Genomic DNA, 42,680 nt, shown 5'->3' on the forward strand with positions numbered 1-42,680 from the left:
ATTCTGAAAAACAGACATTAAAAAGGGTCAGGAAGGTTATCGTTCGGGCAACCCAGGGATACAAAGCCGACCTTGGGGTTAGCTTTTGCGAGGGGGGTGGACATGCCTAACCTCGGTATTGAATGACGCGCCCACCGTGAAGGGCCGAGCCGCAGACGGGCGCTTGGTGCGCCTCTGATCAATTAGTGCGCAAATCAAGCGACGGGCAACGCAGTTGACCCGCTTTATGCAGGGAAATGCGACGAGTGCTGCGCTATGCTTCGCGCCGTTGCGCATGGGTAAAGCCCTTGGGTCAATAAAACGTCTGTTACGAGAAGTAAAACAGCGCATGCTAGGGTTAGCTTAGGCGCGTTGTTTATAAAAGACCTCAGGTCAAAGGGCAGGAGTGGTTGATGGGTCAGGCAAATAGTCAGGCAGCAGGTGCCGAGCATTCCAACGCAAAGCCGATAGGCATGCTGGTGGCGGCGGTCGGGGTGGTTTACGGCGATATCGGTACCAGCCCGCTCTATACCCTTAAAGAGGTGTTTACTGGCGGTTATGGGGTCCCGGTCAATCATGATGGGGTTTTTGGCATTCTGGCGCTGATTTTCTGGTCGCTGGTCTGGGTCGTTTCGATCAAGTACGTGCTGTTTATCCTGCGCGCAGACAACCAGGGCGAGGGCGGCATCATGGCCCTGACGGCGCTCGCGCGGCGGGCGGCCTCACCGTATCCGAAGCTACGCGCGGTGCTGGTGATTCTCGGCCTGATCGGTGCGGCGCTGTTCTATGGCGACAGCATGATCACCCCGGCAATCTCGGTATTGTCGGCCGTCGAGGGCCTGGAACTGGCGTTTGATGGCCTTGAACGTTGGGTGGTGCCGCTGTCGCTGGTGGTGCTGGTGGGACTGTTCCTGATCCAGAAACACGGCACTGACCGTATCGGCAAGCTGTTCGGTCCGGTGATGGTGGTGTGGTTCCTGGTGCTCGCCGGGCTTGGTATTCATGGCATCGCGCAACATCCGGAAGTGCTCAGCGCACTGAACCCGGTGTGGGGCGTGCGTTTCTTTACGGCGCACCCAGGCATGGGCGTGGCAATTCTGGGCGCTGTGGTACTGGCGTTGACCGGTGCCGAAGCGCTGTACGCCGACATGGGCCACTTCGGCCGCAAGCCCATCGCCCGCGCCTGGTTCGCCCTGGTGCTGCCGGCGCTGGTGCTCAACTACTTCGGCCAGGGCGCGCTGTTGCTCGAAAACCCTGACGCCGCGCGCAACCCGTTCTACCTGCTGGCGCCGAGTTGGGCGTTGATTCCGTTGGTGGTGTTGTCGACGTTGGCCACGGTGATTGCGTCCCAGGCGGTGATTTCCGGCGCGTTCTCCCTGACCCGCCAGGCGATCCAGCTCGGTTACATCCCGCGCATGCATATCCAGCACACCTCCAGCGCCGAGCAGGGCCAGATCTACATCGGTGCGGTGAACTGGTCGCTGATGGTCGGTGTGATCCTGCTGGTGCTGGGGTTCGAGTCGTCGAATGCCTTGGCTTCCGCCTACGGTGTGGCGGTGACGGGTACCATGCTGATCACCAGTATCCTGGTGTCGGCCGTGATGCTGCTGCTGTGGAAATGGCCACCGGTGCTGGCGATTCCGGTGCTGATCGGCTTCCTGTTGGTGGACGGCCTGTTCTTTGCCGCCAACGTGCCGAAGATCGTGCAGGGCGGTGCGTTCCCAGTGCTGGCGGGGATCGTGTTGTTTATCCTGATGACCACCTGGAAGCGCGGCAAGGAACTGCTGATGGACCGCCTCGACGAGGGTGGGCTGCCGTTGCCGATTTTTATCAGCAGTATCCGCGTGCAGCCGCCTCATCGTGTGCAGGGCACGGCGGTGTTCCTCACTGCGCGGCCCGACGCTGTACCCCACGCGCTGTTGCACAACCTGCTGCATAACCAGGTGTTGCATGAGCAGGTGGTGATGCTGACGGTGGTCTATGAAGATATTCCGCGTGTCCCTGCCGCACGACGCTTCGAAGTGGAAGCCTTCGGCGAAGGTTTCTTCCGGGTGATCCTGCACTTCGGGTTTATCGATGAGCCCGACGTCCCCGAAGCACTGAAGCTGTGCCATCTGGACGACCTGGATTTCAGCCCGATGCGTACCACCTATTTCCTTAGCCGTGAAACGGTGATTGCCGCGCGTATCAGGGGCATGGCCCGTTGGCGTGAAAGCTTGTTTGCCTTCATGTTGAAGAACGCCAACGGCAACCTGCGCTTCTTCAAGCTCCCGGTAAACCGGGTGATCGAACTGGGCACCCAGGTCGAAATGTAAACGGCTGAACCACGGGAGCCGGCAACCGGCTCCCGCTTTCCTTCTGAACCCTGTGCAATCCACCGTTGTCGACTAGGCTCTAAGCACTGTTTGAATAGTGCCCACAGAGCCCAGAAGAGGTGCGCCATGAGTCAGCTGCTCGAACCCTACACCCTCCGTCAATTGACCCTGCTTAATCGCATTGCCGTCTCGCCGATGTGCCAGTACTCATCCGACGATGGCCTGGCCAATGACTGGCACTTGGTGCACCTTGGCAGCCGTGCTGTTGGTGGCGCCGGGCTGATTTTCACCGAAGCCACCGCCGTGACTGCCGACGGCCGCATCACCGCCCAGGACCTGGGCCTGTGGAGCGACGCGCAAATCGAACCGTTACAGCGCATTACCCGGTTTATTGCCGCCCAGGGCGCAGTGGCGGGTATTCAGCTCGCGCATGCCGGGCGCAAGGCCAGCACCCATCGGCCATGGCTCGGCAAGCACGGCAGCGTCAAGCCGGAAGACGGTGGCTGGGTGCCGGTGGGGCCATCGCCGATTGCATTTGATCCGAACCACACGCAGCCCAAGCAACTGGATGAAGGGCAGATCCAACAAGTGATTGCCGACTTTGTCGCCGCCGCCAGACGTGCATTGACCGCCGGTTTCGAAGTGGTAGAAATCCATGCCGCTCACGGTTACCTGCTGCATCAATTCCTCTCGCCCATCAGTAATCAGCGCCAGGACCACTACGGTGGCTCCTTTGAAAACCGTATTCGTCTGGTGCTCGAGGTGACCAAGGCCGTGCGCGAAACCTGGCCCCAGGAGCTGCCACTGTTTGTGCGGGTGTCGGCCACCGATTGGGTGGAAGACGGCTGGAACCCCGATGAAACCGTGGAACTGGCGCGTCGTTTGAAGGATTTGGGGGTTGACCTGATCGACGTGTCCTCCGGTGGCACCGCCGCCAATGCCGAGATTCCCACAGGCCCTGGGTACCAGACACGCTTCGCGGAGCGTGTGCGCAAGGAGTCGGGTATCGCCACCGGCACGGTTGGCATGATTACCGAGCCCGCCCAGGCCGAACACATCCTGCGTACCTGCCAGGCCGACATTATCTTCCTGGCCCGTGAACTGCTGCGCGACCCTTATTGGCCGCTGCATGCCGACGACGACCTGGGCGGGCGCAAGGCGATCTGGCCGGCGCAGTACCAGCGAGCAACGCACCGGGATCAGCCGATTCATGAGTCAGATCTCAGGGATTGATCCTTCGCCAGTGCCACATAAACCCACCCTGACCCGGTGGGTTTTTTCTTGCTCGCGGTTTACACAAGTCTGATCCTTGGTCGTCCGAAATCAGGAGACCCTCTATGCGGCAGTTGAAGTGCCTCCCTGTCAGTCACGCCGCCCGTGGTGTGGGCTTGGGCAATCGGTTGTTCGCCCTGGCGTGTGAGCATGGCCGGCAAGTGGGGGCGGACGCGTTGTATATCTCGGCGACGGAGTCGCGCAACGCCGTGGATTTTTACTTACGCCACGGTTGCCGATTACTGCAGCCACCTCATCCCGAGCTGTATGCACAGGAGCCTCATGACATTCACCTGTATCGACCACTGCGTGAGCCATTGCCGTAGGGCTTTGTTACCGGTGCGTTTTTTTAAGTTAATACTCTAAAAAAATCCCACGTGTGCCGAGATACTTTCTACGCTTAGGGTAGACCCGATTTCTGGCCCACGGAATCAGGCTGTTGGCCCACGGAGGCGTTGCGCTTCACGGGTGTTTGGAGATGGGCACCAGGAGTATTTGACTGATATCAGGAGTAACCGTCCATGGCCAAATCCTATGGCGTAGCGGGTGCGGTGGTGTCTTTTCTGAGCCGCCGGTTGTCGTTGCGGGATCGAAGGTTGAGTTCAGATGAGGTGGAGCTGCTGGTGCAATACCGGGCCTTGACCGAGAGCGATCAGATGGCAATGCGCTATCTGATCGGCGCGATGAAGACGGTGTCGCGGTTCTAAGCTGCTAGCCAGGCGCAAGCATTCCCACGCATGCGTGGGAACGCGGCTCGTCAGGTGTACTTACGCTGCTCGGGCGCAGGCGGGAAGTACTGATATAGCCAGGTTTCACTCAAGGTGCGGTCTTGGGTGCGGATAAACAGGCGCAGTTCCACCGGCTCTACGCTGTCGCTGGTCGGGTACCAGTCGAACAGAATGCGATAGCCCTTGATGTTGTCGAGCACCAGCACGCTGAAGTCTTTCACCTCACCATGGGAGCAGGTCACCACCGGCTCAATGCCCGTGCCCTGTGGTAGCCGATCCAGGCCACCGCCTTTGAAATCGACGGCAAAACGCCGTGCCCACACGGTTGGGTAATGCTCGCCGGGTGCCCAACCTTCGGTGAACCCGCCCATGCCTGAACGGGTCGCGTCCACCTGCGCCAACGGCGTGCTCACCGGTGGCAGCGCGCTCCAGTACAGCTTGTAGCCGTAGTTGAGCGAGTCGCCGGCAGCGACGGGTTTTTTCGGGGTCCAGAAGGCCACGATATTGTCCAACGTCTCGCCGGTGGTAGGGATTTCAAGCAGGTCGATCGAGCCTTCGCCCCACGCGGTGGTGGGCTCTACCCATAGGCTTGGGCGTTTGCTGTACCAGTCGACGGTGTCCTGGTAGTTGGCGAACTCATGGTCGGTCTGCACCAGGCCGAAGCCTTTCGGGTCGGTGTCGGCGAATGCGTTGAATTGCAGTTTGGCCGGATTGTTCAGCGGGCGGCAGATCCACTCGCCGTTGCCACGCCACATCGCCAGGCGGTCCGAGTCGTGGATTTGCGGGTGGATGGTGTCGCACATGCGGCGCTCAACGGTACCGCAGCTGAACATACTGGTCATCGGGGCGATGCCCAGCTGTTCGATGGCGGTGCGCGCATTGATATGGGCGTCGATAGCCATCACCACCTGGTTGGCCTGGCAGTCGATGTCGAAACGGTAGGCGCCCGTGGCGCTCGGCGAGTCGAGCAGGGCGTAGACCACGAAGCGCGTCGCGTCTTTGCCTGGGGTTTCAAACCAGAACTGCGTGAAATCGGGGAATTCTTCGCGTTTTTTCGCATACGTGTCGATGGCCAGGCCCCGCGCGGACAGCCCGTATTGGCCAGTGGAGTCCACCGCGCGGAAGTAGCTGGCGCCGAGAAATGACAGCACATCATGGCGATCCAGTTCCGGCGCCTTGAACAACTTGAAGCCGGAGAAGCCTAAGTCGCCCGTCAGCTGTTTAGTGTCCACGGTGGTGTTTGCATAGTTGAACAGCGAAGGACGGAAATGCACTTCGCGGGCCTCACGGGTCTTCGGGTCGACACTGTGCATGCGCACCGGCGTCTTGAAACCCATGCCAACGTGGAAGAACTGCACATCCAGTTGGCCGTTCAAATCCTTCCACAGCGAATGATTGCCGTCATAGCCGATGGCGTTGAAATTCTGCGGGGTCATGGTGGCCAGGGTGGGCGGCAACACCTGCTTGGTGTCTTGATAACCACGGGTAGCCAATTGCTTGGCTTGTGCCTTGAGCGACTCGAAATCAAAGGCCACGGCCTTGCCATCTGCGGCACGGTTCCCGGCCCATGCCTGCGCTGCCAGCAGGCCACTGGCCGACAAACCGGTATAAGCCGCAATGGCCATGGACGCTTTGAGCAAATTCCTGCGGTGCATAGAGACAACCTGTGGTGAGCAAATCCCGCGCCGGCCCTGGCACGTAGCGGATCAGAAATAACGGTTCGGACATGCCTTCGGCCAAACGCAACGGACAGTAAACAGACGCCGGATAGCTTAAGCGGTTCGACGAAGAAGGAAAAATGATTGATGGCGGGATGATGGCGCCACATGTGAAACAAGACGTTTCCGATACCCGTGTTGTGGCGTTTTCTCTGGACGCACTCTAGATCGCGGCTTTTGGGCGCGTGGTTTTCCGCTGGGGGGCTATGGGGCTCATGAGCCCCTGGCTTACAGGCGGAGCTGGAAAAGCAGGTGGGGCTTAACCAATAAACGTCCTCTGTAGGCAATCCGAATGCGAGAGGGGCAATCCTTCCCGCAGGTGTTTTTGCATTCTGCGTGTGCCACATCAAAAGCGTTGATAAATGAGGGCATTCGCTCAGCTATACTCCCTCCATTTGAATGGCCCTCCGAGGAATTACTGTGAAGAACTGGACCTTGCGCCAACGGATTTTGGCGAGCTTTGCGGTCATTATCGCGATCATGCTGCTGATGGTTGTGGTCTCGTATTCGCGCTTGCTGAAGATCGAGGTCAGCGAAACTTCAGTTCGAGACGACGCTGTGCCCGGGGTCTTTTTCAGCTCGATGATTCGTAGCGCTTGGGTCGACAGTTACCTGCAGACTCAGGAGTTGGTCGGCATCCATAAAAACCAGGGCCTCTCGGAAGTCGACAAGCAGGATTACAAGGGTTTCGAGGCGCGGCTTGAACAGCATATGGCCAGCTATGCGGCCACCATCAATCTGGGGATGGACCGTGCCGAGTTCGAGGCATTCGAAAAGCTGCACCAGAATTACAACCGGATTCTCGCCCAGGTCCTGGAGGCCCATCAGAGCAACAACGCAGCCGAAGCCCTGAAACTGTTCGACGAGAAACTGACACCGGCCTGGACCGCAGGCCGCATGAAACTCAATGACATCATCAACGAGAACAAACAGGTCGCCGATAACGCCACCGCTGCCATCGATGAGGCCGTATCCGCGGCGAAAATCAGCATGGGCATCTCGCTGATCCTGGCGATTCTCGCGGCCGGCCTCTGCGGTCTGCTGCTGATGCGCGCGATCATGGCGCCGATGAAGCGCATCGTCGACATCCTCGAAACCATGCGCACCGGCGACTTGAGCAAACGCCTGAACCTGGAGCGCAAGGATGAATTCGGCGCCGTGGAAACCGGCTTCAATGACATGATGACCGAGCTGACGGCCCTGGTGTCCCAGGCGCAGCGCTCGTCTGTGCAGGTCACCACATCGGTCACCGAGATTGCCGCCACCTCCAAGCAGCAACAGGCTACCGCCACTGAAACCGCTGCCACCACCACTGAAATTGGCGCCACTTCCCGCGAGATCGCTGCGACATCCAAGGATTTGGTCCGCACCATGACCGAAGTGTCCACCGCCGCCGACCAGGCATCGGTGGCGGCCGGTTCCGGGCAACAGGGCCTGGCACGCATGGAGGAGACCATGCACTCGGTGATGGGCGCCGCCGACCTGGTCAACGCCAAGCTGGCGATCCTCAATGAGAAGGCCGGCAACATCAACCAGGTGGTGGTGACCATCGTCAAAGTGGCTGACCAGACCAACCTGCTGTCCCTCAACGCGGCCATCGAGGCCGAAAAAGCCGGTGAATACGGACGCGGTTTTGCCGTGGTCGCCACCGAAGTACGCCGCCTGGCGGACCAGACGGCCGTCGCTACCTACGACATCGAGCAGATGGTGCGCGAGATCCAGTCGGCGGTGTCGGCGGGCGTGATGGGCATGGACAAGTTCTCGGAGGAAGTACGTCGCGGCATGTTCGAAGTGCAGCAAGTAGGCGAACAACTGTCGCAGATCATCCACCAGGTACAGGCCCTGGCACCGCGGGTGTTGATGGTCAACGAAGGCATGCAGGCCCAGGCCACCGGCGCCGAGCAGATCAACCACGCGCTGGTGCAACTGGGCGATGCCAGCAGCCAGACCGTCGAATCCCTGCGTCAGGCCAGCTTTGCCATTGATGAATTGAGCCAGGTTGCGGTCGGTCTGCGCAGCGGCGTATCGCGTTTCAAAGTCTGATGAGCGACCTCGCGGCTAAACGCGGCGCCGTGCCGGCGGCGAAAAAAGCGTTGTTCCTGGTGTTCCACATCGGTGGCGAGCGTTATGCCCTCAAGGCCACGGAAGTGGCCGAGGTGCTGCCGCGCCTGCCGCTTAAACCGATTGCCCACGCACCGCTGTGGGTGGCGGGTATCTTTGCCCATCGCGGGGCATTGGTGCCGGTGATTGACTTGAGTGCCCTGACGTTCGGCACCTCGGCCCAGGCCCGTACCAGCACGCGGTTGGTGCTGGTCAATTACCAACCGCAGCCCTGGCACGAAGCGCGTTGGCTGGGGCTGATCCTGGAGCAAGCCACCGACACCCTGCGTTGCGACCCCGCTGAGTTCCAGCCCTATGGCCTGGACAACCGGCAGGCGCCGTACCTGGGGCCCGTGCGGGAGGATGCGCAGGGCTTGATGCAGTGGGTCGGCGTCGCCGACCTGCTGACCGATGACGTTCGTGCGTTGCTGTTCAGCGCAGAGCTGAGCCTATGAGCAACGACCCGCGTTTCTCGGCCTTCCTGAAAGAACGTATCGGTCTGGACGTCGCCTCGGTGGGCGAGGCGATCATTGAGCGTGCCGTGCGCCAACGCTGCCAACAGGCGCACATGCAATCGGCCGAGGCTTATTGGCAGCACCTGCAACACTCCCATGACGAGCAGCAGGCGCTGATCGAAGCGGTGATCGTCCCCGAGACCTGGTTTTTCCGCTACCCCGAATCCTTCGCGACCCTGGCCCGCCTGTCCAAGACGCGCCTGGCTGAAATCAAGCATATGCGCGCCCTGCGTATTCTCAGCCTGCCATGCTCCACCGGCGAAGAACCGTATTCGATCGCCATGGCCTTGCTGGATGCCGGCTTCGCCCCCCACCAGTTCAAGGTGCAAGGCATGGACGTCAGCCCGTTGTCCGTAGAGCGTGCTCGGCGAGGGGTGTACGGCAAGAATTCTTTTCGCGGTGCCGATCTTGAATTTCGCGATCGCCACTTCACTGAAGAAGCGGGCGGTTTCCGCATCGCCGATCGGGTGCGCGACCAAGTACGCCTGCAAGTCGGTAACTTATTGGACCCGGCCCTGCTGGCCAACGAGCCGACCTACGATTTTGTTTTCTGTCGCAACCTGCTGATCTACTTCGACCAGCCGACCCAGAAGCAAGTCTTTGACGTGCTCAAGGAATTGACCCATGTAGACGGCGTGCTGTTTATCGGGCCGGCCGAGGGCAGCCTGCTGGGGCGCCATGGCATGCGTTCGATCGGGGTGCCGCAATCCTTTGCTTTTAGCCGGCATGTGGAGCCGGTCCTGCCGGAGCCTGCGTTTGTGCCAATGCCCGCGCCGACACCACTGCGCAGCGCGGCCCCCATACCGCTCAAGCCACGGCCGTTCAGCACGGTGAGTGCCCCGGTGCAGCCGGTCAAGGCGCCACACTCGGATGCAGCAGACCTGCTTGGTCGGATCGCCACGCTGGCCAACGAAGGCAAAAGCCTGGAGGCCCGTGCCGCGTGTGAGCACTATTTGAGTAGCCATCCGCCGGCCGCCCAGGTGTTTTACTGGCTGGGGTTACTCAGCGATGTGGCCGGCAGCGCCCTGGAGGCCCAGGGCTATTACCGCAAAGCCTTGTACCTGGAACCGCAGCACCCGCAGGCCCTGATGCACCTGGCCGCGTTGCTTGAATCCCAGGGTGACAGTGCGGGGGCGCGCCGTTTACAAGCGCGGGCCGCCCGTAGCGAGCGAGCTGACAGTGAGTTCAAACGATGAGTAGCCCTGACGCGCTCGACACCGCCGGCCTGGACTTGACCCTGGCCGACACCCAAGCCATCGACGATTGCTGGAACCGCATCGGCATTCATGGCGACAAGTCCTGCCCCTTGCTGGCGGACCACATCCACTGCCGCAACTGTTCGGTGTATTCCGCCGCGGCCACGCGCTTGCTGGACCGGTATGCACTGCAGCAGGGCGACCATCGCCCGCAGGCGGCTGCCGACGTCGATAACGATGTGGTCACCCGATCACTGCTGATGTTCCGCCTCGGCGAAGAATGGCTGGGCATCGCCACCCGTTGCCTGGTGGAGGTGGCGCCGTTGCAACCGATTCACTCGCTGCCGCACCAGCGTTCCCGGGCGCTCCTGGGCGTGGCCAACGTGCGCGGGGCTTTGGTGGCATGCCTGTCGTTGGTCGAGTTGCTGGGCCTGGACAACACCAGCTCCGGCGCCACGGGCGGACGCATCATGCCGCGCATGTTGATCATCGCTGCGCAGGACGGCCCGGTCGTTGTCCCGGTGGACGAAGTCGATGGCATTCATGCCATCGACGAGCGCACCTTGACGGCGGCGTCGGCCTCCGGCACCCAGGCCAGCGCGCGCTTCACCCAGGGCGTGTTGCAGTGGAAAGGCCGCAGCCTGCGCTGGCTGGACGAGGCGCAATTGTTGTCCGCCGTGACCCGGAGCCTCACATGACCCCCGACCAGATGCGCGATGCCTCGCTGCTGGAACTGTTCAGCCTGGAAGCCGATGCGCAAACCCAGGTATTGAGCGCGGGCCTGCTGGCCCTGGAACGCAACCCGACCCTGGCCGACCAGCTTGAAGCCTGCATGCGCGCCGCGCATTCGCTCAAGGGGGCGGCGCGGATTGTCGGCGTGGATGCCGGGGTCAGCGTGTCCCATGTCATGGAGGATTGCCTGGTCAGCGCCCAGGAAGGCCGACTGTACCTGCAACCCGAACACATCGACGCGTTGCTGCAAGGCACCGACCTGCTGATGCGTATCGCGACCCCGGGCAACGACGTGGGGCCTGCGCATGTCGAGGCGTACGTGGCACTGATGGCGCGCCTGCTGGATCCCTCGCAGCCGATTGCCGGGGCGGCGCCAAAGCCTGCGCCTGCGCCCAGCGTCGAACCGTTGCCCCCCGAACCCGAACCGGCAGCGCCCGTCACCAGCGAGCCGCCGCGCCAGAACAAGCGCATGACCGAAGGTGGCGAACGTGTATTGCGGGTGACCGCCGAGCGCTTGAACAGCCTGCTGGACCTGTCCAGCAAATCCCTGGTAGAAACCCAGCGACTCAAGCCCCACCTGGCCAGCATGCAACGCCTCAAGCGCGTGCAAAGCCACAGCTTGCGCGCCCTGGATACCCTGGATGGTCACCTCAAGACCCTCGATTTGAACCTTGAAGCCCAGGAAGCCCTGGCCGATACCCGCCGCCTCTTGAGTGAAGCCCAGGCGCTGCTGGCGGAAAAAAATGCTGAGCTGGACGAGTTCTGCTGGCAGGCCGGGCAGCGCGCCCAAGTGCTCTACGACACTGCGCTGGCCTGTCGCATGCGCCCGTTCGCCGATGTGCTGGCGGGGCAGGTACGCATGGTGCGCGACCTGGGGCGCAGTCTCGGCAAGCAAGTGCGCCTGGAGATCGAGGGCGAAAAAACCCAGGTCGACCGCGACGTATTGGAAAAGCTCGAAGCGCCGCTCACCCACCTGTTACGCAATGCCGTCGACCATGGCATCGAAATGCCTGAGCAGCGCCTGCTGGCGGGTAAGCCGGCGGAAGGCGTGATCCGTCTGCGGGCGTCTCATCAGGCCGGGTTGCTGGTGCTGCAGTTGAGCGATGACGGCAATGGTGTCGACCTTGAGCGCCTGCGCGGCACCATCGTCGATCGGCAGCTGTCACCGCTGGAAACCGCCCTGCGCCTGAGTGAAGAGGAACTGCTGACGTTCCTGTTCCTGCCGGGGTTCAGCCTGCGTGACAAAGTCACCGAAGTCTCCGGGCGTGGCGTCGGCCTGGATGCGGTGCAGCACATGGTTCGCCAACTGCGCGGCGCGGTCGTGCTGGAGCAGACGGCGGGGCAGGGCAGCCGCTTCCATCTGGAGGTGCCACTGACCTTGTCGGTGGTGCGCAGCCTGGTGGTAGAAGTTGGCGAGGAAGCCTATGCCTTTCCCCTGGCGCATATCGAACGCATGTGTGACCTGGCCCCCGACGACATCGTGCAACTCGAAGGCCGCCAGCATTTCTGGCACGAAGGCCGGCATGTCGGCCTGGTCGCCGCCAGCCAGTTGCTGCAGCGCCCAGCGGGGCAGAACAATGAAGACACGCTCAAAGTCGTGGTGATTCGCGAGCGTGACGCGATCTATGGCATTGCCGTGGAACGTTTTGTCGGCGAACGCACCCTGGTGGTGTTGCCGCTGGATGATCGCCTGGGCAAGGTCCAGGATATTTCCGCCGGCGCCTTGCTCGACGATGGCTCGGTGGTGTTGATCGTCGACGTGGAAGACATGCTGCGTTCGGTGGATAAATTGCTCAACACCGGGCGCCTGGAACGTATCGCCCGGCGCAGCCAGCAGGCCACCGAGGCCCCGCGCAAGCGGGTGCTGGTGGTGGATGACTCGCTCACCGTGCGCGAGCTGCAACGCAAGTTGCTGCTCAATCGCGGTTACGAAGTAGCCGTCGCGGTCGATGGCATGGACGGCTGGAACGCATTGCGCTCCGAAGACTTCGACCTGCTGATCACTGACATTGATATGCCTCGCATGGACGGTATTGAATTGGTCACACTCTTGCGCCGTGACAATCGCCTGCAATCGTTGCCGGTGATGGTGGTTTCCTACAAGGACCGTGAAGAAGACCGTCGCCGTGGACTCGACGCCGGCGCCGACTATTATTTAGCCAAAGCCAGTTTCCATGACGACGCCTTGCTCGACGCCGTGGTTGAACTGATTGGAGGAGCCCGGGGATGAGGATTGCGATCGTCAACGATATGCCCCTGGCGGTAGAGGCGCTGCGCAGAGCCTTGAGTTTCGAGCCCGCGCACCAGGTGGTGTGGGTGGCCAGCAATGGCCTGGAAGCGGTGCAGCGTTGTGCTGAGCTGACCCCTGACCTGATCCTGATGGATTTGATCATGCCGGTGATGGACGGCGTGGAAGCCACCCGGCAGATCATGGCCGACACGCCTTGCCCGATTGTGATCGTCACGGTGGACCGCCAGGCCAACGTCAGCCGCGTGTTCGAAGCCATGGGCCATGGCGCCCTGGACGTTGTCGATACGCCGGCGCTGGGCGTGGGTAACCCGAAGGATGCGGCAGCACCGTTGCTGCGCAAGATCCTCAATATTGGCTGGCTGGTCGGCCAGCGCGGCAGTCGAGTGCGTGCCGAAACTGCGCCCCAACGCGTCACCGGCAAGCGTCAAAGCCTGGTGGCCATTGGTTCGTCGGCCGGTGGGCCGGCGGCACTCGAAGTCTTGCTCAAGGGCTTGCCTCGGGACTTTCCCGCCGCCATTGTGCTGGTACAGCATGTGGACCAGGTGTTCGCCGCCGGCATGGCCGAATGGTTGAGCAGCGCCTCCAGCTTGCCCGTGCGCCTGGCCCGTGAAGGCGAGCCGCCACAAAGCGGTGTGGTGCTGCTGGCCGGCACCAACCACCATATTCGCTTGTTGAAAAATGGCACGTTAGCCTATACCGCAGAGCCGGTGAACGAGATTTATCGGCCTTCTATCGACGTGTTTTTCGAGAGTGTCGCCAGCCATTGGAACGGTGATGCCGTTGGCGTGTTGCTGACTGGCATGGGACGCGATGGGGCACAGGGCCTGAAATTGATGCGTGAACAAGGCTATTTGACCATCGCCCAGGACCAGCAGAGTTCAGCGGTATATGGCATGCCCAAAGCGGCGGCGGCGATTGACGCTGCTGTTGAAATTCGCCCACTGGCTAGAATTGCGCCCCGATTGCTGGAGGTTTTTGCAAAATGATCAGAATCTCCCGCCGTGCTGGCTTGCAGGTAGTAATTCAGGTGACTGCACATGAATGATTTACAGCTGGACGACTTCAAGACCGATGAAAATGCCGCCATGGTGCTGCTGGTCGACGACCAGGCCATGATCGGCGAAGCCGTGCGGCGAGGCCTGGCCCATGAAGAAAACATCGACTTCCACTTCTGCGCCGATCCGCATCAGGCGATTGCCCAGGCGATACGCATCAAGCCGACGGTAATCCTGCAAGACCTGGTCATGCCCGGGCTCGACGGGCTGACGCTGGTGCGCGAATACCGCAATCACCCGGCCACGGCGAATATCCCGATCATCGTACTTTCGACCAAGGAAGACCCGCTCATCAAGAGTGCGGCGTTTGCGGCCGGGGCCAACGATTATCTGGTCAAGCTGCCGGACAACATCGAACTGGTGGCGCGCATTCGCTATCACTCACGGTCCTACATGACCCTGTTGCAACGGGATGCCGCCTACCGCGCGCTGCGGGTCAGCCAGCAGCAACTGCTGGACACCAACCTGGTGCTGCAACGCCTGATGAACTCCGACGGCCTGACCGGGCTGTCCAACCGCCGTCACTTCGACGAATACCTGGAACTGGAATGGCGCCGTGCCATGCGTGACCAGACCCAGCTATCGTTGCTGATGATCGACGTGGACTTCTTCAAGACCTACAACGACAGCTTCGGCCACGTCGAGGGCGACGAAGCCCTGCGCAAGGTCGCCGCCGCCATCCGCGAAGCCAGCAGCCGTCCTTCGGACCTGCCGGCACGCTACGGCGGTGAAGAGTTCGCCCTGGTGCTGCCGAACACCTCGCCGGGCGGTGCACGCCTGGTGGCGGAAAAACTGCGCATGGCGGTGGCCGCATTGAAAATCCCGCACATTGCCCCGGCCGAAGGCGCGAGCCTGACCATCAGCATTGGCTTGTCGACCTTGACGCCGGTGCAGGGCACGGATTGCCGGCAGTTGATCATGGCGGCGGACAAAGGCTTGTATACGGCCAAGCATAATGGCCGTAATCAGGTTGGTATCGAATAATTCGAGACCCGCGCAAAGCCAAATGTGGGAGGGGGCTGCTGCGCACCCCAACGCGGGACAAGCCCGCTCGCCACAGTGATAGTGTTCCTTATTATCTGACTGGCAATAGGGCAAGCCTCCTCCCACATTTGGATTTCCATTGGTTTTGGGTTGTGTACAAACCCCGCCTTTTCGGCCAAGCGGACTGCCGTTTTCAGTGGTTTGCCGTTATACTCGCCGGCTTTCAAAAGTTCGCCAACGAGTGCTGCCCGCCATGGAAATCAACCCGATCCTTAACAGTATCAAGGACCTGTCCGAGCGCTCCGAAACTATTCGGGGGTATCTTTGACTACGATCAAAAGCATGAGCGTCTGACCGAAGTCAATCGCGAGCTTGAAGATCCGAGTGTCTGGAACAAACCTGAATACGCCCAGGAACTGGGCCGCGAGCGTTCTGCGCTGGCGCAGATCGTCGATACCCTCGATGAGTTGAATACCGGCCTGGCCGATTGCCGTGACCTGCTGGACATGGCTGTCGAAGAAAATGACGAAGGCGCGGTGGGCGATGTTGTCGCCGAGCTGGCCCGTCTTGAGGAAAACCTCGCCAAGCTTGAATTCCGCCGTATGTTCAGCCATGAAATGGACCCGAACAACGCCTACCTGGATATCCAGGCCGGCTCCGGCGGCACCGAAGCCCAGGACTGGGCCAACATCCTGCTGCGCATGTACCTGCGCTGGGCTGACAAACGCGGTTTCGACGCGACCATCATGGAACTGTCGGCCGGTGAAGTCGCCGGCATCAAGGGTGCGACCGTGCACATCAAGGGTGAATACGCCTTTGGCTGGCTGCGCACCGAGATCGGCGTGCACCGCCTGGTACGCAAGAGCCCGTTCGACTCCGGCAACCGTCGCCACACCTCGTTCTCTGCGGTGTTCGTTTCGCCAGAGATCGACGACAAGGTAGAAATCGAGATCAACCCGGCCGACCTGCGGATCGACACCTATCGTTCCTCCGGTGCCGGTGGCCAGCACGTAAACACCACCGACTCGGCCGTACGGATTACCCACGTACCGACCAACACCGTGGTCAGCTGCCAGAACGAACGTTCCCAGCACGCGAACAAGGACACCGCCATGAAAATGCTGCGGGCCAAGTTGTACGAGCAGGAAATGCAGAAGCGCAACGCGGCTTCCCAGGCGCTGGAAGACACCAAGTCGGATATCGGCTGGGGTCACCAGATCCGTTCTTATGTGCTCGATGCGTCGCGGATCAAGGATCTGCGCACTAATATCGAACGCAGCGACTGCGACAAGGTGCTCGACGGTGATATCGACGAATACCTGGAAGCCAGCCTGAAATCGGGCCTGTAAAGAACTCTGTAGCAGCGGGGGGGGACGCCTGGTTCTTGCCCGCGATCCCCAGTCGAAGGCTGGGGAAAACGTATCTGTGATGGAATTTCAAAAGACATGAGCGACCAACAACTCGACACGCAAGCCCTGCAACAGGAAGAAAACTCCCTGATCGCCCTGCGCAAGGAAAAGCTTGCTGCCGAGCGTGCCAAGGGCAACGCCTTCCCCAACGACTTCCGCCGCGACAACTACTGCGATGCCTTGCAGAAGCAATACGCGGACAAGACCAAGGAAGAGCTGGCAGAAGCTGCGATCCCGGTCAAGGTGGCAGGTCGCATCATGCTTAACCGTGGCTCGTTCATGGTGATCCAGGACATGACCGGTCGCATCCAGGTCTACGTCAACCGCAAGACCTTGCCTGAAGAAACCCTGGCCTCGGTGAAAACCTGGGACATGGGCGACATCATTGCAGCCGAAGGCACCCTGGCCCGTTCCGGCAAGGGCGACCTGTACGTTGAAATGACCAGCGTGCGCCTGCTCACCAAATCCCTGCGCCCGCTGCCGGACAAGCACCACGGCCTGACCGACACCGAACAGCGCTATCGCCAGCGTTACGTTGACCTGATCGTCAACGAAGACGTACGCCAGACCTTCCGCGTGCGTTCGCAGGTTATCGCCCACATCCGCAGCTTCCTGATGAAGCGTGACTTCCTGGAAGTGGAAACGCCGATGCTGCAAACCATCCCGGGTGGTGCCGCAGCCAAGCCGTTCGAGACTCACCACAACGCGCTGGACATGGAAATGTTCCTGCGTATCGCGCCGGAGCTGTACCTCAAGCGCCTGGTGGTTGGTGGCTTCGAGAAAGTGTTCGAGATCAACCGCAACTTCCGTAACGAAGGTGTCTCGACCCGTCACAACCCAGAATTCACCATGTTGGAGTTCTACCAGGCTTACGCCGACTACCAAGACAACATGGACCTGACCGAAGAGCTGTTCCGCGAGCTGGCAGAGCTGGTATTGGGCAGCACTGACGTGCCGTACGGCGACAAGGTGTTCCACTTCGGCGAGCCGTTCGTGCGCCTGTCGGTGTTCGACTCGATCCTCAAGTACAACCCCGAGCTGACCGCCGCCGACCTGAACGACATCGACAAGGCCCGTGCCATTGCCAAGAAAGCCGGCGCCAAGGTGCTGGGCTTCGAAGGCTTGGGCAAACTGCAGGTGATGATTTTCGAAGAGCTGGTGGAGCACAAGCTGGAGCAGCCGCACTTCATCACCCAGTACCCGTTCGAAGTCTCGCCGTTGGCCCGTCGCAACGACGACAACCCGAACGTCACCGACCGTTTCGAGTTGTTCATTGGGGGGCGCGAAATCGCCAACGCCTACTCCGAGCTTAACGATGCCGAAGATCAGGCCGAACGCTTCATGGCCCAGGTGGCCGATAAGGACGCCGGAGACGACGAAGCCATGCATTACGACGCCGACTTCGTGCGTGCCTTGGAATACGGCATGCCGCCAACGGCCGGTGAAGGTATCGGTATCGACCGCCTGGTGATGTTGTTGACCAACTCGCCGTCGATCCGCGACGTGATCTTGTTCCCGCACATGCGGCCACAAGCGTAACCGTAGCGAAATCCGAAGCCGCCTTTTATAAGGCGGCTTTTTTATGTGGCGTATTTAAGCGTCAAACGAATAGCGCCAGGTTTTGATCTATTCAAGGATGTGTGTCGTGAACCGCGTAATGGCTCAAGAAGGTGCCGCCGGCATTGCCGCTGCTGTGGCTGAAAGTGTTCAGTACCAAGGTCGCAAGGCCAGCCGCCGAGGCAGCGAACAACGCCGGCAAGACATTCTCGATGCGGCCATGCGCATCGTTGTACGCGATGGCGTACGTGGCGTGCGCCATCGTGCAGTGGCGGCGGAAGCTGGTGTGCCGTTGTCGGCCACGACTTACTATTTCAAAGACATCGATGACTTGCTCACCGACACCTTCGCCCAATACGTCGAACGCAGCGCCGCCTTCATGGGCAAACTGTGGGCGAGTAACGAAGGCTTGCTGCGCGAGATGGTTGCCTATGGTGATGGCAGTCCGCAGTCGCGTTCGCAACTGGCCGATGACATCGCACGGCTGACCGCCGACTACGTGCAGCGCCAACTGAACAACCGCCGCGAGTACCTGATGGCCGAGCAGGCGTTCCGCCAGGAAGCGCTGCTCAACCCGCGCCTGGCCGAACTGGTGCGTTCGCACCAGCAGATCCTGTTGCAGGGGACCCGGCAGTTTTTCCAGGTATTGGGCTCCCGCGAGCCGCAGCAGGATGCCAAAGTGTTGACGGCGATTATCAGTCGGATGGAATATCAGGGCCTGTTGGGCGGCGCAGAGCCTCTGCCCGGTGAAGAGATGCTTGAGATCCTCAAGCGTTACATGCATTTGGTGTTGGCCTCGGTCTGACACCGGGGGATGTTCAATGAAAGCCTGGCGTGTCGCGCTGATTGCCTTGTCGTTCCTGTTGCTCAGCGGTTGCCTGGTGACCTTCAAGGACCCACTGCCGGCCCATGACGCCGCGCCGGACGCCTTGCTGGGTCGATGGTCGAGTAAAAATGCCTGGGGCGAGCCACTCAACCTGCAGATCACCCGCGACGGTGAACACCGTTATAAGGCCGTGAGCTACCCTAAAGCCAAGCCGGGCCAGCGTGATGAGTATGTGTTTACTGTCGCTCGTCATGGCAACCGCTGGTACCTGTCGGCGCCGTTGCCGGACAAACTGGGCGGGCATTTTTTTCTGGCTGGCTTTGAATTAGAGAACGAGTTCGACGAAAAGCACGAATTGGTGGTCTACAACCTCGACCTTGATCAGATCCGTCAAGCGATCAACCAGCACGCCTTGCAAGGTAGCCCAACGGAAACGGTCGAAGGCGCTGGTGCGCTGGTGGACAGCCCCATGGACCAGGTATTTGCTTACCTGGATGACCCGGCCAATGCCGATGTGTTCGTTGAAGCCGTGCGCTACCAGCGTGCGGGTAAATAACGTTTAAAGAGGATGCACCGGGTGGACGATTACCAGCAGACGATACGCGCCTTGTCCGATCGCATTGTGCTGGCGCAAACACCGATCCGCGTCCTCGACGCGGTGAAGTGGGACGAGAACATTCGCCAGGGGTTTCTCAAGGCCAAGGGCAAGGCCATGCCGGCCGTGGACCGTGATTACTACCTGAACCGGCCGCTGTCGTTCGACTCCAGTGCGGTGAAGCTGGAGTTCCAGAACATCGAGCGCGACATCACCCGCCGCCTCGGCCAGTTCAGCCCGGTGGGGCAGATCATGCGCCGCATGTGCCGCGAATACCGCATGGTGGTGCGCATGCTTGAAGCGCGTGGCACCGAGGACTTTGGCCTGATTTCCCAGGAATTGTACGGCGCCGCTTCAGACGCCTTTCACGCCGGCGACCCGACCCTGGCAGACCTGGGCCTGATGCTCTCCGATTACCTGAACAATATCGACGGCCGTGGCGACCTCAAGGACGAAGCCAAGACCCTCACGGCCAAGGACGCCGTCGCGCTGCTGCAAACCCGCCTGAACAAGGTGTTTGGCGAGGCGGAAGAAACCATCCGCGTGTTCGAGTCCGACGGTATCGTTGCCGACGCCGCAGCGGGTGCCGACTACATCAAGATTCGCGCCGACGCGATGTTCAACGAGCGTGACGTGCGGGCCCTGGAAGTGCATGAGGGCCTGGTGCATGTGGGCACTACCCTCAACGGCCAGAACCAGCCGATCTGCACGTTCCTGTCCAAGGGGCCACCGTCATCCACCGTGACCCAGGAGGGCCTGGCGATCCTGATGGAGATCATCACGTTTGCCTCTTACCCCAGCCGTCTGCGCAAACTGACCAACCGTACTCGCGCCATCCACATGGTCGAGGAGGGCGCCGACTTCCTGCAGGTGTTCGAGTTCTTCCGTGAACAAGGCTTTGAAATGGCCGAAAGCTATGGCAACGCCAGCCGGGTATTCCGGGGCTCGGTGCCGACCGGTCTGCCGTTCACCAAGGATTTGTCCTATCTCAAGGGCTTTATCATGGTCTACAACTACATCCAGCTCGCCGTGCGTAAAGGCAAGTTGGAACAAGTGCCGCTGCTGTTCTGTGGCAAGACCACCCTGGAAGACATGCGCACCTTGCGTCAACTGGTCGACGAGGGCCTGGTCGTACCGCCCAAGTACCTGCCCGAGCAGTTCCGCGACATGAACGCGCTGGCAGCGTGGATGTGCTTCTCCAACTTCCTCAACCATTTGAGCCTGGACAGGATCGAGGCGGATTACTCGAATATCCTTTGACTGATTTTTGCTGGAGGCTTCAACGGATGAGAATCCTCGGCATTCTGTGCCTGCTACTCACATTGAACGGCTGTAGCTCGCTGTTGTTCTACCCCGAGCCCGGCCTGCCGTTCACGCCGGAAAAAGCCCACCTGCAATACCGCGACGTCACCTTCACCACCGCCGACGGCGTAAAGCTCCACGCCTGGTGGCTACCGGCGAAAGCCGGTGTGCCACTCAAAGGCACCGTGCTGCACCTGCACGGCAACGGTGGCAACCTGGCCTGGCACCTGGGGGGCAGTTGGTGGTTGCCGGAGCAAGGCTATCAAGTGCTGCTGCTGGACTATCGTGGCTACGGCCTGTCTGCGGGAAAACCGTCCCTGCCAGCGATCTACCAGGACCTGGACGCCGCGTTCAGTTGGCTCGACAAGGCCCCCGAGACCCAGCACCAGCCTGTCATCGTCCTTGGCCAAAGCCTCGGTGGCGCGCTGGCGGTGCACTACTTGGCCGTGCATCCCGAGCGTCAGCCCCGGCTCAAGGCGCTGGTACTGGACGGCGTGCCCGCCAGTTATCGTGACGTAGGACAATTCGCGCTGAGCACCTCCTGGTTAACATGGCCGTTCCAAGTGCCCCTGTCCTGGCTGGTGCCCGACGCCGACAGTGCGATCAACGCCATGCCCCAGTTGGCCGGAGTGCCCAAGCTCTTGTTCCATAGCCTGGATGACCCCATCGTGCCAGTGTCCAATGGCATCCGCCTGTATCAAGCGGCGCCCCCGCCGAGGGTGTTGCAGTTGACCCGCGGCGGCCATGTGCAGACCTTTGCCGACACGACCTGGCAAACCGTGATGCTGCGCTATCTGGACGATCCGCAGCACTTCAACGGCTTGCGCCGCCTGGGTGAAATTCCGAATTACCCTATTTCTAAAGTTGACTCATCAGAGAGCCCGCAATGAGCGAAGAACGCAACATGATCCCGCTGATCCTCACCGGTATCGGCACCATCATCGGTACCGTTGGCTGCCTGTGGTACTACGGCTACCTGCACTTCGCCAAGCCGGAAGATGCACTGCTGCTCAGCGATTTCACGATGCTCAAGACCGTACCGGGCGAGGACTACAAGATCTCCCTGACCCCGGCCGCGCAAGTGGCGCAGTGCGTGGAGGGTGTGTTGGTGATGTTCGATACCGAGCAAAAAGGCTTGAGCGGCGTGCTGGTGAACAACAAGAAGCAGGCGGTGCGTTGCATGGGGCAGGAGACGCCGCAATTGCAGCAATAGTCAGCTTCAACGGTCCACTGCTGAAATATTGGGAACCGCTTTGTGTGAGAAACCACTGAGTGGAGGGTCAGCGTTGCTGATAAGTAACCCACCAATAGTGAAGTCAGGAGTGAGATTATGGATATTGCTTCAATTGGCAGGATGTTGTCGGGGCTGGGCAACCTGGACCAGATGCGCATGCAAGGCAATGAGCAACAGAAGGGTGGGATAGACCCTGAGCTGCTCAAGAAGCTCATAGAAATGCTCTCGGGCAACGCGGGTGCACAGGGCGGTGGCGGTTCCTCCGGCTCTGGCGGTTCCGGTGCTCCGCTCAGCGCGGACAAAATCAAAGAGCTGATGGCCAGCGCCCTGGGAATGCAGGCGATGATGCCGGACAGTGACAACGGCCGCCAGATCCAGGTCTGACAGGCAAAAAAAACCCCACCTTCAGGTGGGGTTCTTTTATCCAGCATCAATCAATCAGTTAGCCATGGACGAACGTGGCTTGACCGGCTGGTTGTCGTTGGAGATGGTCACTTCAACGCGACGGTTCATGGCACGGCCCGAAGCGCTGCCGTTGTCGGCAACCGGGTATTCCTTGCCATAGCCCTGGGTCACGATGCGCGAGATATCCACGCCTTGCTGAGCCAGTGCACGTTGTACGGACGCCGCGCGACGCTCGGACAGGCTCTGGTTGTACGAGTCCGAACCGGTGCTGTCGGTGTAGCCTTCGACGATCACTTTACGGTCCGGGTTATCGCGCAGGAACTGCGCCAGCTTGGTGATATTTACCAGGCCGCTGGATTTCAGGTCGGACTTGTTGGTGGCAAACAGCACGTCACCGAAAGTGACCAGCGTACCGCGATCGGTTTGTTTGGCATTCAAGCTGTTCTGCAATTGCTTGATTTGCGCATCACGGGCCTGCAGCAGGGCGCGGGCACGTTCGTCACCGGCGTTTTTCAGCTTGGCTTCGGATTCACGCAGCACGATGGTGTCTTTGGCCACTTCAACACGCTGGTTGGTCAGGTAAGCCAGTTGGTCGACCTTCTTCTGGTCTTCCTTGTCACGGTAGGCTTTGTCGGCTTTGTCCAGCCAATCCTGCGCGTCCTTGGTTTCCAGCGCCGCTACCTTGGTGGCATTCGGGTTGGCTTGCAGGGCCGAGAAGTTGGTCCGTGCGTTTTCCAGGTTCTGGTTAGGCGGGGTGGAGCAGGCTGCCAGGGCAACGCTCATCGCCAACAGGGCAGGGATCATCAATTGTTTACGCATAGTCGTGTCGTCCTTTCAATTCGATATCGGGTGCCGTGCAATCAGGGAGCGGCGGCTACTTACTGTTGGATAACCGCCGGGCGCATGCCTTCCTGACGCAGCTCCTGAACAGCTTTCTGGGAATCCTTCACCGCCTGCTGAGCCTTGGCAGCCTGGGCTTTACGCTCAGCGACGCGAGCGTCCCATTCGGCTTGCTCGGCCAACGTACGAGCTTTGTCGTAGTTCTTGTCGTGCATGGCGATTTCAGCTTCTTTGAGCTTGTCCTGGGCCGACTTCATTTCCACCGCGGCAAACTCAGTGCCACCGGCGCTGACCGCGCTGTTGACAGCCGATTGGGTCACCGCGTACTGCTCGGTCGGAGGGTTGCCGGCGCAGCCCGCCAAAACGAAGCTGGTGCCGATTGCCAACGCGGCCAATTTAAGCCCGCGCAGGTGGTTAAACGAGGATTTGGCAGTGCTGGTGTTCATCGTCTTCAACTCCATTGGATAACTCCTGAAAAACATCAAAATCCATCGGGGCAGGTCGGTTGCGGGCCCGGCGGTAAAGCACATGGCGCCTATTCAAACAGCCGTTCCAAGTGATGGCTTACTGGTTGTGACCGGAGGCTTTTTTCAAAAGTTCAGAGAAGATGGCGATTTGCCTAAAAAAATATTTGACTGAGTGGTCAGCGTTAAAAAGATGGAACTTTCACTGTGCGCAACGGTACTCCGAACCTCTGAGAGGCCCGGAATACAGGGCTTATATTAAAACTTGCCGATGTTTATCAGTGCTTCTGTTCGTCAGCGCTGGCTGACAGGTCATGCAAGTAGCGACGGGACAAGGACAGAAAACGTGGCGTGGGCCCAACGTCTTCGTACAGCGGGTCACCTTCTTCATCGGTAGCAATGACGTGTTGGCCCTTGATATAGGGAAAGCTGGCTTCCAGCTCTTCAAGGGCGGCACCGATCAGTTCGCCGAGCAGTTCTTCGGGATGGCGCTTGGGGTACATCTCGGCAATCGCGGCCAGCCTCGCGGCGGACTCCACATCCAGGTGGATCGCGTATTCGGTTTTGGTCAGGCGACCCTTGGCGGTTTCTTCCCAGTGCTGGGCCAGTTCTCGAATTTTCATGGCAACCTCAATTAGCCTGCGGTAGCGGGCGGTGATGAGTGACCAGCCGGCTGCGTGGATAACGCGGCGGCTCACTGTTGAGACTAGCTGCAAGCCTCAAGGTTTAAAGTGTCTTGTCATAAATCGGCGCCGACGGCACTCTGGACCTCCTGCGCGTCCCGGATTTCTGGCTGGAGATTGGCTGATGAGTGATATCGATGCACGCTTGCGTGAGGATGTTCACCTGCTGGGTGAGCTGTTGGGCAACACCATTCGAGAGCAGTACGGCGATGAGTTTCTCGACAAGATCGAGCAGATTCGCAAAGGCGCCAAGGCCGACCGGCGAGGCGGCATATCCGAGCAGGCCGCCGGCGACGAACTCAGCGCCAGCCTCAATCAGTTGCAGGAAGATGAACTGTTGCCCGTGGCCCGGGCCTTCAACCAGTTCCTCAACCTGGCGAATATCGCCGAACAGTACCAGTTGATCCACCGGCGTGATGAGTCGCAACCGGCGCCTTTCGAAGCCAGGGTATTGCCGCAGTTGCTGGCTCGCCTGCAAAGCGAAGGCCACAGCGATGAATCCCTGGCCCGTCAGTTGGCGCGGTTGGACATCGAGCTGGTCCTTACTGCTCACCCTACCGAAGTGGCCCGTCGCACCCTGATCCAGAAATACGATGCGATCGCCGCGCAATTGGCCCTGCAGGATCACCGTGACCTCACCACCGCCGAGCGCGAGCAGATCCGCGAACGCCTGCAACGACTGATCGCCGAAGCCTGGCACACCGAAGAAATCCGTCGCATCCGCCCCACGCCCGTGGACGAAGCCAAATGGGGCTTTGCAGTGATCGAACATTCACTGTGGCAGGCCATTCCCAACTACCTGCGCAAAGCCGACCAGGCCCTGCATGCCGCCACCGGTTTACGGTTGCCGCTGGAGGCCGCGCCTATTCGCTTTGCCTCGTGGATGGGCGGTGACCGCGACGGCAACCCCAATGTCACCGCGCCGGTCACGCGCGAAGTGTTGCTGCTGGCGCGTTGGATGGCGGCGGATTTGTACCTGCGCGATGTCGACCAGTTGGCCTCCGAGCTGTCGATGCAACAGGCCAGCCCGGCGTTGCAAGCCAAGGTCGGCGACAGTGTCGAGCCCTATCGCGCCTTGCTCAAGCAGTTGCGTGAACGTCTGCGTGCGACCCGTCAGTGGGCTCATACTTCATTAACGGCCACGACGCCCGCGCCGGCCGAGGTCCTGCAAAACAACCGCGACCTGTTGGACCCGCTGGAGCTGTGCTACCACTCGCTGCACGAATGCGGCATGGGCGTGATCGCCGATGGTCCGCTGCTCGACTGCCTGCGGCGTGCCGTGACGTTCGGCCTGTTCCTGGTGCGCCTGGACGTACGTCAGGACTCCAGCCGTCACTCAGCGGCCATGACCGAAATCACCGATTACCTGGGCCTGGGGCGTTACGAGGACTGGGACGAAGACGCGCGCATCAGCTTCCTGAGCAAGGAGCTGACCAACCGCAGGCCACTGCTGCCGGGTTATTTCAAGCCATCGGCGGACACGGCCGAGGTCTTGAATACCTGTAAGGAAATCGCTGCGGCACCGGCTGCGTCGCTGGGCTCGTATGTCATCTCCATGGCGGGCGCGGCCTCGGACGTGTTGGCGGTGCAATTGCTGCTCAAAGAGTCGGGTGTACAGCGCCCAATGCGCGTGGTGCCGCTGTTCGAGACCCTGGCCGACCTGGATAACGCCGGCCCGGTGATGGAGCGGCTGTTGCAGTTGCCGGGTTATCGCGCGCGGTTGCAGGGGCCGCAGGAAGTGATGATCGGCTACTCGGATTCGGCCAAGGACGCCGGCACGACCGCCGCCGCTTGGGCGCAATACCGGGCGCAGGAACGGCTGGTGGATATTTGCCGCGAACAACAGGTGGAGTTGCTGCTATTCCACGGTCGCGGTGGCACGGTCGGCCGTGGCGGAGGCCCAGCTCACGCGGCGATCCTGTCGCAGCCGCCGGGCTCGGTGGCGGGGCGTTTCCGGACCACCGAACAAGGTGAGATGATCCGCTTTAAATTCGGGTTGCCGGATATTGCCGAGCAGAATCTCAATCTCTACCTGGCGGCGGTGTTGGAAGCGACCCTGTTGCCGCCACCACCGCCCGAACCCGCGTGGCGTCATTTGATGGACGAATTGGCGACAGACGGCGTCAGTGCTTACCGTGCGGTGGTGCGGGAAAATCCGCAATTTGTCGAGTATTTCCGTCAGTCCACCCCGGAGCAGGAGCTGGGGCGTTTGCCGCTGGGCAGTCGTCCGGCCAAGCGACGTGCAGGCGGGATTGAAAGCCTGCGGGCCATTCCGTGGATTTTTGGCTGGACTCAAACTCGCCTGATGCTGCCCGCCTGGCTCGGCTGGGAAGCCGCGTTAAGCAAGGCCCTGGAGCGTGGCGAAGGCGAGTTGCTGGGGCAGATGCGTGAGCAGTGGCCGTTCTTCCGCACACGCATCGATATGCTCGAGATGGTGCTGGCCAAGGCGGATGCCGATATTGCCCGTCTCTACGATGAGCGTCTGGTGCAGCCGGACTTGCTGCCATTAGGGGCGCACTTACGCGACCTATTGTCGCAGGCGTGTGGCGTGGTGCTTGGCCTGACCGGCCAGTCGCAACTGCTGGCCCATAGCCCGGACACCTTGGAGTTCATCCGCCTGCGTAACACCTACCTCGACCCCTTGCACCTGTTGCAGGCCGAGCTGCTGGCACGTTCGCGTCAGCAAGAGGCTGCACAAGACAGCCCTCTGGAACAGGCGCTGCTGGTGTCCGTAGCGGGTATTGCCGCGGGTTTGCGCAACACCGGTTGAGGTTTCTCGCGTGTTCTCAAAGGCTTGCGGATAAACCCGGATGACCGCCCTGAAAAGGGCGGTTGTTGTTTGGACGTTCGGGTTGCACTCAGGTACACCCTACCTATAACGCATGCGCAGCGCGGGTTTCTCCTACTTTTGGCGGCTTGTATGGTGAGGGCCTGCTGTGTATCTTGATCAGCCTTTGGCCGTTTGAACGGCCTGGACCCACATTTTTACGAGATTGGCCCCACGCGGCGAATCCGAGCGTCATCTCTATAAAAAATTGAGGAGCACATCGATGCGCGTCATTCTGCTGGGAGCTCCCGGGGCCGGTAAAGGTACTCAGGCAAAGTTCATCACTGAAAAATTCGGCATTCCACAAATCTCCACCGGCGACATGCTGCGTGCGGCCGTCAAGGCTGGCACCGAGCTGGGTCTGATCGCCAAGAGCGTGATGGACAGCGGCGGCCTGGTCTCCGATGACCTGATCATCAACCTGGTCAAGGAACGCATCAGCCAGGACGACTGCAAGAACGGTTTCCTGTTCGACGGCTTCCCACGCACCATTCCCCAGGCTGAAGCCTTGGTGAAGGCTGGCGTAGAGCTGGACGCGGTGGTCGAAATTGCAGTTGAAGACGAAGAAATCGTCCAGCGTATTGCTGGCCGTCGTGTTCACGAAGCCTCGGGCCGCGTGTACCACACCGTCTACAACCCGCCAAAAGTGGAAGGCAAGGACGATGTCACCGGCGAAGACCTGGTGCAACGTAAAGACGACACCGAAGAAACCGTACGTCATCGCTTGTCGGTCTACCATTCCCAGACCAAGCCGCTGGTGGACTTCTACCAAAAGCTGTCCGCAGCCCAGGGCAAGCCGAAATACAGCCATATCCCTGGCGTGGGTTCGGTCGAAGCCATCACCGCCAAGGTGTTGCAAGCATTGAGCTGATCCAACCGTCAGCTTTGCGTACAACGGCCCGCTTGCGGGCCGTTGTTGTTTATACTGGCGCACTTTTTTCCGATTTGGACACCCCGACCGATGAGCACCCTGCTGGCCCTGGACACCGCGACTGAAGCTTGCTCCGTTGCCTTGCTGCACGATGGCAAGGTAACCAGCCACTACGAGGTGATCCCGCGCCTGCATGCGCAGAAGCTGTTGCCGATGATCAAGCAACTGCTTGAAGACGCGGGCACCACCTTGGCAGCCGTGGATGCCATCGCCTTCGGCCGTGGCCCGGGCGCGTTCACCGGTGTGCGCATCGCCATTGGCGTGGTACAGGGCCTGGCCTTTGCGTTGGAGCGCCCGGTGCTGCCGGTCTCCAACCTTGCGGTACTGGCTCAGCGTGCATGGCGTGAGCACGGCGCCTCGCAAGTCGCGGCGGCCATTGATGCGCGAATGGATGAAGTCTACTGGGGCTGCTATCGCGAGGCGGCGGGCGAAATGCGCCTGGTCGGCGTGGAGGCTGTGCAGCCGCCGGAAGCGGCCTTGTTGCCCGATGATGCCAGTGGTGACTGGTTCGGTGCCGGTACAGGCTGGGGCTACGGTGAACGTATCAATGTGCAGTTGGTCGGTCAGGACGCAGCCATGTTGCCCCATGCCGAAGACCTCCTGGCATTGGCCCGCTTCGCTTTCGAACGTGGTGAGGCGATCCCGGCCGACCAGGCAGCACCGGTGTATCTGCGCGATAAAGTGGCGCAGACAAAGGCCGAGCGCGGCCTTTAATTGTGGTGAGCGGGCTTGCCCCGCGTTGGGCTGCGGAGCAGCCCATTGAAGCTGCCCATTACTGTCGAACGTAGCGCGAAAATCGCCAATCGTCAGAATTTGTCCGTACTTTTAAACCTTTTACAGATTATGTGTTCTAGTTATCACCAGAGCATTTGCGCACTATGGAAAGTGCCGCTAAATTGCCATCATTGATACCGAGTCTGCATGTATGCGTATAGACGGCTTTTCCTCACAGTCCTACCCCCTCAAGCGTAAGCCGCGTAAGGCGAACGTCACGGTAGACGAGTCCGTCGAAGATTCACCGGATTTCATCGAGGTTCAGTCCGACGCGCAGCCCGGCGCCCAAGCTTCTGCCGGTGCACGTATCAGTGGCCTTCCTGCCCGTCAGCATGACATGGTCTTCCCGCGCTCCATGAGCAAAAGCGTTGCCACCGCTCTGGCCAGCTACCTGACCACCGCCGGCTTTGTCGAATGGGATATGGAAGTGCTGGGCCTCGACATCCACATCTGATGCGCCAGCCTTATTACATCGGTTGCCCGTCCTGGAGCGAAAATGCCTGGCGCGAGTACCTGTACCCCGCCGATGCACGTTCCAGTGATTACCTCGGGCTCTATTCCCAAGTCTTCAACGCCGTTGAAGGCAACACGACTTTTTACGCTCGCCCCTCGGCCGCTACTGTGCAGCGCTGGGCTGAAATCATGCCCGATGATTTTCGTTTTACCGCCAAATTCCCCGGTGATATCAGTCACGCTGGCGACTTGCGCGAGCAGTTGCCGGCGGCGGAAAGTTTTGTGGGGTTGATGAGCCCGCTGGGGGCGCGTGTTTCACCTCTGTGGCTGCAACTGCCGGCGAGCTTTGCGCCACAACGCCTGGGCGAGCTGGCAGCTTTTATTGATGGCCTTGAACAGCCGATGGCGGTGGAAGTACGCCACCCGGAGTTCTTTGCCAAGGGCGATGCCGAGCGGATGCTCAACCGCTTGCTGCGTGACCGTGGCGTCGAGCGGATTTGCCTGGATCCACGCGCCCTGTTCAGTTGCACGTCCACCTCGGCGGCCGTGCTGCATGCTCAATCAAAGAAACCCAAGGTGCCGCCGCGCCCGGCGGCGCTGACTCAGTACCCACAGGTGCGTTTTATCGGCCATCCGGCGCTTGAGGCCAATGACCCGTTCCTGATCCCGTGGGTGGAAAAAGTGGCGGGCTGGATCGAAGAAGGGCGCTCGCCCTACATGTTTCTGCACACCTCGGATAACCGCCTCGCCGCACAACTGGCCTTGCGCTTCCATGAGCAGTTGATGGCGCGCTTGCCGGGGCTGCTGCCGTTGCCGACGTTGCACCGAGAGCCTGCGGCCGAGCAATTGGGGCTGCTCTAGCGTCCGTCAGGCGGCCAGACGCAGGTTGTTGAGGATCAGTGGGCGCGCCCAGTGGTAGTCGAAGTCCAGTGCCTTCTGTTGCGCCTGCAGTTCTTCGGCCGGATACGGCGTGGCAGGCGGTGGTAACAGGTCCAGTTCGAACTCGGCAATCGGCAGGTGCAGGGGGCGTGGTTGCGGCGCGGGGCCAGGCTCAGGCAGGGGAGCGCCTGCGTTCAGGACAATCGGGCGCACCCAGCCACTTTCGAAGTTCTGCTGGCGTTGCTGGGCGACGATTTCTTCCGCTGGGAACGGCGTGGCGGCGGGCGGCAGCAACTCGGTTTCGAATTCGGCAATCGGCAGGAACAACGGCTCGGGTGGAGCGATCTCGGTGTCTTTCACGTCGCACTCACGCTGCGTGAGAATCTGCGACAGCAGGTCGGCACCTTCGCTGGGTTCTACCGCCGGGTCTCTCGGTGCGGGGGCTTTGGCGGCGAGCGCGTCCGGCGTATCGCCGAGCTGCTCGGCCAATGCCCGGGCAAAGAAGTCCTGCCACACATGGCTCACGCCGGCCAGCGCTTGAGTATTGCGCAGGCCGTAGTGGTTGTGGGTCGGCAGCACACCGATAGTTAGGGGAAGAATGTCTGACATTTTTCTCGGTCGACGCTCAGCTCTGGCAAAATACCTGATCTTTGTTTTTATCGGCCGTGATTGGCCGATCCTTAATATTTTTGAGCGTGGCGATTGATGAGCGAACAACCAGCGGCCAGCCGCATTCAGGTCGAGGCCTTGGCCGAAGGTTTCGAGGCGCGCGCCCAGCAATGGGCTTCGCTGCTTGGCTTGCCTCTGCACCTGGCGGATGCGGAGTTTTCCCTGCAGGTCGGGGAACAGGGCCTGCAACTGCAACAGCTTGGGCCGGATGCTCCGGGGCCGGTGCGCGTCGACTTTGTCGAAGGCGGCGCAGCGCACCGGCGTTTATACGGTGGCGGCAGTGGGCAGATGATCGCCAAGGCCGTGGGCATTGCCCAAGGGGTGCGTCCCCGGGTGCTGGACGCTACGGCCGGCTTGGGCAAGGATGCGTTCGTGCTGGCCAGCCTGGGCTGCGACATGAACCTGGTCGAACGTCAGCCGCTGATTGGCGCCTTGCTTGAAGACGGCCTGGCACGGGGCGCAGATGATTTTGACGTGGCGCCGATCGTGGCGCGCATGAAGCTGCTCAAGGGCAACTCCATCGACGTGATGCTCAACTGGGAAGGCGAACCACCCCAGGTGATCTACCTGGACCCGATGTTCCCTCATCGTGAGAAAACCGCTTTGGTGAAGAAGGAAATGCGCCTGTTCCGCCCACTGGTAGGCGATGACATGGACGCCCCGGCCCTGCTTGCCGCTGCCTTGGCCTTGGCCAGCCACCGTGTAGTGGTCAAGCGACCGCGCAAGGCACCCTGCATTGAGGGGCCGAAGCCGAGCCATGCGCTGGAGGGTAAGTCCAGCCGCTATGACATCTATCCCAAAAAGGCGCTCAAGGCCGATAGGCCCGCATAAACAGCCCTACCACATCCTGCACATGGGCTTCGGCGGCTTCTTCACTCGGGGGCTCGCCGCAGCCATACAGCAAACAGAAATTCGCTGTGCCCTTGAGCAGGCAAAAGAAGTGCTCAGCCGCCTTGAACGGTTTTTCGATGCTCAGGGCGCCGCTCTGGTCGATTCGGTTGAGCAGGCGCTCCATGCCTTGAACCATGCGCATGGGGCCTGCTTCAAAGAAGATCTGTGACAGTTTCACGTCCTGGTTGCCTGTGGTCATCATCAGGCGATGCAGGTTCACCGACTCTTGGCTGTTGACCAGCCGATGAAAGCCCCGTGCGATGTTCAACAACACGGTTTCCACAGGTATGCCCTCGGGCAGCTCGAAATACATCACCGGCAGTTGTTCTTCGCATTTCGCCACGACGGCGGCGGTGAACAACGTCTCTTTGTCGGTGAAGTGGCTATAGACGGTCAATTTCGACACGCCGGCCTCAAGGGCCACGGCATCCATGCTGGTGTTGGCGTAACCATTGCTCAAAAACAGAAATTTCGCTGCTTCGAGGATTGCCTGGCGTTTTGCCATGTCCTTGGGGCGCCCGGGGTTATTGGTGTTCGAAGGATTGTCGGACATTTTCACCTTTAATACTGGACTGGCGAGTTTGGTATTAATAACATACCCGCCAGTATAATTATTCCTAGCTTCATTTGCGAAAGGTCCTTCAGCATGCGCAGCAATTTCCTGCCCTTTGCGTTGCCTGTCAGCCTGGTCTTCCTGTTGGCCGCTTGCGGCCATGAAGAAGCGGCCCAAACCAGCATCCGCCCAGCCATGGTGGTGCAACCCCAGCCGTCGGCACAGGCGATGGACAGTTACCCGGGTGAGGTGCGCGCTCGTTATGAGCCGGACCTGGCCTTTCGCATTGGCGGTAAAGTCAGCAAGCGCCTGGTGGAGGAGGGTGATCGGGTCAAGGCAAACCAGCCACTGGCGGAGCTCGACCCCCAGGACGTACGCCTGCAACTGGAAGCGACCCGTGCTCAAGTCGCAGCCGCCGAGGCGAACCTGAGCCTGGTGCGGGCTGAGCGTGACCGCTACAAGACCCTGATGGATCGTCAGATGGTTAGCCGTTCCCAGTACGACAATTCCGAAAACCTTTACCGTGCAGGTGAGGCGCGCCTGAAACAGATCAAGGCCGAGTTCGACGTATCGAGTAACCAGGCTGGCTATGCCGTGTTGCGTGCGCCGCAGGATGGCGTCGTCGCCAAGCGCGCCGTTGAAGTGGGCCAAGTGGTATCCGCAGGCCAAACCGTGTTTACCCTGGCCACCGATGGCGAGCGGGAAGTCTTGATCAGCCTGCCCGAGCAAGGTTTCGGCCGCTTCAAGATCGGCCAGCCGGTGTCGGTCGAGTTGTGGAGCCAGCCGGATCAACGCCTTGCCGGGCGTATTCGTGAACTGTCACCTGCTGCCGATCCGAAATCGCGCACGTTCGCTGCCCGCGTGGCATTCACCGGCGGCAAAGTCCCCGCCGAACTGGGCCAAAGTGCCCGCGTATTCATCCAGGCCGACGGTGTGATCCCACTGTCGGTGCCACTGTCTGCCCTCAGTGCGGAAAACGGTGCGTCTTACGTTTGGCGCGTGCTACCGGACAACACCCTCAAGCGTACTCCGGTCCGCATGGGGGCCTTCGGCGAAAAAACCGTGCCGGTGCTGGAAGGCTTGGCCCCTACCGACTGGGTGATTGCGGCGGGTGTGCATGTGCTCCATGAGGGCCAGCAAGTGCGCCCGGTGGATCGCTCCAACCGAGTTGTGAATCTGGCGGCCAAGGAGTAGTCCCCAATGGGTTTCAATCTTTCCGAATGGGCGTTGCGTAATCGCCAGATCGTACTGTTCCTGATGATCCTGCTGGCGGTCGTCGGCACCTTGTCCTACACCAAGTTAGGGCAAAGCGAAGACCCACCTTTCACCTTCAAGGCGATGGTGATCAAGACCAACTGGCCCGGGGCCACAGCCCAGGAAGTTTCACGCCAGGTCACTGAGCGTATCGAAAAAAAACTGATGGAAACCGGTGAGTACGAGCGCATCGTTTCCTTCTCGCGTCCCGGTGAATCCCAAGTCACCTTTATGGCTCGCGACTCGATGCACTCGGCGCAGATTCCCGAGTTGTGGTACCAGGTGCGCAAGAAAATCAGCGACATCCGCCAGACCTTGCCACCGGATATCCAGGGCCCGTTTTTCAATGATGAGTTCGGCACGACCTTCGGCAACATCTACGCCCTGACCGGCGACGGCTTTGACTATGCCGTGCTCAAGGACTACGCCGATCGCATCCAGATTCAACTGCAACGAGTGCCGGACGTGGGCAAGGTCGAACTGCTTGGCCTGCAGGATGAGAAGATCTGGATCGAGCTGTCCAACCTCAAGCTCGCCACCCTCGGTTTACCGCTGGCGGCGGTGCAGCAGGCGCTACAGGAGCAAAATGCCGTCTCTACCGCGGGTTTCTTTGAAACCCCGACCGAGCGTGTGCAGTTGCGCGTATCGGGTAACTTCAAAACGGTTGAGGAGATCCGCAACTTCCCTATTCGCGTGGGGGATCGAACCTTTCGTATCGGCGACGTCGCGGACATCCACCGTGGCTTCAACGATCCACCGGCACCGCGCATGCGCTATATGGGCGCAGATGCCATTGGCCTGGCCGTGGCCATGCGGGAGGGCGGCGATATTCTGGTGCTGGGCAAAGCCCTTGAAAGCGAATTCGCACGTCTGCAGAAGAATCTTCCAGCGGGCATGGAACTGCGCAAGGTCTCGGACCAGCCGGCAGCGGTGAAAACCAGTGTCGGTGAATTCGTCCAGGTACTGGCCGAGGCATTGGCCATTGTCTTGCTGGTGAGTTTCTTCTCCCTCGGGGTACGCACGGGCATGGTGGTCGCCCTGGCGATCCCTCTGGTGCTGGCGATGACCTTTGCCGCCATGTATTACCTGGGTATCGGCTTGCACAAGATCTCGCTCGGTGCATTGGTCCTGGCCCTGGGGCTGCTGGTGGACGACGCCATCATCGCCGTGGAAATGATGGCGATCAAAATGGAACAAGGCTACGACCGGCTCAAGGCCGCGAGTTTCGCCTGGACCAGTACCGCGTTTCCGATGCTCACGGGCACGTTGATCACGGCGGCGGGGTTCTTGCCGATTGCCACCGCGCAATCGAGCACCGGCGAATACACCCGGTCGATCTTCCAGGTGGTGACCATCGCGTTGCTGGCGTCCTGGGTCGCCGCCGTGGTGTTCGTGCCGTACCTGGGAGAAAAACTCCTGCCCGACCTGGCGAAAATTCATGCAGCCAAGCACGGCGCCGATGGTCCTGATCCCTACGGCACGCCGTTCTATCAACGCGTGAGAGGTTTGGTGGAATGGTGCGTGCGTCGGCGTAAAACGGTGATCGTCCTGACCCTGCTGTTGTTTATCGGTTCGGTCGCCTTGTTCCGATTCGTGCCGCAACAGTTCTTCCCGGCGTCCGGTCGCCTGGAACTGATGGTTGATCTGAAACTGGCCGAAGGTGCCTCCTTGAGCAACACCGCAGACCAGGTCAAACGCCTGGAAGCCTTGCTCAAGGAACACGCCGGCATTGATAACTACGTGGCCTATGTGGGGACCGGTTCACCGCGTTTCTACCTGCCGCTGGACCAACAGTTGCCGGCTGCCAGTTTTGCGCAGTTCGTGGTGCTGGCCAAAACCATTGAGGAGCGTGAAAGCCTGCGCACCTGGCTGATCGAAACGCTCAACGAACAATTCCCCGAGTTGCGCTCGCGCGTCACTCGCCTGGAGAACGGCCCACCCGTGGGTTACCCGGTCCAGTTCCGCGTGACCGGCGAACACATCGAAGAAGTCCGCGCCCTGGCCCGGAAAGTAGCGGCCAAGGTTCGCGAAAATACCCATGTGGTCAATGTGCACCTGGACTGGGAAGAGCCTAGCAAAATCGTTTACCTCAACATCGACCAGGACCGCGCCCGTGCCCTCGGAGTGAGCACCGCCAACCTGTCGAAATTCCTGCAGAGTTCCCTGACCGGTTCCACCGTCAGCCAGTACCGGGAGGACAACGAGTTGATCGAGATCCTCCTGCGCGGCACCGTTCACGAGCGCACCGAGTTGTCGCTGCTGCCGAGTCTGGCCGTACCGACCGACAACGGCAAAAGCGTGGCCCTGTCACAGATCGCCACCCTTGAGTATGGATTTGAAGAAGGCATCATCTGGCACCGTAACCGCCTACCCACCGTGACCGTGCGTGCTGATATCTACGGCAAGGAACAACCGGCGACCCTGGTCCAGCAGATCCTGCCGACCCTCGAAGGTGTGCGTGCTGAATTGCCGGACGGCTACCTGCTGGAAGTCGGCGGTACCGTGGAAGACTCAGCCCGTGGGCAGAACTCGGTGAAGGCCGGCGTGCCATTGTTTATCGTGGTGGTGCTGACTTTGCTGATGCTGCAATTGCGCAGTTTCTCACGCACTGCGATGGTGTTTCTGACGGCCCCGTTGGGCTTGATCGGGGTGACCCTGTTCCTGCTGGTGTTCCGCCAACCCTTCGGCTTCGTGGCCATGCTCGGCACCATTGCACTGTCGGGGATGATCATGCGTAACTCGGTGATCCTGGTGGACCAGATCGAACAAGACATCAAGGCTGGGTTGGCGCCGTGGCAAGCGATTATCGAAGCCACGGTCCGACGCTTCCGGCCGATTGTACTGACAGCTCTGGCGGCCGTGCTGGCGATGATTCCGCTGTCGCGCAGCGTGTTCTTCGGGCCGATGGCTGTGGCGATCATGGGAGGGTTGATTGTGGCGACGGCGTTGACTTTGCTGTTCTTGCCCGCGCTGTATGCGGCGTGGTTTCGTGTAAGAAAGGACGCCTGATGATAATAAGGTCGTCGCCTCGATAATTGGGCGTGTGTCCATGAAATACAGGCGTCTGATAATTGAGTAAGTTTGGTGGGTGGGAACAGTCTGAAGTCAATGGGCTGATCGAGCGCTAACTTGAACGTCGCGATTTGCACTTGGCAACCACTGACAACACGCCACGTTACATGAGCGTGGTACGCAGTGAATTCATCGCTGAAAACAGTCCGCTGATCAACGCGCTGTCGAAGTCCGAGGTATTGCTCGACACGTTGTCTTTGATCGCCGGTACACGGATTGTCGCGTCCATCTCCAAGGATGAGGAATATCTGATCACCAAGCAGGAACGCAAAGGTGATACCCCTGGCTGGCACTGGGGCGACTACAGCTTCGCGTTGATCTGCCTGTTGGTGTGTGTGGTATTCGACTTTTCGTGGCTCTTTGCGGGCAGCAGGATGCGCCAGTTGTTCATCCATCCCACTGGGAGCCGGCGACTTAACGTAATCTTCGCAGTTTTGATGGTAGCGACGGTAATCGGGTCGTTCACGCTGAGCTGGTTGAGCTATCGGTGGAAAGACAATTGATCATTTCCGACCGAGGATAATTTTCATGTTTGGGACCGTGTCTGCATTGGTATTGCTACTGATCGTGCCAGGGCCGACCAATACCCTGTTAATGCGCGCGGGCGTGTTATTTGGGTTTGCAGCTTCGTGGCGCATGGCCTTTATCGAATGTTTGGCTTACCTGTTTCAGGTCTCTGTCTGGGGGGCCGCGCTGATCTACCTGTCGTTCTGGTCGCCTTGGGCGTTGAAAGCCACGCAGCTAGCCGCTGTCTGCTACTTGCTCAAACTTGCCTACACGCTGTGGCAACGCAAGAACAGCGTCGTCGAGCCGGGTAGCGATCATTTTTCGAGCGTCCATTTCTTTTGGCTCACTGTGATGAACCCTAAAGGTCTGCTGATTGTTTCGTTTATTGCGCCGGCAAGCGCCTTCACCACATTGCAAGGCTACGCCGGTTTCATCACCACGCTCGCGCTGGTGGTGATACCCGTAGGGGCGGCCTGGATCATGTTGGGCAGCCGTTTCGAGGCGGGGCAGAAGGCGTGGCTCACGCCGTTGCGGATCAACCGGGTGACATCCCTGGCCATTTGCTGTTTTGTCGCGATGATGATCGGACGGCTGGCCGACTCGATCATGCGCTGACCCGGCGCGTACTGTGATTTACATGCCGACGCAAACAGGCATTCAGGTCGTTGGAACGGTTACCCGACGCACATCCACTCAGAGGTGCCTGATGGACAGGCACAGGTCTCGCCTTCACCCGTTGGCGAGACCTGTTTCATTGAGTTTATGGAGTGTCCTATGTCGTTTCTTAATGCGATTGCTGCTTTCAAAGGGGCGTTTCTCGGAGCCTTACTGGGCAATAACCTGCCCCGCACTGAATTTAGCCACACGACCCCGCAGCGCCCTGAATATGGCCACCCCGGCTGTTGTTCCCGCTTCAGCCATGCCCGGTCGGCGAAGCCATATCATCGTAAGCCTTACCCGCATCCATACTCGGTCAGTGAGCAGCACTTGCCCAGCAGGCCGCTGTACCCGCTTTATTCGCTGAACCGTTAAGAGGCCGGGCCTGAAAAGGCTACGCCAAGGCTCGCGATAAGCGACCTTGGCGCGGACTCATTCACCCTTGTTTGCCCTTTCGTACACGGGGAGGAACTTTTTTAACCAAGGCGCCACACAAGGATTACCCGACCGAAAGATGCTGGCGTACCCACTACGGTGGTTCGGGGCTTGGTGTGAATTCAATGAGAAAGGAATATGTATGCTTCTATTGACGTTACCGCTGCAAATCATGGGTTCGATGTTGGGTTTGGGACAGGGTATGAGACAGAACTTCGGTAATAATCAATCGCTGATCAATATCAATCTCAGCAATGACACTAACAACCTAAACAGCCATTCGGCGTTGTCCAACGCTCAATGCAACAGCATTTCGTTTGGGGCGTCCCAGCGGCCGCACATTCACTATTGAATATGCCTGTTAGCGCCACATGGGTTACAGGGTGTGGCGCTTGACCCATGTGCCTGGCACAAGGGGCCGCGACAAAAAAACGCCCTGACCAGGTCAGGGCGTTTCCATTTATCAACGGGGCGTTACGCTTTAAACGTTAAAGTGCGCCAAACACCTTCTTCGCCAGGCTGGTGGCCGCGGCGGCCGGATTCTTGCGAATCGTCTCTTCCTGCTGCGCAATCATCTTGAACAAACCATCCAGCGCTTGCTCGGTCACGTAGCTTTCGACATTGGCGCTCTTGGCATCCAAGGCGCCAAAGGCTGCCGCCTTGCCGGCCAGGGCGTTGTACTGCTGGGCCACGCCGACCTTGTCGGTGGCGGCTTTGACGATGGGCAGGAACTTGGCGCGGATTTCTTCGCGGCTGCTTTTGTTCAGGTATTGGGTGGCGGAGTCCTGGCCACCGGTGAGGATACCCTTGGCGTCCGTCACACTCATGTTTTTCACGGCGTTGACGAGGATCGGCTGGGCCTGGGTCACGGCCGATTCCGCTGCCTTGTTCATGCTGGTTTCAAGCTGCGTGACCTGGTCGCCCATGCCGAACATTTTCAGCTTGTCGGCGACTTTGCCCAACTTACCCGGCAGGCCGATTTTCACGTCGGGGTTGTTGCTGAAACCACCGGGCACGCCGAGTTCTTTCACGGCGATCTGCGCGCCTTGGGTCAAGGCGTCCTTGAGACCGCCGCCGGCGTCGCCCTGGGAAAGGCTGCCAAGATCCAGGGCCATGGCGTTGGCGCCGAGCAACAGGCCGGCACACAGGGCTGTCAGACGAAGAGTATTGCGGAGCATGGGCGCTTCCTTATGGTCGAGCTTATGTTCTAGAGAATATCAGTGTGCGACTGCATCAACCCGCAGGCGCAGCGGCTGTGGGTCCTGGCCGTTGAGCTGCACGGCGTGCCGCTCGGTGGTGATGAACAGTAGCTTGCCATCCAGTTCGATGCGAGCGCTCACCGAGTAAGTGTGGCCCGGTTTGATGTGGGCCGGGTCATAGCTCAAGTGAAACGGCAGCGGCACTTGGCCTTTGACCGGGCCTTTCTGTTCGGCGAGGGTCACGGCCGGGGCGTCCATCAGGGACACGTCTTGCAGGCTGACACTCAACGTGGCCGCGGGTGGCAGCGCGATGCGTTGCAGGTAGAACACTTCGCCGTCGAGGCTGGCCTTCGGGGTTGGGGTCATCGATTGGCAGGCTCCGAGCAGGGCGGTCAGGCCCAGGAGGATGATTTTTTTCATGGTGCGGCTCCTTATCAACGGCGCCGAAGTCCCTCCGGCGCCTTATTCAATCTAGCGGCTTTCTTCAGGTTTGACGGCGCCAGGCTCGACGGGCGACTCGGTTGCACCATCGACACGGTGCAGGGCCACCTGGCGGATCGACAGACGAATGTCGGCCGGCAGCACGCGTTTCGCTGCGCCTTCAGCCAGTTCGCCCAGCAGGTCGTGATAGCCCAGCTTGCCGGCGTCGTCACGACGCAGCACATCTTGCTCCAGCAGCGTCTGGATGAAATGTCGGAAAAGGCTCTTGTCGAAGAACTCCGGGGCATTGAGGCCGTGCAGGATCGACAGGCGCTGGGCCATGATCGTGCACAAGTCTTCCAACTCTTCGGCGCTGATGCTGTTCTGGCCGCTGTTGAGCAGCAGCGAGATCGCCATGTAGAAGCGTTGCAGGGTCTGGGCAATGCTCTTGGACAGCAGCGTCAGCAGCACAAAGTGCCGTGAGCTCGGCGCCGGGCGCAGGTAGACGTCGTTCTCGAAGCGCAGCAGGCCCTGTTCGACAAACGCCTCCAGCCATTGGTCGACCACGCTGTCCAGCTCTTCCAGCGACCAGCGGATAAACAGCTCCGATTGCAGGTACGGGTAGAGCGCGCGGGTATAGCGCAGAATCTGTTCGCGGCTCATCCGCGAGCTGCTTTGAAAGAAGCTCGCCAGCAACGCCGGCAGGGCGAAAATATGCAGCACGTTGTTGCGGTAGTAAGTCATCAGGACGGCGTTCTGTTCGTCCAGGTAAACAATCTTGCCCAGGGCGTCGCTCTGCTCCGACAGCAGGTCCATGTCCTTGACGTGCTTGATCAACGCCAGGCCATCGCCTTCCGGCAGGGTGGTGTGCGGCGAGTACGGCACGCGACGCAGCAGCGCCAGGTACAGGTCCAGCTGGCGCGCCATGGCTTGTTCATCCAGGGCCAGGCGCGTGGTAGAGAGCAGTGCCAGGGCCACCAGGTTCACCGGGTTCACCGCTGCGGCTTCGTTCAAGTGCCGCGCCACCTGCTCGCCGAGGCGGTTGGTGGTTTCGTTGAGCCACGCCGGCTTGTAGTTCGGGCCCAGTTCCTGGGCGCGCCAATTGGGCTGCTCGGTGTCGAGGAATTCGGCCAGCTTGATCGGCTCGCCGAAGTTGACCGCGACCTGGCCAAAGCGCTGCTTGAGCGCGCCAACCACCTTGAAAATATCGAAGATCGATTCTTTCTTCTTGCTCGCGCCGCGCAGTTCGCCGAGGTAAGTGCGACCTTCGAGCACGCGCTCATAACCGATGTACACCGGTACGAACACGATGGGCATGCGCGAGGAGCGCAGGAAGCTGCGCAGGGTAATCGCCAGCATCCCGGTTTTCGGTTGCAGCATGCGCCCGGTGCGCGAGCGCCCCCCTTCGACGAAGTACTCCACGGGGAAACCTTTGGTGAACAAGGTATGCAGGTATTCGTTGAACACCGAGGTGTACAGCGGGTTGCCCTTGAAGGTGCGACGCATGAAAAACGCACCGCCACGGCGCAGCAGGCTGCCGATCACCGGCATGTTCAGGTTGATCCCGGCGGCGATGTGCGGCGGAGTCAGGCCATTCTTGAACAACAGGTAGGACAGCAGCAGGTAGTCGATATGGCTACGGTGGCAAGGTACGTAGATCACCTCGTAGCCCTGGGCAACCTTTTGCACACCTTCGATGTTATTGACCTTGATGCCGTCGTAGATCTTGTTCCAGAACCAGCTCAATACCACTTCCAGGAAGCGGATCGCGGTGTAGGTGTAGTCCGAGGCAATTTCGTTACCGTAGCGCAGGGCCTGGGCCTTGGCCTTTTCCGGGCTGATCTTTTCGCGCTCGGCCTCATCCAGGATGGCCTGGCGCACCAGCGGCATATTGACCAGGCCCTTCACCAGGTTGCGACGGTGGGACAGGTCGGGGCCGATCACCGCCGTCTTGAGGTTACGGAAATGCACACGCAGGATGCGCTGGGCCATGCGCACGGTGCGTTCGTGGCCTTTGTTGTGCTCGATCAATTCACGCAGGTTGATTGGCGCGGAGAATTGTACCCGGGTCTTGCGGCCCAGGATCAGGATGCTCAACAGCCGACGTAGACGCCCGGTGACCGCCCAGCTGTCGGCAAACAACAGTTTCCACGGGCTGGACTCGCTTGCCGGAGATTGCCCCCAGAACACGCTGACCGGAATGATTTGTGCATTCTCTTCGGCGTGCTCGGTCAGGGTGTTGACCAGCCGGGTCAGGGTTGGCGGCGCACCGCGCTTGTCCTGGCGGCCAAGCCAATCCGGGTCGGGCGTGAGGTAGAAGAACGCCGCGGGCTCCAACAGCGGGCCGACCGACACCGGCAGTACCGGGCGTGGCAGGCCGGCCTTGGTGCATTCGGCATCGACCACGGCCAGTTCGGTGAGAGAGGGCGATTGCAGGACGTAGAACACCGGCCGGCTGCGGTCGAGGTTGAGGGTTAGGGACGACTGGTTGATCGTCTCCGAGCGAACCCAGAGGTACAACAGTCGGCGCAAGGTGCCAAACACCAGACGGCGGAACGGGGAGCGGGTCATAGGCGTGCTGCTTCAAGTGGAAAAAACCGAGCATGCGCTCGGGCGGGTAGTGTGCCGTATTCGTCGAAAATCGGCAAAAAAGCGGCGATGTAAACTTGAGTTGATCGTTTTCGAGCCTGTCTTATACTCGGCAGTTCAATGCGAGCGACTCAACAATAAAAAGCATGTGGGAGTAAAACAGATGACAACGCGCGAAACCGGCAATGTGAAGTGGTTCAACGATGCAAAGGGTTATGGCTTTATCCAGCGTGAAGACGGCAAGGATGTGTTTGTGCACTACCGCGCCATTCGCGGTGACGGTCACCGTTCCCTGGCCGAGGGCCAGCAGGTGGAATACGCCGTGGTGACGGGCGAGAAGGGGTTGCAGGCGGAGGATGTGGTGGGGCTTTAAGACCACCGCGGAACCCCTGTGGGAGGGGGCAAGCCTG

The 42,680-nt window shown here is 60.3% G+C and carries 38 protein-coding genes and 1 pseudogene; 30 read left to right on the top strand and 9 right to left on the bottom strand.

Features of this window, described 5'->3' with window-relative positions; all coding sequences use genetic code 11:
• Positions 1 to 392: 392 nt before the first annotated feature.
• The 4 genes and pseudogenes from M5B43_RS24680 to M5B43_RS24695 all read left to right on the top strand — a co-directional run bounded on the left by M5B43_RS24680 (position 393) and on the right by M5B43_RS24695 (position 4,273).
• Positions 393 to 2,294 (top strand): potassium transporter Kup, encoded by a 1,902-nt coding sequence (locus M5B43_RS24680; RefSeq protein ID WP_248752518.1) that lies wholly within the window; start codon positions 393 to 395, stop codon positions 2,292 to 2,294.
• 126 nt (positions 2,295 to 2,420) lie between these two features.
• Positions 2,421 to 3,527: an NADH:flavin oxidoreductase/NADH oxidase gene (locus tag M5B43_RS24685; protein ID WP_248752519.1), complete on the top strand. Its 1,107-nt coding sequence runs from the start codon at positions 2,421 to 2,423 to the stop codon at positions 3,525 to 3,527.
• A gap of 104 nt (positions 3,528 to 3,631) precedes the next feature.
• A pseudogene (locus tag M5B43_RS24690) lies at positions 3,632 to 3,892 on the top strand (GNAT family N-acetyltransferase); the annotation flags it as partial.
• A 195-nt stretch (positions 3,893 to 4,087) separates the two neighbouring features.
• Complete coding sequence (locus tag M5B43_RS24695) at positions 4,088 to 4,273, top strand: hypothetical protein (RefSeq protein WP_248752520.1); 186 nt, start codon at positions 4,088 to 4,090, stop codon at positions 4,271 to 4,273.
• Positions 4,274 to 4,323: 50 nt separating this feature from the next.
• On the opposite strand, the gene M5B43_RS24700 is transcribed toward M5B43_RS24695, so the two are convergent.
• Positions 4,324 to 5,949 carry a glucan biosynthesis protein D gene (locus tag M5B43_RS24700; protein ID WP_248752521.1) on the bottom strand — a complete coding sequence of 542 codons (1,626 nt, stop codon included), beginning with the start codon at positions 5,947 to 5,949 and terminating at the stop codon, positions 4,324 to 4,326.
• A gap of 483 nt (positions 5,950 to 6,432) precedes the next feature.
• On the opposite strand from M5B43_RS24700, the gene M5B43_RS24705 reads away from it, so the two are divergent.
• From M5B43_RS24705 to M5B43_RS24775, 15 genes are all read left to right on the top strand, one after another.
• Complete coding sequence (locus tag M5B43_RS24705) at positions 6,433 to 8,055, top strand: methyl-accepting chemotaxis protein (protein WP_248752522.1); 1,623 nt, start codon at positions 6,433 to 6,435, stop codon at positions 8,053 to 8,055.
• A complete protein-coding gene (locus tag M5B43_RS24710; RefSeq protein ID WP_248752523.1) occupies positions 8,055 to 8,567 on the top strand; it encodes a chemotaxis protein CheW in 513 nt (170 codons plus the stop codon). The genes M5B43_RS24705 and M5B43_RS24710 overlap by 1 nt, the downstream gene beginning before the upstream one ends.
• Entirely contained in the window at positions 8,564 to 9,823 is a 1,260-nt protein-coding gene (locus tag M5B43_RS24715) for a CheR family methyltransferase (protein ID WP_248752524.1), read from the top strand. The genes M5B43_RS24710 and M5B43_RS24715 overlap by 4 nt, the downstream gene beginning before the upstream one ends.
• A complete protein-coding gene (locus M5B43_RS24720; protein WP_248752525.1) occupies positions 9,820 to 10,521 on the top strand; it encodes a chemotaxis protein CheW in 702 nt (233 codons plus the stop codon). Before M5B43_RS24715 ends, M5B43_RS24720 begins: the two co-directional genes overlap by 4 nt.
• The gene (locus tag M5B43_RS24725; protein WP_248752526.1) at positions 10,518 to 12,785 is read left to right on the top strand and encodes a hybrid sensor histidine kinase/response regulator; all 2,268 of its coding nucleotides are present in this window, start codon (positions 10,518 to 10,520) and stop codon (positions 12,783 to 12,785) included. Before M5B43_RS24720 ends, M5B43_RS24725 begins: the two co-directional genes overlap by 4 nt.
• Positions 12,782 to 13,792: a chemotaxis response regulator protein-glutamate methylesterase gene (locus tag M5B43_RS24730; RefSeq protein WP_248752527.1), complete on the top strand. Its 1,011-nt coding sequence runs from the start codon at positions 12,782 to 12,784 to the stop codon at positions 13,790 to 13,792. Before M5B43_RS24725 ends, M5B43_RS24730 begins: the two co-directional genes overlap by 4 nt.
• Before the next feature lie 51 nt (positions 13,793 to 13,843).
• The gene (locus M5B43_RS24735; protein WP_248752528.1) at positions 13,844 to 14,845 is read left to right on the top strand and encodes a PleD family two-component system response regulator; all 1,002 of its coding nucleotides are present in this window, start codon (positions 13,844 to 13,846) and stop codon (positions 14,843 to 14,845) included.
• 253 nt (positions 14,846 to 15,098) lie between these two features.
• A protein-coding gene (gene prfB / locus M5B43_RS24740; RefSeq protein ID WP_248752529.1) for a peptide chain release factor 2 occupies positions 15,099 to 16,194 on the top strand; the annotation gives its coding sequence in 2 pieces (ribosomal slippage) (positions 15,099 to 15,170 and positions 15,172 to 16,194; 1,095 coding nt in all).
• A gap of 96 nt (positions 16,195 to 16,290) precedes the next feature.
• Complete coding sequence (lysS, locus tag M5B43_RS24745; protein ID WP_248752530.1) at positions 16,291 to 17,793, top strand: lysine--tRNA ligase; 1,503 nt, start codon at positions 16,291 to 16,293, stop codon at positions 17,791 to 17,793.
• A gap of 106 nt (positions 17,794 to 17,899) precedes the next feature.
• Positions 17,900 to 18,616 (top strand): TetR family transcriptional regulator, encoded by a 717-nt coding sequence (locus M5B43_RS24750; RefSeq protein ID WP_248752531.1) that lies wholly within the window; start codon positions 17,900 to 17,902, stop codon positions 18,614 to 18,616.
• 16 nt (positions 18,617 to 18,632) lie between these two features.
• The gene (locus M5B43_RS24755) at positions 18,633 to 19,193 is read left to right on the top strand and encodes a hypothetical protein (protein WP_248752532.1); all 561 of its coding nucleotides are present in this window, start codon (positions 18,633 to 18,635) and stop codon (positions 19,191 to 19,193) included.
• Between the two features lie 12 nt (positions 19,194 to 19,205).
• On the top strand, positions 19,206 to 20,492 hold the full coding sequence (locus M5B43_RS24760) for a flavohemoglobin expression-modulating QEGLA motif protein (protein ID WP_248752533.1): 1,287 nt from the start codon (positions 19,206 to 19,208) through the stop codon (positions 20,490 to 20,492).
• Between the two features lie 26 nt (positions 20,493 to 20,518).
• On the top strand, positions 20,519 to 21,424 hold the full coding sequence (locus M5B43_RS24765) for an alpha/beta hydrolase (protein ID WP_248752534.1): 906 nt from the start codon (positions 20,519 to 20,521) through the stop codon (positions 21,422 to 21,424).
• Positions 21,421 to 21,747, top strand: a complete 327-nt coding sequence (locus tag M5B43_RS24770; protein ID WP_248752535.1) for a hypothetical protein — start codon at positions 21,421 to 21,423, stop codon at positions 21,745 to 21,747. Before M5B43_RS24765 ends, M5B43_RS24770 begins: the two co-directional genes overlap by 4 nt.
• 117 nt (positions 21,748 to 21,864) lie before the next feature.
• Positions 21,865 to 22,152: a hypothetical protein gene (locus M5B43_RS24775; protein ID WP_248752536.1), complete on the top strand. Its 288-nt coding sequence runs from the start codon at positions 21,865 to 21,867 to the stop codon at positions 22,150 to 22,152.
• 54 nt (positions 22,153 to 22,206) lie between these two features.
• On the opposite strand, the gene M5B43_RS24780 is transcribed toward M5B43_RS24775, so the two are convergent.
• From M5B43_RS24780 to M5B43_RS24790, 3 genes are all read right to left on the bottom strand, one after another.
• Entirely contained in the window at positions 22,207 to 22,992 is a 786-nt protein-coding gene (locus M5B43_RS24780; RefSeq protein ID WP_248752537.1) for an OmpA family protein, read from the bottom strand.
• Between the two features lie 59 nt (positions 22,993 to 23,051).
• Positions 23,052 to 23,474, bottom strand: coding sequence for a DUF4398 domain-containing protein (locus M5B43_RS24785; protein ID WP_248752538.1), 423 nt, complete (start codon positions 23,472 to 23,474; stop codon positions 23,052 to 23,054).
• Positions 23,475 to 23,755: 281 nt separating this feature from the next.
• On the bottom strand, positions 23,756 to 24,100 hold the full coding sequence (locus tag M5B43_RS24790) for a pilin assembly protein (RefSeq protein ID WP_248752539.1): 345 nt from the start codon (positions 24,098 to 24,100) through the stop codon (positions 23,756 to 23,758).
• A 184-nt stretch (positions 24,101 to 24,284) separates the two neighbouring features.
• On the opposite strand from M5B43_RS24790, the gene ppc reads away from it, so the two are divergent.
• From ppc to M5B43_RS24815, 5 genes are all read left to right on the top strand, one after another.
• Complete coding sequence (gene ppc / locus M5B43_RS24795) at positions 24,285 to 26,930, top strand: phosphoenolpyruvate carboxylase (protein WP_248752540.1); 2,646 nt, start codon at positions 24,285 to 24,287, stop codon at positions 26,928 to 26,930.
• Positions 26,931 to 27,210: 280 nt separating this feature from the next.
• Entirely contained in the window at positions 27,211 to 27,858 is a 648-nt protein-coding gene (gene adk / locus M5B43_RS24800; RefSeq protein WP_034118422.1) for an adenylate kinase, read from the top strand.
• A gap of 90 nt (positions 27,859 to 27,948) precedes the next feature.
• On the top strand, positions 27,949 to 28,632 hold the full coding sequence (gene tsaB, locus M5B43_RS24805) for a tRNA (adenosine(37)-N6)-threonylcarbamoyltransferase complex dimerization subunit type 1 TsaB (RefSeq protein ID WP_248752541.1): 684 nt from the start codon (positions 27,949 to 27,951) through the stop codon (positions 28,630 to 28,632).
• 211 nt (positions 28,633 to 28,843) lie between these two features.
• Positions 28,844 to 29,146 (top strand): hypothetical protein, encoded by a 303-nt coding sequence (locus M5B43_RS24810; protein WP_248752542.1) that lies wholly within the window; start codon positions 28,844 to 28,846, stop codon positions 29,144 to 29,146.
• On the top strand, positions 29,146 to 30,006 hold the full coding sequence (locus M5B43_RS24815) for a DUF72 domain-containing protein (RefSeq protein WP_248752543.1): 861 nt from the start codon (positions 29,146 to 29,148) through the stop codon (positions 30,004 to 30,006). Before M5B43_RS24810 ends, M5B43_RS24815 begins: the two co-directional genes overlap by 1 nt.
• Positions 30,007 to 30,012: 6 nt before the next feature.
• Here the strand turns inward: M5B43_RS24815 and M5B43_RS24820 are convergent, their stop codons facing one another.
• Positions 30,013 to 30,633: an energy transducer TonB gene (locus M5B43_RS24820; RefSeq protein WP_248752544.1), complete on the bottom strand. Its 621-nt coding sequence runs from the start codon at positions 30,631 to 30,633 to the stop codon at positions 30,013 to 30,015.
• 96 nt (positions 30,634 to 30,729) lie between these two features.
• Here M5B43_RS24820 and M5B43_RS24825 point away from each other — a divergent pair, with 96 nt between their 5' ends.
• Positions 30,730 to 31,524, top strand: a complete 795-nt coding sequence (locus M5B43_RS24825) for a class I SAM-dependent methyltransferase (protein WP_248752545.1) — start codon at positions 30,730 to 30,732, stop codon at positions 31,522 to 31,524.
• Here the strand turns inward: M5B43_RS24825 and M5B43_RS24830 are convergent.
• Positions 31,502 to 32,137 carry a TetR/AcrR family transcriptional regulator gene (locus M5B43_RS24830; protein ID WP_248752546.1) on the bottom strand — a complete coding sequence of 212 codons (636 nt, stop codon included), beginning with the start codon at positions 32,135 to 32,137 and terminating at the stop codon, positions 31,502 to 31,504. The two genes, M5B43_RS24825 and M5B43_RS24830, sit on opposite strands and share 23 nt — an antisense overlap.
• Before the next feature lie 93 nt (positions 32,138 to 32,230).
• Between M5B43_RS24830 and M5B43_RS24835 the strand changes: the two genes are divergently transcribed.
• The 4 genes from M5B43_RS24835 to M5B43_RS24850 all read left to right on the top strand — a co-directional run bounded on the left by M5B43_RS24835 (position 32,231) and on the right by M5B43_RS24850 (position 37,585).
• Positions 32,231 to 33,331 (top strand): efflux RND transporter periplasmic adaptor subunit, encoded by a 1,101-nt coding sequence (locus M5B43_RS24835; RefSeq protein WP_248752547.1) that lies wholly within the window; start codon positions 32,231 to 32,233, stop codon positions 33,329 to 33,331.
• A 6-nt stretch (positions 33,332 to 33,337) separates the two neighbouring features.
• The gene (locus tag M5B43_RS24840; protein WP_248752548.1) at positions 33,338 to 36,400 is read left to right on the top strand and encodes an efflux RND transporter permease subunit; all 3,063 of its coding nucleotides are present in this window, start codon (positions 33,338 to 33,340) and stop codon (positions 36,398 to 36,400) included.
• A gap of 170 nt (positions 36,401 to 36,570) precedes the next feature.
• Positions 36,571 to 36,966, top strand: coding sequence for a hypothetical protein (locus M5B43_RS24845; protein WP_248752549.1), 396 nt, complete (start codon positions 36,571 to 36,573; stop codon positions 36,964 to 36,966).
• A gap of 25 nt (positions 36,967 to 36,991) precedes the next feature.
• Complete coding sequence (locus M5B43_RS24850) at positions 36,992 to 37,585, top strand: threonine transporter RhtB (RefSeq protein ID WP_248752550.1); 594 nt, start codon at positions 36,992 to 36,994, stop codon at positions 37,583 to 37,585.
• A 965-nt stretch (positions 37,586 to 38,550) separates the two neighbouring features.
• Here the strand turns inward: M5B43_RS24850 and M5B43_RS24855 are convergent.
• The 3 genes from M5B43_RS24855 to plsB are packed head-to-tail and all read right to left on the bottom strand — an operon-like array spanning position 38,551 to position 42,252.
• Positions 38,551 to 39,240 carry a DUF4197 domain-containing protein gene (locus M5B43_RS24855; protein ID WP_248752551.1) on the bottom strand — a complete coding sequence of 230 codons (690 nt, stop codon included), beginning with the start codon at positions 39,238 to 39,240 and terminating at the stop codon, positions 38,551 to 38,553.
• A gap of 39 nt (positions 39,241 to 39,279) precedes the next feature.
• Complete coding sequence (locus M5B43_RS24860; protein ID WP_248752552.1) at positions 39,280 to 39,681, bottom strand: YbaY family lipoprotein; 402 nt, start codon at positions 39,679 to 39,681, stop codon at positions 39,280 to 39,282.
• 51 nt (positions 39,682 to 39,732) lie between these two features.
• On the bottom strand, positions 39,733 to 42,252 hold the full coding sequence (plsB, locus tag M5B43_RS24865; protein ID WP_248752553.1) for a glycerol-3-phosphate 1-O-acyltransferase PlsB: 2,520 nt from the start codon (positions 42,250 to 42,252) through the stop codon (positions 39,733 to 39,735).
• Between the two features lie 181 nt (positions 42,253 to 42,433).
• Here plsB and M5B43_RS24870 point away from each other — a divergent pair, with 181 nt between their 5' ends.
• Positions 42,434 to 42,643, top strand: coding sequence for a cold-shock protein (locus M5B43_RS24870; protein WP_065886074.1), 210 nt, complete (start codon positions 42,434 to 42,436; stop codon positions 42,641 to 42,643).
• Positions 42,644 to 42,680: the final 37 nt, after the last annotated feature.

Source organism: Pseudomonas sp. MWU15-20650, from assembly GCF_023242475.1.
In the GTDB taxonomy this organism is placed as follows: Bacteria; Pseudomonadota; Gammaproteobacteria; order Pseudomonadales; family Pseudomonadaceae; genus Aquipseudomonas.

Coding starts and splice junctions, on each gene's coding strand:
- M5B43_RS24765 (WP_248752534.1), top strand. CDS start 20,519: ATGAGAATCCTCGGCATTCTGTGCCTGCTACTCACATTGAACGGCTGT.
- M5B43_RS24870 (WP_065886074.1), top strand. CDS start 42,434: ATGACAACGCGCGAAACCGGCAATGTGAAGTGGTTCAACGATGCAAAG.
- M5B43_RS24850 (WP_248752550.1), top strand. CDS start 36,992: ATGTTTGGGACCGTGTCTGCATTGGTATTGCTACTGATCGTGCCAGGG.
- M5B43_RS24825 (WP_248752545.1), top strand. CDS start 30,730: ATGAGCGAACAACCAGCGGCCAGCCGCATTCAGGTCGAGGCCTTGGCC.
- adk (WP_034118422.1), top strand. CDS start 27,211: ATGCGCGTCATTCTGCTGGGAGCTCCCGGGGCCGGTAAAGGTACTCAG.
- M5B43_RS24730 (WP_248752527.1), top strand. CDS start 12,782: ATGAGGATTGCGATCGTCAACGATATGCCCCTGGCGGTAGAGGCGCTG.
- plsB (WP_248752553.1), bottom strand. CDS start 42,252: ATGACCCGCTCCCCGTTCCGCCGTCTGGTGTTTGGCACCTTGCGCCGA.
- M5B43_RS24700 (WP_248752521.1), bottom strand. CDS start 5,949: ATGCACCGCAGGAATTTGCTCAAAGCGTCCATGGCCATTGCGGCTTAT.
- M5B43_RS24775 (WP_248752536.1), top strand. CDS start 21,865: ATGGATATTGCTTCAATTGGCAGGATGTTGTCGGGGCTGGGCAACCTG.
- M5B43_RS24855 (WP_248752551.1), bottom strand. CDS start 39,240: ATGCTCCGCAATACTCTTCGTCTGACAGCCCTGTGTGCCGGCCTGTTG.
- M5B43_RS24780 (WP_248752537.1), bottom strand. CDS start 22,992: ATGCGTAAACAATTGATGATCCCTGCCCTGTTGGCGATGAGCGTTGCC.
- M5B43_RS24785 (WP_248752538.1), bottom strand. CDS start 23,474: ATGGAGTTGAAGACGATGAACACCAGCACTGCCAAATCCTCGTTTAAC.
- M5B43_RS24840 (WP_248752548.1), top strand. CDS start 33,338: ATGGGTTTCAATCTTTCCGAATGGGCGTTGCGTAATCGCCAGATCGTA.
- M5B43_RS24755 (WP_248752532.1), top strand. CDS start 18,633: ATGAAAGCCTGGCGTGTCGCGCTGATTGCCTTGTCGTTCCTGTTGCTC.
- M5B43_RS24710 (WP_248752523.1), top strand. CDS start 8,055: ATGAGCGACCTCGCGGCTAAACGCGGCGCCGTGCCGGCGGCGAAAAAA.
- M5B43_RS24735 (WP_248752528.1), top strand. CDS start 13,844: ATGAATGATTTACAGCTGGACGACTTCAAGACCGATGAAAATGCCGCC.
- M5B43_RS24820 (WP_248752544.1), bottom strand. CDS start 30,633: ATGTCAGACATTCTTCCCCTAACTATCGGTGTGCTGCCGACCCACAAC.
- M5B43_RS24845 (WP_248752549.1), top strand. CDS start 36,571: ATGAGCGTGGTACGCAGTGAATTCATCGCTGAAAACAGTCCGCTGATC.
- lysS (WP_248752530.1), top strand. CDS start 16,291: ATGAGCGACCAACAACTCGACACGCAAGCCCTGCAACAGGAAGAAAAC.
- M5B43_RS24810 (WP_248752542.1), top strand. CDS start 28,844: ATGCGTATAGACGGCTTTTCCTCACAGTCCTACCCCCTCAAGCGTAAG.
- M5B43_RS24860 (WP_248752552.1), bottom strand. CDS start 39,681: ATGAAAAAAATCATCCTCCTGGGCCTGACCGCCCTGCTCGGAGCCTGC.
- M5B43_RS24760 (WP_248752533.1), top strand. CDS start 19,206: ATGCACCGGGTGGACGATTACCAGCAGACGATACGCGCCTTGTCCGAT.
- M5B43_RS24770 (WP_248752535.1), top strand. CDS start 21,421: ATGAGCGAAGAACGCAACATGATCCCGCTGATCCTCACCGGTATCGGC.
- M5B43_RS24680 (WP_248752518.1), top strand. CDS start 393: ATGGGTCAGGCAAATAGTCAGGCAGCAGGTGCCGAGCATTCCAACGCA.
- M5B43_RS24720 (WP_248752525.1), top strand. CDS start 9,820: ATGAGTAGCCCTGACGCGCTCGACACCGCCGGCCTGGACTTGACCCTG.
- M5B43_RS24790 (WP_248752539.1), bottom strand. CDS start 24,100: ATGAAAATTCGAGAACTGGCCCAGCACTGGGAAGAAACCGCCAAGGGT.
- M5B43_RS24695 (WP_248752520.1), top strand. CDS start 4,088: ATGGCCAAATCCTATGGCGTAGCGGGTGCGGTGGTGTCTTTTCTGAGC.
- M5B43_RS24815 (WP_248752543.1), top strand. CDS start 29,146: ATGCGCCAGCCTTATTACATCGGTTGCCCGTCCTGGAGCGAAAATGCC.
- M5B43_RS24685 (WP_248752519.1), top strand. CDS start 2,421: ATGAGTCAGCTGCTCGAACCCTACACCCTCCGTCAATTGACCCTGCTT.
- M5B43_RS24830 (WP_248752546.1), bottom strand. CDS start 32,137: ATGTCCGACAATCCTTCGAACACCAATAACCCCGGGCGCCCCAAGGAC.
- M5B43_RS24835 (WP_248752547.1), top strand. CDS start 32,231: ATGCGCAGCAATTTCCTGCCCTTTGCGTTGCCTGTCAGCCTGGTCTTC.
- tsaB (WP_248752541.1), top strand. CDS start 27,949: ATGAGCACCCTGCTGGCCCTGGACACCGCGACTGAAGCTTGCTCCGTT.
- M5B43_RS24715 (WP_248752524.1), top strand. CDS start 8,564: ATGAGCAACGACCCGCGTTTCTCGGCCTTCCTGAAAGAACGTATCGGT.
- M5B43_RS24725 (WP_248752526.1), top strand. CDS start 10,518: ATGACCCCCGACCAGATGCGCGATGCCTCGCTGCTGGAACTGTTCAGC.
- ppc (WP_248752540.1), top strand. CDS start 24,285: ATGAGTGATATCGATGCACGCTTGCGTGAGGATGTTCACCTGCTGGGT.